Source organism: Xylanimonas oleitrophica (genome assembly GCF_003244315.1).
In the GTDB taxonomy this organism is placed as follows: Bacteria; Actinomycetota; Actinomycetes; order Actinomycetales; family Cellulomonadaceae; genus Xylanimonas_A; species Xylanimonas_A oleitrophica.
The window spans coordinates 111,958-167,508 of sequence record NZ_QKWH01000005.1 but is presented as its reverse complement, the minus strand read 5'-3'; the positions used below and the strand labels follow the sequence as shown (position 1 = coordinate 167,508).

The 55,551-nt window shown below is 73.3% G+C and carries 55 protein-coding genes, 3 tRNA genes and 1 riboswitch (2 of these 59 cut by a window edge); of the genes, 25 read left to right on the top strand and 33 right to left on the bottom strand.

Annotated features, from left to right (window positions below):
• Window positions 1-420, top strand: partial view of an MFS transporter gene (locus tag DNL40_RS09485; RefSeq protein WP_111250996.1) — the final stretch only. 1,215 nt of this gene lie to the left of the window's left edge; only the last 420 of its 1,635 coding nucleotides appear in the window; its start codon lies off the left edge, out of view; its stop codon occupies window positions 418-420.
• A 96-nt stretch (window positions 421-516) separates the two neighbouring features.
• On the opposite strand, the gene DNL40_RS09480 is transcribed toward DNL40_RS09485, so the two are convergent.
• The 8 genes from DNL40_RS09480 to DNL40_RS09445 all read right to left on the bottom strand — a co-directional run bounded on the left by DNL40_RS09480 (window position 517) and on the right by DNL40_RS09445 (window position 9,489).
• Entirely contained in the window at window positions 517-765 is a 249-nt protein-coding gene (locus DNL40_RS09480; protein WP_111250995.1) for a DUF2630 family protein, read from the bottom strand.
• A 44-nt stretch (window positions 766-809) separates the two neighbouring features.
• Complete coding sequence (locus DNL40_RS09475) at window positions 810-1,295, bottom strand: (deoxy)nucleoside triphosphate pyrophosphohydrolase (RefSeq protein ID WP_111250994.1); 486 nt, start codon at window positions 1,293-1,295, stop codon at window positions 810-812.
• A gap of 209 nt (window positions 1,296-1,504) precedes the next feature.
• Window positions 1,505-1,747 carry a helix-turn-helix domain-containing protein gene (locus DNL40_RS09470; protein WP_111251022.1) on the bottom strand — a complete coding sequence of 81 codons (243 nt, stop codon included), beginning with the start codon at window positions 1,745-1,747 and terminating at the stop codon, window positions 1,505-1,507.
• Between the two features lie 316 nt (window positions 1,748-2,063).
• Window positions 2,064-2,432, bottom strand: a complete 369-nt coding sequence (gene gcvH, locus DNL40_RS09465; RefSeq protein ID WP_111250993.1) for a glycine cleavage system protein GcvH — start codon at window positions 2,430-2,432, stop codon at window positions 2,064-2,066.
• Window positions 2,433-2,479: 47 nt separating this feature from the next.
• On the bottom strand, window positions 2,480-3,658 hold the full coding sequence (gene gcvT, locus DNL40_RS09460) for a glycine cleavage system aminomethyltransferase GcvT (RefSeq protein WP_111250992.1): 1,179 nt from the start codon (window positions 3,656-3,658) through the stop codon (window positions 2,480-2,482).
• Window positions 3,659-3,744: 86 nt separating this feature from the next.
• Entirely contained in the window at window positions 3,745-6,750 is a 3,006-nt protein-coding gene (gene gcvP / locus DNL40_RS09455) for an aminomethyl-transferring glycine dehydrogenase (RefSeq protein ID WP_111250991.1), read from the bottom strand.
• A gap of 158 nt (window positions 6,751-6,908) precedes the next feature.
• Window positions 6,909-7,035, bottom strand: a riboswitch (glycine riboswitch).
• Between the two features lie 60 nt (window positions 7,036-7,095).
• Window positions 7,096-8,493, bottom strand: coding sequence for a lactate/malate family dehydrogenase (locus DNL40_RS09450; protein WP_111250990.1), 1,398 nt, complete (start codon window positions 8,491-8,493; stop codon window positions 7,096-7,098).
• 90 nt (window positions 8,494-8,583) lie between these two features.
• Window positions 8,584-9,489, bottom strand: a complete 906-nt coding sequence (locus DNL40_RS09445) for a LysR family transcriptional regulator (RefSeq protein WP_111250989.1) — start codon at window positions 9,487-9,489, stop codon at window positions 8,584-8,586.
• A gap of 169 nt (window positions 9,490-9,658) precedes the next feature.
• On the opposite strand from DNL40_RS09445, the gene DNL40_RS09440 reads away from it, so the two are divergent.
• Window positions 9,659-9,955 carry a CBU_0592 family membrane protein gene (locus DNL40_RS09440; protein ID WP_111250988.1) on the top strand — a complete coding sequence of 99 codons (297 nt, stop codon included), beginning with the start codon at window positions 9,659-9,661 and terminating at the stop codon, window positions 9,953-9,955.
• A gap of 53 nt (window positions 9,956-10,008) precedes the next feature.
• Here DNL40_RS09440 and DNL40_RS09435 read toward each other — a convergent pair whose 3' ends face one another.
• A complete protein-coding gene (locus tag DNL40_RS09435; RefSeq protein WP_111250987.1) occupies window positions 10,009-10,512 on the bottom strand; it encodes a DUF6328 family protein in 504 nt (167 codons plus the stop codon).
• Between the two features lie 368 nt (window positions 10,513-10,880).
• Between DNL40_RS09435 and DNL40_RS09430 the strand changes: the two genes are divergently transcribed.
• From DNL40_RS09430 to DNL40_RS09410, 5 genes are all read left to right on the top strand, one after another.
• The gene (locus DNL40_RS09430; RefSeq protein ID WP_342766642.1) at window positions 10,881-11,120 is read left to right on the top strand and encodes an ABC transporter permease family protein; all 240 of its coding nucleotides are present in this window, start codon (window positions 10,881-10,883) and stop codon (window positions 11,118-11,120) included.
• Between the two features lie 170 nt (window positions 11,121-11,290).
• The gene (locus DNL40_RS09425) at window positions 11,291-11,842 is read left to right on the top strand and encodes a DUF2231 domain-containing protein (RefSeq protein ID WP_245885805.1); all 552 of its coding nucleotides are present in this window, start codon (window positions 11,291-11,293) and stop codon (window positions 11,840-11,842) included.
• Window positions 11,839-12,342, top strand: coding sequence for a nuclear transport factor 2 family protein (locus DNL40_RS09420; RefSeq protein WP_179951016.1), 504 nt, complete (start codon window positions 11,839-11,841; stop codon window positions 12,340-12,342). Before DNL40_RS09425 ends, DNL40_RS09420 begins: the two co-directional genes overlap by 4 nt.
• A gap of 113 nt (window positions 12,343-12,455) precedes the next feature.
• Window positions 12,456-12,638, top strand: a complete 183-nt coding sequence (locus tag DNL40_RS09415) for a hypothetical protein (protein ID WP_111250985.1) — start codon at window positions 12,456-12,458, stop codon at window positions 12,636-12,638.
• A gap of 176 nt (window positions 12,639-12,814) precedes the next feature.
• A complete protein-coding gene (locus DNL40_RS09410; protein WP_111250984.1) occupies window positions 12,815-14,014 on the top strand; it encodes a zinc-dependent alcohol dehydrogenase in 1,200 nt (399 codons plus the stop codon).
• Window positions 14,015-14,039: 25 nt separating this feature from the next.
• Here DNL40_RS09410 and DNL40_RS09405 read toward each other — a convergent pair whose 3' ends face one another.
• From DNL40_RS09405 to DNL40_RS09395, 3 genes are all read right to left on the bottom strand, one after another.
• Window positions 14,040-14,813, bottom strand: coding sequence for an endonuclease/exonuclease/phosphatase family protein (locus tag DNL40_RS09405; protein WP_111250983.1), 774 nt, complete (start codon window positions 14,811-14,813; stop codon window positions 14,040-14,042).
• 28 nt (window positions 14,814-14,841) lie between these two features.
• The gene (locus tag DNL40_RS09400; RefSeq protein WP_218926029.1) at window positions 14,842-15,252 is read right to left on the bottom strand and encodes a DUF6098 family protein; all 411 of its coding nucleotides are present in this window, start codon (window positions 15,250-15,252) and stop codon (window positions 14,842-14,844) included.
• A 199-nt stretch (window positions 15,253-15,451) separates the two neighbouring features.
• The gene (locus tag DNL40_RS09395; protein ID WP_111250981.1) at window positions 15,452-16,321 is read right to left on the bottom strand and encodes a glucose 1-dehydrogenase; all 870 of its coding nucleotides are present in this window, start codon (window positions 16,319-16,321) and stop codon (window positions 15,452-15,454) included.
• Between the two features lie 339 nt (window positions 16,322-16,660).
• Here DNL40_RS09395 and DNL40_RS09390 point away from each other — a divergent pair, with 339 nt between their 5' ends.
• The gene (locus tag DNL40_RS09390) at window positions 16,661-17,335 is read left to right on the top strand and encodes a PAS and ANTAR domain-containing protein (protein ID WP_111250980.1); all 675 of its coding nucleotides are present in this window, start codon (window positions 16,661-16,663) and stop codon (window positions 17,333-17,335) included.
• 42 nt (window positions 17,336-17,377) lie between these two features.
• On the opposite strand, the gene DNL40_RS09385 is transcribed toward DNL40_RS09390, so the two are convergent.
• Complete coding sequence (locus tag DNL40_RS09385) at window positions 17,378-18,547, bottom strand: aminotransferase class I/II-fold pyridoxal phosphate-dependent enzyme (RefSeq protein WP_111250979.1); 1,170 nt, start codon at window positions 18,545-18,547, stop codon at window positions 17,378-17,380.
• A gap of 162 nt (window positions 18,548-18,709) precedes the next feature.
• Between DNL40_RS09385 and DNL40_RS09380 the strand changes: the two genes are divergently transcribed.
• The 5 genes from DNL40_RS09380 to DNL40_RS09360 all read left to right on the top strand — a co-directional run bounded on the left by DNL40_RS09380 (window position 18,710) and on the right by DNL40_RS09360 (window position 24,504).
• Window positions 18,710-19,354, top strand: a complete 645-nt coding sequence (locus DNL40_RS09380; RefSeq protein ID WP_111250978.1) for a DnaJ family domain-containing protein — start codon at window positions 18,710-18,712, stop codon at window positions 19,352-19,354.
• A gap of 95 nt (window positions 19,355-19,449) precedes the next feature.
• On the top strand, window positions 19,450-20,268 hold the full coding sequence (locus tag DNL40_RS09375; protein WP_111250977.1) for a Nif3-like dinuclear metal center hexameric protein: 819 nt from the start codon (window positions 19,450-19,452) through the stop codon (window positions 20,266-20,268).
• 122 nt (window positions 20,269-20,390) lie between these two features.
• Window positions 20,391-22,154: an alpha-amylase family protein gene (locus DNL40_RS09370; protein WP_111250976.1), complete on the top strand. Its 1,764-nt coding sequence runs from the start codon at window positions 20,391-20,393 to the stop codon at window positions 22,152-22,154.
• 71 nt (window positions 22,155-22,225) lie between these two features.
• Window positions 22,226-23,296 (top strand): TIGR03885 family FMN-dependent LLM class oxidoreductase, encoded by a 1,071-nt coding sequence (locus DNL40_RS09365; protein ID WP_111250975.1) that lies wholly within the window; start codon window positions 22,226-22,228, stop codon window positions 23,294-23,296.
• The gene (locus tag DNL40_RS09360) at window positions 23,293-24,504 is read left to right on the top strand and encodes an alpha/beta hydrolase (RefSeq protein ID WP_111250974.1); all 1,212 of its coding nucleotides are present in this window, start codon (window positions 23,293-23,295) and stop codon (window positions 24,502-24,504) included. Before DNL40_RS09365 ends, DNL40_RS09360 begins: the two co-directional genes overlap by 4 nt.
• Window positions 24,505-24,532: 28 nt before the next feature.
• Here the strand turns inward: DNL40_RS09360 and DNL40_RS09355 are convergent, their stop codons facing one another.
• Together DNL40_RS09355 and DNL40_RS09350 are read right to left on the bottom strand one after the other, a co-directional pair.
• A complete protein-coding gene (locus DNL40_RS09355) occupies window positions 24,533-25,066 on the bottom strand; it encodes a GNAT family N-acetyltransferase (protein ID WP_111250973.1) in 534 nt (177 codons plus the stop codon).
• 18 nt (window positions 25,067-25,084) lie between these two features.
• Window positions 25,085-25,618: a low molecular weight protein-tyrosine-phosphatase gene (locus DNL40_RS09350; RefSeq protein WP_281268451.1), complete on the bottom strand. Its 534-nt coding sequence runs from the start codon at window positions 25,616-25,618 to the stop codon at window positions 25,085-25,087.
• Between the two features lie 72 nt (window positions 25,619-25,690).
• Here DNL40_RS09350 and DNL40_RS09345 point away from each other — a divergent pair, with 72 nt between their 5' ends.
• A complete protein-coding gene (locus tag DNL40_RS09345; RefSeq protein ID WP_111251019.1) occupies window positions 25,691-26,593 on the top strand; it encodes an SDR family oxidoreductase in 903 nt (300 codons plus the stop codon).
• A gap of 306 nt (window positions 26,594-26,899) precedes the next feature.
• On the top strand, window positions 26,900-27,400 hold the full coding sequence (locus tag DNL40_RS09340; protein ID WP_111250972.1) for a small multi-drug export protein: 501 nt from the start codon (window positions 26,900-26,902) through the stop codon (window positions 27,398-27,400).
• 114 nt (window positions 27,401-27,514) lie between these two features.
• Here DNL40_RS09340 and DNL40_RS09335 read toward each other — a convergent pair.
• A tRNA-Leu gene (locus DNL40_RS09335) sits at window positions 27,515-27,598 on the bottom strand.
• A gap of 358 nt (window positions 27,599-27,956) precedes the next feature.
• On the opposite strand from DNL40_RS09335, the gene DNL40_RS09330 reads away from it, so the two are divergent.
• From DNL40_RS09330 to pknB, 7 genes are read left to right on the top strand one after another with little or no spacing between them, the layout of a single operon-like run.
• Window positions 27,957-28,670, top strand: coding sequence for an FHA domain-containing protein (locus DNL40_RS09330; RefSeq protein ID WP_111250971.1), 714 nt, complete (start codon window positions 27,957-27,959; stop codon window positions 28,668-28,670).
• A 10-nt stretch (window positions 28,671-28,680) separates the two neighbouring features.
• Window positions 28,681-29,175, top strand: a complete 495-nt coding sequence (locus DNL40_RS09325; protein ID WP_111250970.1) for an FHA domain-containing protein FhaB/FipA — start codon at window positions 28,681-28,683, stop codon at window positions 29,173-29,175.
• Between the two features lie 4 nt (window positions 29,176-29,179).
• A complete protein-coding gene (locus DNL40_RS09320; RefSeq protein ID WP_111250969.1) occupies window positions 29,180-30,655 on the top strand; it encodes a PP2C family protein-serine/threonine phosphatase in 1,476 nt (491 codons plus the stop codon).
• Window positions 30,652-32,220, top strand: a complete 1,569-nt coding sequence (locus DNL40_RS09315) for an FtsW/RodA/SpoVE family cell cycle protein (protein ID WP_111250968.1) — start codon at window positions 30,652-30,654, stop codon at window positions 32,218-32,220. Before DNL40_RS09320 ends, DNL40_RS09315 begins: the two co-directional genes overlap by 4 nt.
• A complete protein-coding gene (locus DNL40_RS09310) occupies window positions 32,217-33,692 on the top strand; it encodes a peptidoglycan D,D-transpeptidase FtsI family protein (RefSeq protein WP_111250967.1) in 1,476 nt (491 codons plus the stop codon). The genes DNL40_RS09315 and DNL40_RS09310 overlap by 4 nt, the downstream gene beginning before the upstream one ends.
• Entirely contained in the window at window positions 33,689-35,572 is a 1,884-nt protein-coding gene (locus DNL40_RS09305) for a serine/threonine protein kinase (protein WP_111250966.1), read from the top strand. The genes DNL40_RS09310 and DNL40_RS09305 overlap by 4 nt, the downstream gene beginning before the upstream one ends.
• A complete protein-coding gene (gene pknB, locus DNL40_RS09300; protein ID WP_111250965.1) occupies window positions 35,573-37,660 on the top strand; it encodes a Stk1 family PASTA domain-containing Ser/Thr kinase in 2,088 nt (695 codons plus the stop codon).
• 114 nt (window positions 37,661-37,774) lie between these two features.
• Here the strand turns inward: pknB and DNL40_RS09295 are convergent, their stop codons facing one another.
• The 4 genes from DNL40_RS09295 to DNL40_RS09285 are packed head-to-tail and all read right to left on the bottom strand — an operon-like array spanning window position 37,775 to window position 40,284.
• On the bottom strand, window positions 37,775-38,476 hold the full coding sequence (locus DNL40_RS09295; protein WP_111250964.1) for an aminodeoxychorismate/anthranilate synthase component II: 702 nt from the start codon (window positions 38,474-38,476) through the stop codon (window positions 37,775-37,777).
• Between the two features lie 4 nt (window positions 38,477-38,480).
• A complete protein-coding gene (locus DNL40_RS16190; RefSeq protein ID WP_146252062.1) occupies window positions 38,481-38,636 on the bottom strand; it encodes a DUF4175 domain-containing protein in 156 nt (51 codons plus the stop codon).
• Window positions 38,636-39,511 (bottom strand): class E sortase, encoded by an 876-nt coding sequence (locus DNL40_RS09290; protein ID WP_245885804.1) that lies wholly within the window; start codon window positions 39,509-39,511, stop codon window positions 38,636-38,638. Before DNL40_RS09290 ends, DNL40_RS16190 begins: the two co-directional genes overlap by 1 nt.
• The gene (locus DNL40_RS09285; protein ID WP_245885802.1) at window positions 39,511-40,284 is read right to left on the bottom strand and encodes a DUF881 domain-containing protein; all 774 of its coding nucleotides are present in this window, start codon (window positions 40,282-40,284) and stop codon (window positions 39,511-39,513) included. The genes DNL40_RS09290 and DNL40_RS09285 overlap by 1 nt, the downstream gene beginning before the upstream one ends.
• A gap of 128 nt (window positions 40,285-40,412) precedes the next feature.
• Between DNL40_RS09285 and DNL40_RS09280 the strand changes: the two genes are divergently transcribed.
• Window positions 40,413-40,697, top strand: a complete 285-nt coding sequence (locus DNL40_RS09280) for a cell division protein CrgA (RefSeq protein WP_111250963.1) — start codon at window positions 40,413-40,415, stop codon at window positions 40,695-40,697.
• Between the two features lie 110 nt (window positions 40,698-40,807).
• Here the strand turns inward: DNL40_RS09280 and DNL40_RS09275 are convergent, their stop codons facing one another.
• Together DNL40_RS09275 and DNL40_RS09270 are read right to left on the bottom strand one after the other, a co-directional pair.
• Window positions 40,808-41,563, bottom strand: coding sequence for a rhomboid family intramembrane serine protease (locus tag DNL40_RS09275; RefSeq protein WP_342766640.1), 756 nt, complete (start codon window positions 41,561-41,563; stop codon window positions 40,808-40,810).
• Window positions 41,564-41,759: 196 nt separating this feature from the next.
• On the bottom strand, window positions 41,760-42,299 hold the full coding sequence (locus DNL40_RS09270) for a peptidylprolyl isomerase (RefSeq protein ID WP_111250961.1): 540 nt from the start codon (window positions 42,297-42,299) through the stop codon (window positions 41,760-41,762).
• A 110-nt stretch (window positions 42,300-42,409) separates the two neighbouring features.
• Here DNL40_RS09270 and DNL40_RS09265 point away from each other — a divergent pair, with 110 nt between their 5' ends.
• Window positions 42,410-43,579: a hypothetical protein gene (locus DNL40_RS09265; RefSeq protein WP_146252061.1), complete on the top strand. Its 1,170-nt coding sequence runs from the start codon at window positions 42,410-42,412 to the stop codon at window positions 43,577-43,579.
• Between the two features lie 97 nt (window positions 43,580-43,676).
• Here the strand turns inward: DNL40_RS09265 and DNL40_RS09260 are convergent, their stop codons facing one another.
• Both DNL40_RS09260 and DNL40_RS09255 read right to left on the bottom strand, forming a co-directional pair.
• Window positions 43,677-44,519, bottom strand: a complete 843-nt coding sequence (locus DNL40_RS09260) for an SDR family NAD(P)-dependent oxidoreductase (protein ID WP_245885801.1) — start codon at window positions 44,517-44,519, stop codon at window positions 43,677-43,679.
• Between the two features lie 71 nt (window positions 44,520-44,590).
• Window positions 44,591-45,496, bottom strand: coding sequence for an NAD-dependent epimerase/dehydratase family protein (locus tag DNL40_RS09255; RefSeq protein WP_111250958.1), 906 nt, complete (start codon window positions 45,494-45,496; stop codon window positions 44,591-44,593).
• A 59-nt stretch (window positions 45,497-45,555) separates the two neighbouring features.
• Between DNL40_RS09255 and DNL40_RS09250 the strand changes: the two genes are divergently transcribed.
• Window positions 45,556-46,002 (top strand): MerR family transcriptional regulator, encoded by a 447-nt coding sequence (locus DNL40_RS09250; RefSeq protein WP_342766639.1) that lies wholly within the window; start codon window positions 45,556-45,558, stop codon window positions 46,000-46,002.
• 56 nt (window positions 46,003-46,058) lie between these two features.
• Here DNL40_RS09250 and DNL40_RS09245 read toward each other — a convergent pair.
• From DNL40_RS09245 to gnd, 9 genes are all read right to left on the bottom strand, one after another.
• Window positions 46,059-46,131: transfer RNA gene (locus DNL40_RS09245), tRNA-Ala, on the bottom strand.
• An 88-nt stretch (window positions 46,132-46,219) separates the two neighbouring features.
• Window positions 46,220-46,339: a DLW-39 family protein gene (locus DNL40_RS16600; protein ID WP_218926027.1), complete on the bottom strand. Its 120-nt coding sequence runs from the start codon at window positions 46,337-46,339 to the stop codon at window positions 46,220-46,222.
• A 78-nt stretch (window positions 46,340-46,417) separates the two neighbouring features.
• Window positions 46,418-46,491: transfer RNA gene (locus DNL40_RS09240), tRNA-Ile, on the bottom strand.
• A gap of 109 nt (window positions 46,492-46,600) precedes the next feature.
• Window positions 46,601-47,521, bottom strand: a complete 921-nt coding sequence (locus DNL40_RS09235) for a DUF3566 domain-containing protein (RefSeq protein WP_245885800.1) — start codon at window positions 47,519-47,521, stop codon at window positions 46,601-46,603.
• Between the two features lie 20 nt (window positions 47,522-47,541).
• The gene (gene gyrA / locus DNL40_RS09230) at window positions 47,542-50,187 is read right to left on the bottom strand and encodes a DNA gyrase subunit A (protein WP_111250956.1); all 2,646 of its coding nucleotides are present in this window, start codon (window positions 50,185-50,187) and stop codon (window positions 47,542-47,544) included.
• A 100-nt stretch (window positions 50,188-50,287) separates the two neighbouring features.
• Window positions 50,288-52,348, bottom strand: coding sequence for a DNA topoisomerase (ATP-hydrolyzing) subunit B (gyrB, locus tag DNL40_RS09225; protein WP_111250955.1), 2,061 nt, complete (start codon window positions 52,346-52,348; stop codon window positions 50,288-50,290).
• Between the two features lie 347 nt (window positions 52,349-52,695).
• The gene (locus DNL40_RS09220; RefSeq protein WP_245885799.1) at window positions 52,696-53,037 is read right to left on the bottom strand and encodes a DciA family protein; all 342 of its coding nucleotides are present in this window, start codon (window positions 53,035-53,037) and stop codon (window positions 52,696-52,698) included.
• Between the two features lie 367 nt (window positions 53,038-53,404).
• Window positions 53,405-54,646, bottom strand: a complete 1,242-nt coding sequence (recF, locus tag DNL40_RS09215; protein ID WP_111250954.1) for a DNA replication/repair protein RecF — start codon at window positions 54,644-54,646, stop codon at window positions 53,405-53,407.
• A gap of 98 nt (window positions 54,647-54,744) precedes the next feature.
• Window positions 54,745-55,551: the 3' portion of a phosphogluconate dehydrogenase (NAD(+)-dependent, decarboxylating) gene (gene gnd / locus DNL40_RS09210; protein ID WP_111250953.1), read on the bottom strand. Its footprint extends 87 nt past the window's final position; 807 of the gene's 894 nt are visible here — the last part of the coding sequence; its start codon lies beyond the right edge, outside the window; the stop codon is at window positions 54,745-54,747.

Genomic DNA, 55,551 nt, shown 5'->3' with positions numbered 1-55,551 from the left:
GCCGCCGCGGCCGACGACCCGACCAAGGCTGCCGCCCGCGTGTCGGTGGTGGGCTCCTTCGGGTCCATCGCGTCGCTGTCGGCCCCGCCGGTGCTCGGCCTCCTCGCCGACGCGTGGGGCATCCGTCACGCCCTGCTCGTCATCACCGCCGCGATGGTGGTCAGCCTGCTCGCCGCCGGCAAGGTCCGGCCCGAGACGGTGCACGCTCCCGAGCAGCCGAGCCCCGAGACGGCTGACCAGGGTGCGCAGGACACCGAGGCGGGCACCCTGGACGGCGAGGCGTCCATGGCGGCGCCGTCGGCCACCGAGGCCGAGTCCGGCGCGGTGGAGGGCACCGTCGAGGCCGTCGAGGCCGTCGAGGCCGTCGCCGAGGAGCCTCTCCCCCGAGCGGCCCGCGAGCCGGTCACCGCCAGCGCCTGACGCTCCGCGTCTCGGGCGTGACAGGAGGGCCTGGGGTCGGCAGCACGTGCCGCCGACCCCAGGCCCTCCTGTCGCGGCGGCCGCTGCCGGGAGCGGTCACTCGAGGTAGTTCTCCACCGTGCTCTGCGAGCGCGGCTCCACCTCGTCGGGATCCTTGCCCGCCGACCGGGCGGCGTCACGGCGTCGCAGCAGGTCCCAGCTCCGGTCGACCTCCACCTCGATCTCGTGCAGCCGCTCCCGCTCCTGGGCAGACGTGATCTCGCCCTTCTCGAGCTGCTCGCGCAGGGTGCGCTGCTGCGCCTCGAGCTCGCCGATGCGTTCCCTGATCTTCGCGTCGTCAGCCATGCCGCCACGCTAAGCCGGGGCGTGCGCGGTCGCAGCGGACGCCGTCAGGGGGCGAGCAGCGCCTCGAGCGCAGCGACGATACGGACGTCTCCGTCCAGCCAGTCGACGGAGAACAGGGAGCCGGCGTCGAGCCAGCGCAGCTCGTCGTGCTCCACCAGCGGGGCGGGCACACCGTCGGCCACGCGCGCGAACCACAGCCGCAGCACGTGCCGGTCGGTGATGATCCACGCGCCGTCGTCGGGTCCCGTCACCTCGGTACCCAGCTCGACGGTCACGCCGAGCTCCTCACGCAGCTCACGGTGCAGGGCTTCGACGGCCGTCTCACCGGGGTCCACCTTGCCGCCGGGGAACTCCCACCGGCCCGCGAGCTCGGCGGGCCGCGAACGGCGGGCGGCGAGCAGGCAGGTGGGCCGTGCGACGTCGTCGACGATCGCGGCCGCGACCACCAGCCGCCGGGCGACCCCGTCGGGCGCGCGCACGGGCGCGGGGCCGAGGTCGGGCCCGAGGTCCGGCAGAGGGCGCTGGGTCATGCACCGAGTCTGCCACCGGCGCGTGACCTGCGCGTGACCGTCACGGGTCACGCCGTCGACGACGCGCCGAGGCCAGCCTGCGGGGCAGGCGCCCGGTGCGCTGGGGTGAGCACCGGGCGCCTCCCGCGGTCGTCGCGTCCGGGGAAGATGGCGACGACGGAAGGCTGCGGTGCGCCAGGCCTTGCTCCAAGGCCGGCGCGGGAGCTGGCTCAGAGGGCGGTGATGCCCGCCTGACGAGCCCACGCCACCGCGTCGGCGCGCGTCGAGACGCCGATCTTGCGGTAGACGCTGCGCACCTGGGACTTCACGGTGTTGCGCGTGACGAACAGCTTCGTCGCGATCTGCTCGAGGGTGACGTCCTCGGCCAGGTTCGACAGGACGACCTGCTCGCGGCGGGTCAGGGGCGCGGCGGGCGGGACGGGGGCGGTGCGCTCCAGCTCGATGATGCTCATGTCGTGCTCCTTCATCAGCAGCCGGCCGGCCTCGGGGATGGCCTGCCTGCGATGTGCTGCTGACCAGTAAGAGCGCCCTCCACCCGATTCATGACGCAGATCTCACCCGATTTTCGTGACTTCTTAAGTGCACCCCTCTGACCTGCGGATTTACCCCGATCTTTCACCCGCTCGCCGCCCGCGGACGGGCGCTGCCTCGTGTAGGAGGGTGCCCCGGCAAACCGTCTGCGGAGACGCCCGGAGACGACGACGGCCCGGTGCCGTGAGGCTCCGGGCCGTCGTCGTGGACGGTGGGTCACCGCAGGTCAGGCACGTGTCACTCCGCGAGCTCCGCGTAGGCCGCGGCGTCCATCAGCTCGCCCTTGGCGGTCACGTCGACCTTGAAGAGCCAGCCCGCGCCGAACGGGTCGGCGTTGACCGTGGCCGGGTCGTCCGCCGCCGCGGTGTTGACCTCCACCACGGTGCCGGTGACGGGCGAGTAGAGCTCCGAGACCGACTTGGTGGACTCGATCTCGCCCACCACCTGGCCGGCGGTGATCTCCGTGCCCACCTCGGGCAGCTCGAGGTAGACGACGTCGCCCAGGGCGTCGGCCGCGACAGACGTGATGCCGACGGTCGCCGGGCTGGCGTCGTCGACCCACTCGTGCTCGCGGGAGTACTGCAGGTTCTCGGGGAAGCTGGCCATCGGTGGCTCCTGTGTGGGGTCGGGTCCGCTGGGGACGAGGGTAGGGGTCAGGACCGCTGGTAGAAGGGCAGCGGCACGACGACGAACGGCTCGGCGCGGCCGCGCACGTCCACCGCCAGCTCGGTGCCCTCGGCGGACACCTCCGGCGTCACGTACGCCATCGCCACGGGGTACCCCAGCGTCGGCGAGGGCGCCCCGGAGGTCACCGTGCCCACCCTGGCGCCGGGCGCGCCGTCGGCGTCCGGGCGGACGACGTCGTACCCCGCGCGGGCGGGGCGCCGGCCCTGGCCTCGCAGGCCCACGAGCACGCGGGCCGGAGGGCTGTCCTTGCGGGCCTGGAGGGCAGCACGCCCGACGAAGTCGACGGGGGCACCCTGGGCGTCCACCTTGTCGAGCCGCACGACGCGCCCGAGCCCGGCTTCGTAGGGCGTGGTGGTGGTGTCGAGCTCGTGGCCGTAGAGCGGCATGCCCGCCTCGAGGCGCAGCGAGTCGCGGGCCGAGAGACCGGCCGGGACCAGGCCGTGCCCCTCTCCCGCGGCCAGCAGCGCCGCCCACAGGGCGCGCGCGTGCTCGGCGGGGACGAACAGCTCGAACCCGTCCTCGCCGGTGTAGCCGGTGCGCGCCGCGAGGACGGCGACCTCTCCCCCGGCGCCCGCGTCGCCGGTGCGCAGCGTCACGGGCGCCGACGCGTAGTAGCGCAGCGCGCGCACGGCCTCGACGTCACCGGGCGTGGTCACCGCCGCGACGATCTCCTCCGCACGCGGGCCCTGGACCGCGACCAGCGCCGTCTCGGCCGACCGGTCGGTGACGACGGCGTCGAACCCGGCCGCCCGTGCGACCAGCTCGCGGGCGACCAGCTCCGCGTTCCCCGCGTTGGCCACGACGAGGAAGTGCTCGTCGCCCAGGCGGTACACGATGAGGTCGTCGAGGACGGAGCCGTCCTCGGCGCAGATCATCGAGTAGCGGGCGCGGCCGACGGCGATGGCGGACGCGGCCCCCACCAGGGCGTGGTCGAGGGCGGCACCGGCGCCCGGACCCTCGAGGTGCACCTCCCCCATGTGCGACAGGTCGAACAGGCCCGCCGCCTCGCGCACCGCGCGGTGCTCGGCCAGGTCGGAGGTGTAGCGCAGCGGCATCAGCCAGCCGCCGAACCCGGTCATGGCGGCCCCCAGGGCCACGTGCTCGTCGTGCAGCGGGGTCTTCTTGTCCTGCAGCTCCTCGGTCACCGAGGCTCCTCTCGATGTTGTGGGCGGGAGACTCGCCGCAATCCCGCCGGGATTGCGGCGAGTCTCCCGCCCACAGCGGAAACGGGTCAGGGGGTCTCGGCGAAGGCCTCGATCGGCGGGCACGCGCACACCAGGTTGCGGTCGCCGCGGGCGCCGTCGATGCGCCGCACCGGCGGCCAGTACTTGCCGCCGCGCAGGCTCGCCACGGGGAACGCCGCGAGCTCCCGCGGGTACGGGTGGTCCCAGTCGTCCGCCGTCACGGAGGCCGCGGTGTGCGGGGCGTTGCGCAGCGGGTTGTCCTCGCGCGGCCACGTGCCGGCGCCGACGGCGTCGATCTCGCCCCGGATGGCCACCATCGCGTCGACGAACCGGTCGAGCTCCGCCAGGTCCTCGGACTCGGTGGGCTCCACCATGAGGGTGCCCGGCACCGGGAACGCCAGCGTCGGGGCGTGGAAGCCGTAGTCCATGAGGCGCTTGGCCACGTCCTCGGCCGTCACGCCCGTCTCGGCCGTGATCTGGCGCAGGTCGAGGATGCACTCGTGCGCCACCAGGCCGTTCGGGCCCGTGTACAGGGTGGGGAAGTGCTCCTGGAGGCGGCTGGCCACGTAGTTGGCCACCAGCACGGCCGTCTTCGTGGCCTCGGTGAGCCCGTCGGGGCCCATGAGCGCCACGTACGCGTAGGAGATCGGCAGGATGCCCGCCGAGCCGTGCGGGGCGGCGCTCACGGGGGCCACGGCCGCGTCCGCACCGCCGGCGGCCGGGGTGGGGTCGCCCGGCAGGAACGGCACCAGGTGCTCAGCGACCGCGACGGGGCCGACGCCGGGCCCGCCGCCGCCGTGGGGGATGCAGAACGTCTTGTGCAGGTTCAGGTGCGAGACGTCGCCGCCGAGCTCTCCCGGCCTGGCCAGGCCGACGAGCGCGTTGAGGTTCGCCCCGTCGATGTACACCTGACCACCCGCCTCATGTACAAGGCCGCAGACCTCGCGCACATGCTCCTCGTACACGCCGTGCGTCGAGGGGTACGTGATCATGATCGCCGCCACCTGCGGGCCGTGCTGCTCCAGCTTGGCACGCAGGTCGTCCAGCTCGATCGAGCCGTCACCCGCCGTCGCCACCACGACGACCCGCAGGCCGGCCAGCGCCGCCGAGGCCGCGTTCGTGCCGTGCGCCGACGCCGGGATCAGCACGATGTCCCGCGCGTCGTCCCCCCGCGAACGGTGGTAGCCCTTGATCGCCAGCAGCCCCGCGAACTCCCCCTGCGAGCCCGCGTTCGGCTGCACCGACACGGCCGCGTACCCCGTGATCTCCGCGAGCTGCGCCTCGAGCGTCGAGACGAGTTCCGCGTAGCCGCGAGCCTGGTCGGCCGGCACGTACGGGTGCAGGTCCGCGAACTCGGGCCAGCTGATGGCCTCCATCTCGGCGGTCGCGTTCAGCTTCATCGTGCACGAGCCCAGGGGGATCATCGTGCGGTCCAGCGCCAGGTCCTTGTCCGAGAGCCGGCGCAGGTACCGCAGCATCGCGGTCTCGGACCGGTGCATCCGGAAGATCGGGTGCGTGAGGAACGGCGTCGCCCTGCGCAGGCCGTCAGGGAGGACGGAGACCACGCGCTCGGCGGCGTCCGCGGGCCCGTGGTGGCTCTGCGCCTCGGCGCCGAACGCCTCCAGCACGGCGACGACGTCGGCCGGGGTGGTGGTCTCGTCGCAGGCGATCTGTACGTGGTCCGCGTCAGCCTTGTACAGGTTGTACCCGGCGGTGACAGCGGCGGCGACCACGTCGTCGGCGCAGCCCGGGACGACGGCCCGCACGGTGTCGAAGAAGACGTCGTGCTCCACCTCGACCCCCGCGGCACGCAGACCCTCAGCGAGGGCGACGGCACGCGCGTGGACCCGCTCGGCGATCGCCTTCAGCCCGTCTGGGCCGTGGTAGACGGCGTACATCGAGGCCACGATCGCCAGCAGCGCCTGCGCGGTGCAGATGTTGCTCGTGGCCTTCTCGCGGCGGATGTGCTGCTCGCGCGTCGAGAGGGCCAGGCGGTAGGCGGCGGCGCCGTCGGCGTCGACCGACACCCCCACGAGACGGCCGGGGAGCTGCCGCTCCAGGCCCTTGCGCACCGCCATGTACGCGGCGTGGGGGCCGCCGTAGAACAGGGGGACGCCGAACCGCTGCGCCGAGCCGACCGCGACGTCGACCCCCAGCTCGCCGGGGGAGACCAGCAGCGTCAGGGCCAGCGGGTCGGTCGCCATGGTGACCAGCGCACCGCGCTCCTTGGCCTCCGCGACAAGCGGGCGCGCGTCGAGCACCCGGCCCGAGGCACCGGCCTGCTGCAGCACCACGCCGACGAGGTCGCCGTCGGGCAGCGTGCCACCCGCCGCCACGAACGCCTCGAGGCCCGCGGCCAGGCCGCCGTCGACCCGGGTGACGACGACGGGCAGCCCGATCGCCTCGGCCCGCCCCCGCGTGACGGCGAGGGTCTGCGGGAACAGGTCGGCGTCGAGCACCACGTACCCGGTCTTCGCCTTGGACGCGCGCCACATCAGGGCGACGGCCTCGGCGACGGCCGTGGCCTCGTCCAGCAGGGACGCTCCGGCGATCTCCAGGCCCGTGAGGTCCTCGACCGCCTGCTGGAAGTTGAGCAGCGCCTCCAGCCGGCCCTGGCTGATCTCCGGCTGGTACGGCGTGTAGGCCGTGTACCAGGCGGGGGACTCCAGCACGTTGCGGCGGATCACCGCAGGCGTGTGCGTGCCGTAGTAGCCCAGGCCGATCATCTGGCGCTTGACCTGGTTCTTCGCCGCGATCTCGCGCAGGTGGGCCAGCACCTGCGGCTCGGTGCGCGCGGCCGGCAGGTCGAGGGGGCGCTGCGTGCGGATCTGCGCGGGCACGGCGGCGTCGACCAGGGCGTCGAGCGAGTCGTAGCCGAGCTGGGCGAGCATCGTGGCCACCTCGCGGCCGGTCGAGCCGCCCGGCCCGATGTGACGGTCGGCGAAGAGGTCGGGGTCGAAGCCCGGCGCGGGGGAGTGGCTGGCGTTCACAGGGACGCTCCGGTCGGTGAGGCGGCGTGGCGGGGACTGCGTTGTCCCTCCCCGCTCTGTCATCGGACCCTGCCCGCCCGGGCCCGGAGGCTCCTGGCAGGCCGCGTCGACCTGAGAGTTTTGCCGGTCCGCCTACGGGGCGCGCCGGCTTGCACCGTCGGTGGGCCGCCTCGTCGCGGCGCCCGGGGCGCTGCGGCGCGACGGCCTCTTTCCAGAGTTGCCTCGCCACGACGGTACGGGGGCCTGAGAGATTCCCGGGGAGGGGTTTGCTCCTTCGGCGCCGTCGGCCCGCTGCCCACCGAGGACGACGGTGGGCGCCGGTCCGCCGGACTCTCCCGTCGTGGTTCGAGCGGCGTCGTGCTGGGTACTGCGTGGTGGGGAGTCTAGCGGTGCCGTGTGTCGGGCAGGTCACACGCCGCGGCGCACCACGACGTGCCGCACGGCAGCCAGACGTTCCAGGGTGCGCTGGATGTCGCGCGCCCGGCGCCCACCCGCGCGGAACGCGACCACCACGGTGCCCGCCCCGCCGGCACCGTCAGCACCACCAGCACCATCGGCGGACGAGGTGGTGGCGAGGGACTCGACGCCCACGCCACGGGAGGCGAACACGCTGGTGAGCATGGCCACCGTGCCGATCTCGTCGGCCGCACGCACCTCCACCTCGACCTCCCAGCGCGGCTCGGCGCCCGGCGCCACGTCCGGGGGAGTCGCCGCCGCGTGGCCCACCACCGGGTCCTCGACCTCGGGCGGGAGCACGCCGAGCCCGTGGAGCATGGCGTCCACGGCCTCGCCGGACGCGGTGAGCAGGCGCTCCTCGTCGTCGGCCAGCGGGTCGAGCACCACGCGCGACCAGCCCTCGGGACCCAGGATGACGGGCACGCCCAGCACCCGGCCGGGCACCGGCACCTCGCCGTCGAGCGCGACCTGCCCGGCCACCACGATGTCGCGGCCGTCGAGCAGCGTGCGCACCAGGTCCACGGTCGCGGCAGCGGTGGAGGACGCCGTCTTGGCGCCCGACTGGTGCGTCATCCAGGGCCGCGTGATGACGCGGAGGTCGGCGGGCATGGCGTCCACCTGCGCGAACGCCTCCCCGACGTCGCGCGCGGCGACGTCGTCGAGCAGGTCCTTGGCGGCGGCGACCTCGGCCGGCAGCGCGTCGAGCGTCCGGCCCCCGCGCAGGTGCGCGACGGCGGCACGGCGCTCGGCCTCGTCGAGACCGGCGATGCGCACGGTGGACCACAGCGGGACGGCGCGCAGGCCGTGCTCCCCGCCGGCGAACCCGCCCACGCGGTGACGGCGCACCCCGAGGGAGACGGCGATCTCGCGGCGGAACCGCAGCGTGTCGAGCCAGGCGCCCATGCCGATCACCCGGTGCCGGCCGAGCGCCTCGGCCATGACGGCCACGCCCAGCTCCACCGGGTTGGTCACCACGATGACGACCTCCTTGCCGGACCCGTGGCGTGCCAGGGACCGGGCGTAGGACCGGAAGACCTCGAGGTTGTCCGCGGCGAGGGCGGCGCGGTCGCCGCTGACGCCCACCTTGGCGGGAGCGGTGCGGCCCGCGGTGGCGACGACGGCGTCGGCCACGACGTCGTCGGGCTGCAGGGCCACGTCGATGAGCGGGGCGCGCTCGTCGAACGCGTCGACCAGGTCTGCCCGCAGGCCGAACGCGGCGCTGCGGCTGCCGCCGTCGGGCCGGCCGACGAGCTGGAGGCGAGAGGTGGGGGTCAGCAGACCGCCGGCGATGAGCTGCGTGCACACCTGCCGGCCGACGTCCCCCGTGGCACCGAGCACCGCGACGTCCATGCGGCAGAGCCTACGGGCAGCGTGACCTGGGCCGGGGGCCGGCTCGGCCGGCCGCGGGCCGGCCGCAGCCGGGCGCAGCCAGGAGCCGGGTCAGGCGAGCTCGAGCTGGCTCGCCACCTCCACCATGACGTCGACGACGGCGCGCACGGCCGGGCTGGGCTCGTGACGGGTAGCGCGGTGGCGCACGTACAGCCGGCGGGCGCCCAGCCCCGCGAGCCGCACCACCTGCAGGTTCTCGGTCACTCCGCCCTCGAACGCGAGGGCCGGCAGCAACGCCACTCCCTGCCCGGCGGCCACGAGGGCGAGGGCGGTGTCGAAGTCGTAGGTGGAGTGGCGGGTGGTGATGGTGGTGCCGAGCGAGCGCGCCACGCGCTGCAGCGCGCGGTCGGCGGCCGTGCCGCGCTCCCCGGCCACGAAGGTGAGCTCGGCGAGGTCGTCGAGCTTCTCCGGGACCGGCATGCCCACCGGGATCACCAGACGCCACGGCTCGTCCACGAGCGGTACGTCGTGCGAGCCGCGCGGGGCAGCGGTGTCCACCTCGGCGTCGCGCTCGAGCAGCACGACGTCGAGGTCGCCGGCCCGCAGCATCCGCAGCGAGTCGGCGGGCTCGTGCTCGCGCACGTCGATCTCGACGGCGGGGAACCGCTCGGAGAGGGGGGCGAGGGCGGGCGCGACCACGGCGCGGATCGCCGTCTGGAAGGCACCGATCTTCACCTGACCGGAGACGCCGTCGCCCAGGGCCGCGATGGCCTGACGGGCCTCGACCAGCTCGGACTCGATGCGCTCGGCGGCCTCGGCGAGCACCCGGCCGGCCGGCGTGAGGGTGACGCCACGGGGCCCGCGATCGAGGACCGGGAAGCCCTCCTCCGCCTCCAGACGGGCGATCTGCTGGGACACCGCCGACGGCGTGACGTGCATGAGCTCGGCGGCCGCGAGCACCCCTCCGGCGCGGTGGACGGCGAGCAGGAAGGAGAGTCGACGGGGGTCGGTGGCCATGAAGCGATCCTACATCCCGTCTCAACAACTATTCGATTGCACTGAACCGAAACGTGTTGCACGATAGTCGCACGCGCAGCAGGACCCTCTGGGGAGAACCTGCGAGGCGACAACCTCCACCTTTTCCCCTCCGCGGGCGTGCGCCCGCTGTCTCTGCCCGGAGTCTCACGTGTCGCTGATCACTCTCATCACCGTCCTCGGCTGGGTCGGCGCGGTCGCCGGGATCGTCGCCTACGGCATGGTCAGCAAGGGCCGCTGGGGTGCTGGCTCCTTCGCCTTCCAGCTCACCAACCTGGGCGGCGCCACGGCCATGTTCCTCGTGGCGGCCGTGAACGGCGTCTGGCCCTCCGCCGCGGCCAACGTGGCCTGGATCGTCATCGGCGCCCACGCCACCCTCACCATCCTGCGCAAGCGCCACCAGGAGCGGGCCGCCGCCCGCCGGGCCGCGTTCGACCTCGCCGCCTGACGGCTGCCCGGGCCACCCGGGGCGCCCGCTCCCTGACGCTGGTCCGACGGCTGTCAGCGCCGCCGTCGGACCAGCGCCGGCAGCACCGTCCACAGGGCGAGCAGCGCCACCAGCGCGACACCGCCCACCACCAGCCCCGCGCCGTGCCCCACCACGACGTCGAACACCAGGCTGACCACCCCCGCCACGACGAGCGTGAGCAGCACCAGCGCCGCCCGCGTCATCCTGTCGGCCGACGTCACCAGCCGGGGCTTCATGTGACGGCGGAACAGGTGACGGTGCATCGCCACGGGCGCGATCGCCAGCCCCGTCGTGGCCGCCGAGAGCAGCACGAGCACCAGGTACACGCCCCGCTGGTAGGCCGTCAGCTCCGCGAAGCGCGGCTGGAACGGCAGCGTCAGCAGGAACCCGGTGAGGATCTGCACCCCGGTCTGCATGACGCGCAGCTCCTGCAGCAGCTCGTTCCAGTTGCGGTCCGAGCGTTCCTCCGGCGTCTCGGCGCGCCCCTGCTGGTGACCTGAGCCCGGTCCCGGACCTACCACCGAGTCGTCCGACATGGTGCCTCCCTGCACAGTGCCCACGGTCCCGCCCGGACCGTGCCCGTGACGTTAGCGCCCCGGCCGCCCCGGGGGCGCCGCCGGCGCCCAGAGTGCGAGCATTGTTGACCGAGCGCATCATGTGGCGTCTTCGGCCGAGAGACATGCAGCGATGACCTCGACCCCGCTGACCTTCGCGGACCCGGCGACCCCGGACCCGGGCCTGCCGCCGGGGCGTGCCCGCACGACGGCGCGGCTCTCGCGCGGCCGGCGCCGGCCCCGCCGGGTGCGGGTGCTAGTGGTGGCGGCGGTGACCGTCACGGTCTCCAGCGCGCTCGTGGGGCTTCGCGCACTTCCGGTTCCGGGGCCGTGGGCCGCTGTTCGGCCCTGTGCTCGCCACCATGATGCTGCCCGGCGCGGTGACGCTGATCCCCACGTTCCTCATCTGGAACCAGCTCGGGCTGGTGGGTACCAACGTGCCCCTGTGGGCGGGGAACCTGTTCGGCAGCGCGTTCTACGTCTTCCTCCTGCGTCAGTTCTTCCTGGGCCTGCCCCGGGAGCCGTTGCTGTTCTTCCTCGGTCAGCGGTACTTCGTCCAGGGCATCTCGACCACCGGCTCCAAGGGCTGACGCCCGCCGTCGCCGGGCCGGGAGAGCGGCCCGGCGACGGTGTGCCGAGCACGTGCGAGCGGCACCGGACCGTCCTTACGCTGCCGGCCTGCGCCGCCGTGGCGCAGCAGCGTGACACCGCGCGGCGGCCTCGAGACCAGGGGCCCAGCGCGACGGACCGGAGGAGCACCGTGACCGTCGAGAACATGCCCACCCCGCCGCCCGCCCGCCTGACGGAGCGGCTGGAGGAGAACACGGGCCTGGACGCCCTGACCGAGCGGCTGCAGGCCGTGGCCGCCACCGTGCTGCCCTCCGGGCGGCTCCTGGAAGAGCTGCGGGGCCGTTCGCTGGGCCACGCCGTCCACCCCATCATGACCGACGCCCCGCTGGGCGCCTGGATCGGTGCCACGCTGCTCGACCTCACGGGCGCGGAGAAGCACGCCGTGGCCTCGCGCCGGCTGATCGGTGCCGGGGTGCTGCTGGTGGCGCCCACCGCGCTGACCGGCCTGGCCGACTGGGCGGGGCTGCGCAGCAGGCGATCCAGCCGTGTGGGCGCGGTCCACGCCGTGCTCAACGCCGTGGCCGGGGGCACCTACGCCGTCTCGTGGCTGCTGCGCCGGCGGGGGCACACCAAGGCGGGGGTGGCCGTGAGCCTGGCGGCCGGCGTCGTCGTCACCGCCAGCGGCTACCTGGGCGGCCACCTGACCCTGGCGCGCAGCGAGCCCGACTCCAGCGCTCCGTGAGCGGCACCCCGGCCGGCGGCACCCACGACGAGCCCGGCCCCGCCGCGCGCAGCACCCGTGAGGTGCTCGAGGCGCACCTGGTGTGCCGCCGGGCCGGGGACCTCGAGCGCGACCTGGCGGAGAACTACGCGCCCGACGTCGCCCTGATCTCGTGGGGCGAGGGCGTCAACCACGGCCTGGACGGCGTGCGCCGGCTCGCAGACGTGCTGCGCACGTACGTGGACCACGCCTCGTACCGGTACCACGACCTCGTCACCACGGGGGAGTACGGGATGCTCCGGTGGAGCGCCACGGCCCCCGAGGCTCGCATCCACGACGGCACGGACTCGTTCGTGGTGCGCGACGGGCGCATCGTCGCGCAGACGATCGCCTATGCCGTCGACGGGGAGGGCGAGCACGAGGCGCACGAGGCGCCGGACGGTGCGGTCGACGCCCCGCGGCCGGCAGGAGACGACGGCGCGCGCCGCAGCACCGGCCACGGGCGCCACCAGGGCGGGTGACCGCAGTCACCGGCGGGCGACCGGTGCGCTGCGAGTGCCCCCGCCCCGTGCGAGGTTCGAGGCAGCGGCGCCCCCGTGCGTGGTGCGCCGACGTTCGACCCGAAGGAGGCACGATGACCGACCAGCCCGGAGCCGAGAGCACCGGCTACGACCCCGACGAGGACCCGGACGCCCAGCCGGAGTCGCTCAACCCGCGCACCGGCGACGCGGCGAGCGGCGAGGTGGGCTCGGACGCCCCGCAGGACCCGGACGCCGACCCGGCGAACCTCAACCCGCGCAGCGGCGACCAGGCCTGAGCCGCGACCCGCTCGCGACCGACGACGGCCGGCTGCCGGCACACCGCCGAGGCCGGCCGTCGTCGTCCCCGCCGGAGCGCCCGGGCGAGGACGACCGGACCGGTCCACCGGACCGGACGACACGACCGAACGACCCCGAGCGGCACCACGGACGGTGCCGCACCCCTGGAGGAACCATGCGCGCACTCACCTGGCGCAAGCGCGAGACCGTCACGGTCGAGGACGTCGAGGACCCGAAGATCGTCGAGCCCACCGACGCGATCGTCCGCGTCACGTCCACGGCGATCTGCGGCTCGGACCTGCACCTGTACGGGGTGCTGGGCATGTTCATGGACACCGGTGACGTGCTGGGTCACGAGGCGATGGGGATCGTGGAGGAGGTGGGCCCGGCGGCCGGCGACCTCCAGGTGGGCGACCGGGTGGTGGTGCCGTTCAACATCTCCTGCGGCCGGTGCTGGATGTGCACGCACGGCCTGCAGTCGCAGTGCGAGACCACGCAGGTGCACGAGCACGACAAGGGGGCGGCGCTCTTCGGGTACACGCGCCTGTACGGGTCGGTGCCGGGCGGCCAGGCGCAGTACCTGCGGGTGCCGCAGGCGCACTACGGACCGATCGTGGTGCCAGACGACGGCGAGCCGGACGAGCGCTACCTGTACCTGTCGGACGTGCTGCCCACGGCGTGGCAGGCGGTGGAGTACGGGGGCGTGGAGCAGGGCAGCACGGTGGCGGTGCTGGGTCTGGGGCCGATCGGGCAGATGTCGGCGCGCATCGCGCTGCACCGGGGTGCCGAGCGGGTGATCGCCGTGGACCCGGTGCCGGAGCGCCTCGCGATGGCGGCCCGGCACGGGATCGAGGTGCTGGACGGGTCGCACGCGGCCGACGGTGACGTGGGGGACGCGATCCGCTCGTGCACCGACGGGCGGGGTGCGGACTGCGTGATCGACGCCGTCGGCATGGAGGCGCACGGCTCGCCGGGTGCGGAGGTGATGCAGAAGGCGGTGGGCCTGCTGCCCGACGCCCTGGGAGCACCGCTGGCGGAGAAGGCGGCGACGGACCGGCTGGCGGCGCTGTACACGTCGATCGACGCGGTGCGCCGGGGAGGCACCGTGTCGCTCAGCGGCGTGTACGGGGGCGCGAAGGACCCGTTGCCGCTGATGCAGCTCTTCGACAAGCAGGTGACGATCCGCATGGGCCAGGCGAACGTGCGCCGGTGGGTGGACGACCTGCTCCCGCTGGTGCAGGACCCGGCCGACCCGCTGGGGGTGCTGGACCTGCGCACGCACCGGCTGCCGCTGGAGCAGGCGCCGGACGCCTACGAGATGTTCCAGAAGAAGCAGGACGGCTGCATCAAGGTGGTCCTCGACCCCTGGGCGTGACCCCTGGGCGTGAGCCGTACCCCCGTCAGGGGTGGAGCCCGCCGCCCACGGCGACGTCGACGACGACCGCACGGTGGTCGCTCACCCCGGTGTCGACCGCCCGGGCGGGCCCCGTGGCCTCGACGTCGCCGTCGGCGAGGACGTGGTCGATGGTGGTGCGCGGCCGGTGGCGCGGGAACGTGGGCACGTGCACCAGCGGGCGCCAGCCGGTGATGCGCGCCGGCTCCGGGGCGGGGACGTTGAGGTCACCCAGCAGCACGAGCGGGCGGGGGGCCGCCCGCAGGTGCCGGGCCAGCCAGCGGAGCTGGACGCGGTTCCAGCGGCGCCAGGACGACAGGTGCGTGGCCACCACGGTGAGCGGCCCGTCCGGCGTCTCGACGACGGCGGCCAGCGCGACGCGCGGCTCGTCCGGCCCGAGGTGCACCGGCCCGAGCCAGGGCGTGGCCACGGGCAGCCGTACCCGCCACCACTCGCGCACCGGGTGGCGGGAGAGCAGGGCGATGCCGTAGGCGGGGACGTGCGGCGGCTCGTCGCCGCGCGCGCGCCGGGGCGCGGCACCCGGCCCGGACACGAGGCCTGCGAGCGCCGGCAGGTAGCGGTGCTCGACGACCCCGGTGGCCTCGACGACGGCGTGGGCCAGGTCGCTCCCCAGGGAGCGGGGCTGCCAGCGGTCCACCTCCTGGAGCGCGACGACGTCGCCGCCGAGCCCGACGACGGCGTCGGCGAGGCGAGCCGGGTCCACGCGGCCGTCGTGCTGGGAGCGCCCGTGCTGGACGTTGAAGGTGACGAGGCGAGTCATCGCGCCAGGGGAGGGCGGCCGGCGGAGCTCACGCGCCGTCCTGCCCGGCGTCGAACACGTGCTCGTACCGGTCGCGCGCGGCGCGGACCACGTCGCTCGGGATGGCGGCCACGGGCTCGATGTCGGCGAGCAGCGGCTCGCAGTCGGGGCCGCGCCCCACCACGGTGCCGGTGAGCACCCAGGCGAACCGGGAGCCTCGTTCCAGGTGGGCGTACTGCACCACCTGACGCGCCACCCAGTCGATCACGGGGCGGTCCCACCACGGTTCCGGGTCGAGCGGGTTGGCCGAGAGACCGGGCATCGCGCAGCCCGACTCGTGGTCACGGCTGACGCACTCGGCGTCGGCCTGCGGGCCCTCGCTGAACCGCACGTACAGCGGCCTGCTCCGCCGGGCCAGGTCGGCCAGCTCCTCGAGCGATCCCACCGCGGGAAGCGTCATCGCCTTCCCCATCTCCCCCACCTCTTTCCTGGTCGGGGCGGTCGCGGCGTCGCGCGGTCCGTCCCTGTGGACGACGACGGCGGTCCCGCTGCTGGGACCGCCGTCGGCCCGGCGGAGGCGGGTGCCGCCGCCGGGGTCCGGTCCCTCCCCCGTGAGGGACCGGAGCTGTGCTGCCTCGGGCGCTGCCGAGGACGCTGCCTCAGAACACCGCGCGCCCGCCCGTGACGCCGAGCACGGTGCCGGACACGTAGGAGGCGGTGACGTTCGAGGCGAGGAACACGAACGCGGGGGCGAGCTCGGCCGGCTGACCGGCCCTGCCGAGCGGGGTGTCCTGCCCGAACTTCTGCACCTTCTCCTCGTACTGGGTGGCTGGCTGCAGCGGCGTCCAGATGGGGCCCGGGGCCACGGCGTTGACGCGGATGCCTCGCGGGCCGAGCTCGGCGGCGAGGTTGACGGTGAAGTTGTTGATCGCGGCCTTGGTGGACGCGTAGTCGAGCAGGGTGCCGGACGGGTCGTACGCCTGGATGGAGGAGCAGTTGACGATGGCGCCGCCCTCGCCCAGGTGCTTGAGGGCCTGCTGGGTGATCCAGAACAGCGCGTAGAGGTTGGTCTTGAAGACGCGGTCGAGGTCCTCGGTGGCGATGTCCTCGACCGACTCGCGGCGAGCCATCTGGAAGCCGGCGTTGTTGACGAGCACGTCGAGGCCGCCCAGCTCCGAGGCCGCACGGTCCACGACCTCGCGGGCGGTGGCCTCGTCGCGGATGTCGCCGGGGAGCAGAACGGCCTTGCGGCCGGCCTTCTCGATCCACTGCGCCGTCTCCTGCGCGTCCGCCTCCTCCTCGGGGAGGTAGCTGATGGCGACGTCGGCGCCCTCGCGCGCGAACGCGATGGCGGTGGCGCGACCGATGCCCGAGTCGCCGCCCGTGACGAGGGCGTGGCGGCCCACGAGCTTGCCCGAGCCCTCGTAGCTGGTCTCACCGTGGTCCGGTCGCGGCGTCATGTCGCCGGTGTGGCCGGGTGGCTCCTGCTGCTGGGCGGGGAAGGCGGGGGAGTCGGGCTGGCTGGACATCGAAGCCTCCGTGTCGGACGTCGTCTGGCCTCTCCTCGACCTCCGTGCACCGTAGGCAGGAGGCATCCCGCTCGCACGTGGGTGAAGGAGTTTCACGAGTCCCCTCCGGGGCCGTGAAGAACTCCGTCGCAGGTGGGGAGCCCTTTCCCTGCGGGCGGCTTTTCGGAACCGGTAAAACCGCAGGTCGTGGCGTCGCCGGGCTGTCAAGAGTGAACTAAGGTTCGATCCGACGAGCCGTGATCCGCATCGGCGCGTCGTGGCGGAGGCGGCGGTGCCGCACCGGAGCGGGAGTCGAGAACAGGCCCCTTTATTCACGACCCATCGAGGGAGACGACCATCGTGAACGAGAGTGCGCCCTTCGACGAGGCCGTGGAGGCCGCGCTGGCCTCGGGGGAGCAGCCACCGGTGGGTCGTTACCGGCTCGACCTGGCCACCGGCCGGTGGGCCTGGTCGGACGAGGTCTTCGCCATGCACGGGTTCCGGCCCGGCGAGGTGGTCCCCACCACCGAGATGATGCTCTCGCACAAGCACCCTGAGGACAGGGCGCGGGTCGACGGCGTGCTCCGCGAGGCCGCGTCGACCGGTGACGCGTTCAGCTCGGTGCACCGCATCTACGACGCCCAGGGCAAGGTCCGCACCCTCGCCGTGACCGGCCAAGGCCGCAAGGACCCGGACACCGGCCAGGTCGTCGAGCTCATCGGCTACTTCATCGACGTCACCGAGGCGCAGCGGGAGGTGGCCCAGCGCGAGGCAACCCGCTCCATCCTGGCCTCGGCGGAGCGCCGCGCCGCGATCGAGCAGGCCAAGGGCGTGCTCATGGTGGCCTACTCGGTGGACGGCGAGGAGGCGTTCCAGCGCCTGCGCCTGGCGTCGAACACGCTCAACATCGCGGTGCGGGACCTCGCCGACTGGCTCGTGCGCTGGTTCAGCCGTCCTGGGCGCGAGAAGTTCCCCACGGCGCAGGAGATCGAGCAGTTCCTGGCCGACCCGGAGCCCCCGCCCGCGGAGGGCTGACCCCGGGCGCCGGCCACGCCGGACGCTCGCGGGCCCGGCCGCCTAGAGCTGCGCCTGCCAGGCCACGATGCGGTCCGCCGCCCGCGCCACGACGTCGGGTGCTGCGGCGAACGACAGGCGCACCCACTCGTGGCCGTGCACGCCGTCGAAGTCGGTGCCGGGGGTGATCGCGACGTCGGCCTCCTCCAGCAGGCGGGCGCAGTACGCGATCGAGTCGAGCCCGCTCGCCGCGATGTTGCCGTAGAGGTAGAAGGCGCCGTCGGCGGGAGCGACGGGACGCCAGCCCAGCTCGTCCGCACGCTCCAGCAGCGCCGCGCGGGAGGTGGCGTACCGCTCCACGTTGGCAGCGGCTGCCGCGTACCCCTCGGTGGTGAAGGCGGCCACGCCCGCGTGCTGCGCGAGCGCCGGGGGAGAGAGGGCCACGTTCCCCGCGAGGGCGCCCACGGGAGCCACGAGCTCCTCGGGCAGCACCAGCCACCCCAGCCGCCAGCCCGTCATGGCCCAGTACTTGGAGAACGAGCTGACGACGACGGCGCCCTGCTCGCTGTACATCGCGGCTGTAGCAGTCTGTACATCGTCGCCGTACGTGATGCCGTGGTAGATCTCGTCGCTGATCAGGCGGACGTCGTGCTCCGCACACCAGCGCGCGATCGCGTCCAGCTCCCCCGGAGCGATCATCGTGCCCGTCGGGTTGGCCGGGCTCGCCACGATCAACCCGTCCAGCCCACCCTCGTAGTACGCCTCCATGAGCTGCGAGACCGTGGGCTGGTACCGCGTCTCGGGCCCGCAGTCGAGCTCCACCACCTCGCAGCCCAGCGCCGCGAGGATGTTCTTGTACGCCGGGTACCCCGGGCGAGCCAGAGCCACACGGTCCCCGACCTCGAACGCCGCGAGGAAGGCGAGCACGAACCCGCCGCTCGACCCGGTGGTCACCGCGATCCGCGCCGGGTCCACCTCGACGTCGTACCAGCGCCGGTAGTGCTCCGCGATCTCGGCGCGCAGCGCCGGCACGCCCATCGCCTCCGTGTACCCCAGGTCCCCGGCGCGCAGCAGCTCGATCGCCCGCTCCCGCACGACGTCGGACGCCCCGGTGGACGGCTCGCCCGCGCACAGGTTCAGCACGTCGCGGCCCAGCGCGCGGCGCTCGTTGGCGGCCGCCAAGATCTCCATCACGGCGAACGGGGGCACGAGGGAGCGGCGCGAGACCTTCATGCGCCCATCATGCCCGTGCCCCGCAGGCGCAGGCGGCGCGCGTCCGCTCTCGGCCGGGGACCGACCGGCCACGAGGCTTCCTCGACCGCCCCCGGTGCCGCGCGCCGCCCACCACCTCGGTGCCCGGCGGCGGTGAGGGGGTGCGGTCGTTAACGTGGACGCATGGGCGAGCCTGAGGACGACCCGGTCCGCCGCGCGGCGCAGTACCGCGTCGACCGCGAGGCCGACCGTGAGCGCAGCGAACAGGGGCTGCCTGCCCCGGCGCCGCGCGAGGACGACGACGAGGAACCGCCCCGCCCGCGGTACACGCCCGTGCCGGGGGACCGGCAGCGCTTCATCGACACGGTGATCGACCAGGCGGTGCGGCGGGGCGAGTTCGACGACCTGCCGCTGGCCGGCAAGCCCATCCCGGGCATCAGTGGGACGCACGACCCGGACTGGTGGCTCAAGAGCCTGGTGGAGCGAGAGCAGATCACAGGCGTGCTCCCCTCGGCCCAGCTCCGGGCGGAGAGCCGGGCCATGCACGCGACCCTGGACCGGGAGCCCACGGAGGCGCGGGTGCGGGAGATCCTCGAGGAGTTCAACGCCCGCATGGTGGACGCACGCCGCCAGCTCCGGGGCGGCCCGCCCGTGGTGACGCCGACGCGGGACGTCGAGGCCGAGGTCGCCGCGTGGCGCGAGCGCCGGGCTGCGGCCGGCCTGCCCGTGCCGGGCGGTGCCCCCGGGGCCGGCGCGGCGTCGCGGTCCGACGGCGGCGCTGCCGCACCCGAGGCCCGGTCGCGCCGTCGGTGGTGGCGGCGGGCGTGAGACGACGAGCATGAGGCGACGGGCGCCGGGGCACGTCGCGGGACACGCCCGGCCCGAGACACGCGCCTACGCTGGGCGGCCCTACGGTGGTCCGTGTGACCGCCACCGCCGCTGACGTCGTCGACGCCGTCCGTGCCGCGATCCCCGCGCCCGTCCGCGAGCGCACCGTGGACACGTTCCTCGACGGTGACCCGGCCACGCCCGTCACCGGGGTCGCCGTCACCATGACGGCCACGAGCGACGTCCTGCGCCGGGCTGCCGGCGCAGGCACGAACCTGGTGATCACCCACGAGCCGCTCTACTACGACCACGCCGACGCCGCGCGGACCGACCTCGAGGCCGAGGCCGACCCCGTGTACCTCGGCAAGCGGGCGCTGGTCGCCGAGCGGGGCCTCGTCGTCTGGCACCTGCACGACCAGTGGCACGACGTGTGCCCCGACGCCGTGGACGCCGCGACGGCGGCGGCGCTGGGCTGGGTGCTCGACCCGGGCCCGGCGGCCGAGGGCCTGTCCCTGGCCACGGTGCCGCCCACCACGCTCGGGGACCTGGCCCGCCACGTGGCGGCCACGCTGGGGGCGACGGCACTGCGGTACGTGGGCGACCCGCAGGCCGTGGTGGAGCGCGTGGGCCTCGACCTGGGGTTCCGCGGTGCGGCCCGCAACCGTGCGCTCCTGCGGCGCGACGACGTCGACGTCGTGGTGGCCGGGGAGGTGCACGAGTGGGAGACGGGCGGGTACGCCGTCGACGCCGTGGCAGCGGGGGTGAGCAAGGGCCTCGTCGTGGTGGGTCACGTGCCCAGCGAGCAGGCCGGCATGGCGGCGGTGGCGGACTGGCTGCCAGGGGTGCTCACCGCCGCCGGCATCCACGTCCCGGTGCGGTTCGTGCCGACGCCGGACACCTTCCGCACCCTCTAGCAGCCTCCTGGCACCACCGGGTCGCGCCCGCCACCTGACCTGCGAGTGACCGCTGCGTTTCCTAGCGTCGTCCGGAGCACGGCGCGAGGCGCCGAGGACGCACGGGCAGACGAGGGGGCCGGGTGAGCGTACGCAGCTCCTGGTACGGGAACGCGGTGATCTACCAGGCGGACCCGCGCCTGTACTTCGACTCGGACGGCGACGGCTGGGGCGACCTGCGCGGCATGACGGAGCGGCTGGACTACCTGCGAGGGCTGGGGGCCACGGCGCTGTGGCTGCTGCCCTTCTACACCTCGCCGTTCCGCGACGGTGGCTACGACGTCGCCGACCACCTCGCGGTGGACCCGCGGCTGGGGGACCTCGCCGACATGGCGCGGCTGCTCGAGGCCGCGGACGAGCTGGGCATCCACGTGCTGGTCGAGCTGGTGTGCCAGCACACCTCGGACCAGCACCGCTGGTTCCAGGAGGCGCGGCACGACCGCAAGAGCCCGTACCGCGACTACTACGTGTGGGCGGACGAGCCCACCGCGACGAGCGTGGAGCCGAGGTTCCCCGACGTCGAGGACGGCGTGTGGACGTGGGACGAGGAGGCGCAGCAGTTCTACCGGCACACGTTCTACTCGTTCGAGCCGGACCTCGCGCTGGACAACCCGCGGGTGCGCGACGAGCTGGAGCGCATCATGACGTTCTGGCTGCGCATGGGCGTCTCCGGGTTCCGGGTGGACGCGGTGCCGTTCATGGTGGAGCGGGCTGCGCAGGCGCCGGACCGCCCGGAGCACGGCGAGGACGGCCAGTGGCTGGTGCGCGAGATGCGCGACGTCGTCAGCTCCCAGAGCAGCGGTGCCGTGCTGCTGGGCGAGGTGGACGTGGAGCCCCAGGCGTACGCCGACTACTTCGGCACCCGGGACACGGGCGAGGGCGACGGCATGACGATGCTGCTCGACTTCTGGCTCAACAACCACCTCTTCCTGGCGCTGGCCCGGGGTGACGCCAGCCCTCTGGTGCGGGCGCTGGAGCAGCAGCCTCGACCGCCCCGGCACGCGCAGTACGCGCAGTGGCTGCGCAACAACGACGAGCTGGACCTGGAGCAGCTGACGGAGGCGGAGCGCCACGAGGTGCTGCGGGCGTTCGCACCCACCCGCCGGATGCGCCTGTACGGGCGCGGCATCCGGCGGCGGCTGGCGCCGATGCTGGACGGGGACGTGCGCCGCGTCGCGCTGGCCCACGCCGTCCTGTTCTCGCTGCCGGGCCCGCCGGTGCTGCGCTACGGCGACGAGATCGGCATGGGCGACGACCTGTCCCTGCCGGAGCGCGAGGCGGTGCGCACGCCGATGCAGTGGACGGACGGCCCGAACGGGGGGTTCTCCCAGGCGGACCCGGGGTCGTTGGCGGCGCCCGTGGTCTCGGAGGGCCCGTACTCGTACGAGAACGTCAACGTGTACGACCAGACGGTGCGGGGCGACTCGCTGCTGAGCCGTGTGGGCGACATGATCCGGGCCCGTCTGGGCCTGCGGGAGACCGGCCTGGCGGAGCCCGAGCCGGTGCGCGTGACGGGGCCCGGTGACGAGGAGGTCACCACGGTGCTCGCGCTGCGCTACGTGCACGAGTCGTCGTCGGTGATCATGCTCGCCAACCTCGCGGACGAGGACGTCGAGGTGACGCTGCACCTGGGCCCGGCGCCGGCCGGCGCCGGGCATGTCGGGGACGACGGGCGTCCCGAGGCCGACGACGGCGCGCTGGTCGACGTCCTGGCCGACCACCCGTACGCGCGGGCCACCGTGGCGAGCGGGCCGGACGGCGAGCGCTGCCCTCGCGTGCAGCTGAGCGGGTACGGCTACCGCTGGCTGCGCCCCCGCGACCACGCCTGGCACGACGTGCCCCGCTGACCGGCGTCGGACACCGGCCCCGGCAGCGACCACCCGATCCCCGCACCACACCCCCGACCCTGGAGGGACGCATGACGATCATCGGCTTCCACGCCTCCCACGAGCAGATGCACCCGAGCGACCTGCTGCGCGCGGTGCAGCGCGCGGAGGAGGCGGGGTTCGACGCCGCGATGTGCTCCGACCACCTGGCTCCGTGGAGCCGGGCGCAGGGGCACTCGGGATTCACGTGGTCGTGGCTGGGGGCGGCGCTGGCGACGACGTCGCGCCTGACCTTCGGCACGGTCACCGCGCCGGGGCAGCGGTACCACCCGGTGGTGCTGGCGCACGCCCTGGGCACCCTGGCGGCGATGTACCCGGGGCGCGTGTGGGCGGCACCGGGCTCGGGGGAGAACCTCAACGAGCACGTGACGGGTGACCCGTGGCCGCCCAAGGCGGACCGGGACGAGCGGCTGCGCGAGAGCGTGCGGGTGATGCGGGCGCTGCTGGCGGGCGAGGAGGTGACGCACGAGGGGCACGTCACCGCGCACGAGGCCCGCCTGTGGACGCTGCCCGAGGTGCCGCCGATGCTGGTGGGCCCGGCGATCACGATCGAGACGGCGGTGTCGCACGCCGCGTGGGCAGACGGTCTGATCACCACCAACCAGCCGCTGGAGACGCTGCGGGAGATGTTCGGCGCGTACCGCGAGGCTGGTGGCCGTGGGGACCTGTCGGTGCAGGTGCACCTGTCGTGGGACCAGGACCTGGGGGTGGCGGAGCGCACGGCGGTGGAGCAGTGGAGCGCGAACGCCGTCTCGCCGCAGCAGCTCGCCGACCTGCCGACGCCGCAGGCGTTCGAGGAGGCGTCGGCCGGGATCGGTGTCGAGGAGGTGCGCGAGGTGGTGCACGTGACCGACTCGCTGGAGGGGCTGACCGACTACCTGCTGTCCCTCCTGGACGTCGGCGCGGACCGCGTGTACCTGCACCACGTCTCGGCCGACCTGGACGTGCAGGAGCGGTTCGTCGCGGCGTGCGCGGAGCACGTGCTGCCAGCGGTGCGCGGCGTCACGAGCACGGCCGGGCCGGCGGGCTCCGCCGGCGCCCTGGGCGGGACGGCGGGTGCTGCGGGCGCCGTGGGCGGCTCGGGCCTAGCGTCGGGGGCGTGACCGACACGACCGGCCTGGAGGAGGAGCACGGCACCGCCCCGGGGTGGGAGCCCGACGTGCTGCCCGGGTTCGAGCGCCTGACCCTGCCGCTGGAGCCGGACGACGAGGGGGAGGTGGTGGCGACGCTGGTGCGCCGCCGCCACGAGGACTCGGCGGCCGAGGGACGCTCCGGCGCACAACCCTCGGGTGCTCGGGGCGCTCCCGGGGTCGCGCCGGCGGAGGCCCGGGCGGGGTCGGCCGCGCCGGACGCCGGCGTGGACCTGCTGTACGTGCACGGCTGGGTGGACTACTTCTTCCAGGCGCACCTGGCGGACTTCTGGGAGGGCCTGGGCGTCCGGTTCCACGCCCTGGACCTGCGCAAGTACGGGCGGAGCCTGCGCCCGCACCAGACGCCGGGGTTCGTGACGGGCCTCGACACGTACGACGAGGAGATCGCGGCGGCGCTGCGCGTCATGGGGCACGGCCCGGTGCGCGCCACCCGGCGGCGGCTCGTGGTCATGGGGCACTCGACGGGCGGCCTGACGCTGTCCCTGTGGGCGCACCGGCACCCGGGGCGGGCGGACGCGCTGGTGCTCAACAGCCCCTGGCTGGAGTTCCAGACCCGCCAGCTGGGGCGCCGCGTGCTGGAGCCGGGCATCCGCGCGCAGGCCACCGTCGCACCGCGCAGCACCCTCATCAACCTGGACCAGGGCTTCTACGTGCGGTCCATCTCCTCGCGGTACGACGGCGAGTGGGAGTTCGACGCCGCGTGGCGGCCCGACGCGGGATGGAGGGCCACACCGGCGTGGCTGGCCGCCGTGTTCAGCGGGCACGACCAGGTGGCCCACGGCCTGTCCATCGACGTCCCGATCCTGGTGCTGCTCTCGGCCCGCTCGACCCCGCCGGTGCGGTGGCAGCCGGAGATGATGCGGACGGACTCGGTGCTCAACGTGCGCGGTGTGGCCCGCCGGGTGCCGAACCTGGGCTCGGTGATCACGCTGGTGCGCCTGGACGGGGCGCTGCACGACGTCACGCTCTCCGCGCCCGAGGTACGCGAGCGGGTGTGGCAGGAGACGGAGCGCTGGTTCCGCGCGTACGTGGCGCCGTCGGCCCCGGAGCCGGACGACGACGCGCCCGCTGCCGCCGGGCTGGGCGGCCGGCTGCGGACCCGGCTGCGGGCGTGGTGGCCGTCGTCGCGGGAGGGCCGGCGGCCGCGGGGCCGGGGCTGAGCCCGGCCCCGCGCCGACCAGCCCGTCGCTACGCCAGCGCCCGCACCATCTCCAGCTCGGCGCCGACCTTGCCGGTGAAGCTCTCGCCCGACGGCGCGAACCCGGCCTTGCGGTAGGCGCCCTGCGCGCGGGCGTTGTCCGCGTGGACGTACAGCCGCACCCGCTCGACGCCCTGCTCGGCGCCCCAGGTGACGACCGCGTCGGCGAGCCGCTGCATCAGGCCGCGGCCCCGGTGGTCGGGGTGCAACCACACGCCCACCATGTGCACCTGGCGCTGCTCGACGGCGTTGCCCTCCCAGTCCTGGGTGCCGGCCTCCTCGAGCAGGCCGGTGGCGCTGCCCACCCAGCGGCCGTCCTCGTCCGCCGCGACGTACTGGGCCGCGGTGCCGCCGTCGGCGCTGCCGCTGGCGCGGCCACGCCAGTAGTCGTCGGGGTGCCCGACGCCGTCCTCGTAGCTCTCCAGGAACGCGAGGTGGGCGTCGGGGTCCGCGAGCGCCTGGAGACGGAGCGCCTTGACGGCCTGCCACTCGTCGGCGCGCACGCGCCGGACCGTGTACGTCATGTGGCAGATCCTCTCCCGTCAGGCGGGTGCTGAGGAACGCTTTTCCAGCTCGTGGCGCACGTGCTCGACGACGCCGGGCACGGCGGCCTCGATCTCGGCCAGGCAGGCCTCGAAGTCCTCCATGCCGCCGTACCAGGGGTCGTCGACGTCGAGCAGGTGCTCGCTGTGACCGTCGCCGACGCGCGGGGCGTCGGGGTCGAAGGAGCGGAACATGCGGATCTCGGGGCCGGCCGTCCCGTCGGGGGCGGCGGCGAGCCGCCGCAGCGCCCGGGCGTGGTGGGCGGTCATGGGCAGCAGCAGGTCGCGCGAGGCCACCTCGTCGGCCGTCACCTGGTGGGCCCGGTGGCCGTCGCCCACGGGATAGCCGTGCGCGGCGAGCACGCGTCGTGCGCGGCGGTCCACGGGGTTGCCGCGCTCCTCGTCGCTCACGCCGGAGGAGTCCACCACGACGTCGTGCAGCCCCGCGGCGTCCAGGGCCTGGCGCAGCACGATCTCGGCCATGGGGGAGCGGCAGATGTTCCCGGTGCAGACGGTCATCACACGGTAGGTCACCCGTGCATTCTCCCCGCCCGCCCGTGGTCGCGCGGCCGGGCGGCGCTCCCGTGGTCGGCCTAGCGTGTGGGCATGGGCCGTGGTGACGAGATCGTGGCAGTGACGGGGGCGACCGGCCGGCTCGGTGCACGGCTGGCGCTGCGGCTCGCCGCCGAGGGCGCGCGACAGCGGCTCGTGGGGCGTGATCCCGCCCGGATGCCGCGGCTGCCCGACGGCGGCCGGCTGCCGGAGGCGCAGGAAGCCGTGATCGGCTCGTACGCCGACGGCGAGGGGCTGCGGCGGGCGTTCGACGGTGCCACGACCGTGTTCCTGGTCAGCGGGCGGGAGGGGCCCGACCGCGTGGCCCAGCACCGTGCCGTGGTGGACGCGGCCGTGGCGGCCGGCGTCGAGCGCGTCGTCTACACCTCGTTCGCGGGGGCCGCGCCGGACGCCGTGTTCACGTTCGCCCGCGACCACTGGGCCACCGAGGAGCACGTGCGCGCCTCGGGGCTGCGGTGGACGTTCCTGCGCGACAACCTCTACCACCACGCGCTGACCCTGTTCGTGGGGCCTGACGGCGTGATCCGTGGGCCGGCCGGCGAGGGGCGGGTGGCGTCGGTGTCGCACGACGACGTCGCCGACGTCGCCACCGCCGTCCTGCTCGACGAGCGCGCCCGCAGGCACGACGGCCGGGTGTACGAGCTCACCGGCCCCGAGGCGCTCACCCTCGCGGAGGTGGCCGAGGTGCTCACCTCGGTGACCGGACGGCCGGTGCGGTACGAGCCCGAGACGCTCGAAGAGGCGTACGCCTCCCGGTCCGGGTACGACGTCGGGCCGCAGGTGGTCGAAGGGTGGGTCACCTCGTACACCGCGATCGCGGCGGGCGAGCTCGCGCACGTCTCCGACGACGTCGAGCACCTGGTGGGCCGGCCGGCCCGTTCCCTGGCCCGCTGGCTGGACGACTACCCCGACCAGTGGGCGCACCTCGCACGCTGACTATTCCCCGTTCAGCCAGGGGGAAAAGGCGTGGACCGTGCGGCCGGGCGGGCGTAGCGTCGTGCCCACATCAGAAGGGAGGTGATCCGAACAGTGAATTCTCTTCGGACCGATGAGGTGGCCGCGCGCTAGCGCGTCCTGAGCTTCGCGTCACCAGCCCCCGTCACGGGGCGGGTGACGCACGGGACCGGTAGCGAGACCATCGCGACCACCGGAGCCCGCGGGTGCCGCGCCCTCGTCCAGCGCGGCGGGAGATCTCCTCCACCCCGCGGGCTCTCCCATGTGCCGGCACGGGGAGCGAGGCAGATGAGCACCGACGTCTGGTGGGGACTGGCAGCCACCTTCCTGGGCGGGGCGATCCCGTGGCTGGAGGCCGTGGTGGTGATCCCCGCCGGCATCGTGGCCGGCCTGCCCACCGTGCCCGTGATCATGGCCGGCACCACCGGCAACCTCCTGACCGTGGGGCTGGCCGCGTTCGCCGGCGAGCGCATCAAGGAGCGCTGGTCCGCGTGGCGCGCACGCCGCGCCTCCCGCAGCGCCGACGCCGAGGCCGAGGAGCGCCGCGCCCACAGGGCCGCCCGGCGCCAGGCCCGCATCGACCGCGTCATGGCTCGCGGCGGGCTGCCGCTCCTGGCTCTCGTGGGGCCGCTCGGGCTCGGCACCCAGCTCTCGGCCCTGGCCGCAGTCGCCGCCGGCGTGGGCGCCGCCCGCACCTTCGTCTGGATCGGCGCGGCCACCGTGCTGTGGTGCGTGGTGGCGGCGGTCGCCGCCGTGAACGGGCTGGAGCTGCTGGGCCTCGGCGGCTGAGCGTGGCGCCCTGAGCGCGTCGTCAGCGCGGCGCACGTCGTCGGGGCGACGCACGACCACCGACGGAGAACGACGAAGGCCCCGGTCCGTCTGGACCGGGGCCTTCGTGCCACGTGCGCGAGGGGGGAGTTGAACCCCCACGCCCTTTCGGGCACACGGACCTGAACCGTGCGCGTCTGCCTATTCCGCCACTCGCGCGTGCTGGAGAACATTAGCACGCTGGCGCCGGAGCCCCGAATCGGTCACCCAGCGCCAGGTGAGGCGGCCAGCGGGCGCCTCGCCTGGGCCCGTGACGGACCGGTGACAGGCCCCGGAACAGGGCCGGAACCGGCTCGTGACGGGCGATTTCCCCTGACCGTCCCCGAAGCGTTCACACGAACACGGGCGGCGGTGCTGTGCGCCTGCCTACGATCTATGTAGTCTGCCCGCGACGTCGTCCGTGCCTCGCCACCTGCGCCATCGAGAGCTTCCATGGCCCTCGACCGGCCGCCGGGGCGATGCGAGGGGGTCGACGACGGCACGAAGTACGTGCGACGGGCCCGCGAGAGGAGGTGGCATGGGCGTCCTGGACCGCTTCGAAAAAGGCGTCGAGCGCGTGATGAACAACGCGTTCTCCAAGATCGGCCATGGTGAGGTGAAGGCCGTGGAGCTGGCGAGCCGCCTGCGCCGCGAGCTCGACGACCGGGCCGCCGTGATGGGGCGCGACCGCACGGTCGCGCCGAACGACTTCACGGTCGAGCTCTCGCCGCAGGACTTCGCGCAGATCGAGCAGTGGGGAGCCGAGACGCTCGCCGACGAGCTGGCCACGAGCCTCACCGAGTACGCCGCGAGCCAGCACTACGCGTTCGTGGGCCCGGTCAGCGTGTCGTTCGAGGAGCGCGAGGAGCTCACGGGCGGCCGCTTCCAGGTGCGCAGCGCGAGCGTGCGCGGTGCGGTGGCACCCGCGACCCAGAGCGCTCCCAGCACCCGGCACCCGCTCATCGACATCGACGGCCAGCGCTACCTGCTGACCGGCCCGGTCACCGTGATCGGGCGCGACGCCGACGCCGACATCGTGGTCGACGACCCGGGCGTCTCGCGCCGCCACCTGGAGATCCGGGTCACGCCCGACGGTGTCGTCGCCACGGACCTCGGGTCCACCAACGGCCTGTACGTCGAGGGGCACCAGGTGCCGGCCGCGACGCTGCTGGACGGCAACACCCTGACCATCGGCCGCACGCGGATCATGTTCTGGTCCGGTTCGGCCGCCGCCGAGCAAGAGGACTGGTGATCGGGCCGACATGAGCGAGCTGACGTTCACCCTGCTGCGGCTGGGCTACCTGGTGCTGCTCTGGGTGTTCGTGCTCACCGCGATCGGCGTGCTGCGCCGCGACCTGTCCACCCGGACGTCTCGCGAGCCCGCCCGCCGCCGCGGTCGTGAGGGCGCGGGCGTCGCCGCCGCGCCGGCCGCTCCGCCCGCACCGCCCGCGGGTGGTGGCCGCCGTGGTCCGTCGCGCCTGGTGGTGGTGGCCGGCCCCCTGCAGGGCACGTCGCTGCCGCTGACCGGCTCGTCCATCCTCATCGGGCGCTCGCCCGGTTCCACGCTGGTGCTCGACGACGACTACTCCTCGAGCCGTCACGCGCGGATCTTCCCCGACGGGGGCCAGTGGTACCTGGAGGACCTGGGCTCCACGAACGGAACGTTCATCGGGGAGCAGCAGGTGACCGGCGTCGTGCCGCTGCCCCCGGGTGTGGGCGTGCAGATCGGCCGGTCAGTCGTCGAGCTGCAGGGATGACGCGGTGGTGATCTCCCTGCGCTACGCCGCGCGGTCCGACGTCGGGCTCGTGCGCTCCAACAACCAGGACTCGGCCTACGCCGGCCCCAACCTGCTCGTGGTGGCCGACGGCATGGGCGGTCACGCGGGCGGAGACATCGCCTCGCGCATCGCGATCGCCGCGCTGGAGCCGCTCGACACCCCGGACCACGGCCCGCAGGACGCCCTGGCGGATCTCGAGGCGGCCGTGGAGGACGCCCGGCAGGGCCTCGTGCGGGCGAGCGCCGCCGAGCCCGACCTCTCGGGCATGGGCACGACGGTGACGGCGCTGCTGCGCACCGGCAGCACCCTGGTGATGGCGCACATGGGCGACTCGCGCGCCTACCTGCTGCGCGACGGCGCGCTGACGCAGGTCACCGTGGACCACACGTTCGTCCAGCACCTGGTCGACACGGGCCGCATCTCCCCGGACGAGGCCGAGCACCACCCGCAGCGCAACGTGGTCATGCGGGTGCTGAGCGACTTCGACATGGACCTCGCACCGGACATGTCGGTGCGGGAGGCGAAGGTCGGGGACCGGTGGATGCTGTGCTCCGACGGCCTGTCGGGCTTCGTCCCGCCGGAGCTGCTCACGGAGATCCTCACCGAGACGCCGGACCCGGGCGAGGCGGCGGACCTGCTCCTGCTGGCCGCGATGCGTGCCGGCAGCACCGACAACATCACGGTGGTGGTGGCCGACGTCGTCGACGAGGAGGTCGAGGCGCCGGTGGACGAGGCCGAGACCTCGCCCGAGGCCGACGACCCGGGCATCCCCGCGGCGGCGGAGCCTGCCGTCGGCGGCGTGCAGGTGGTGGGGGCCGCGTCCGCGGACGGCCCGCTGCCCGGGCTCGACGCGGGCACCGACCCGGCACCGGCGACGGACGGCCCCGAGCACGCCGACGTCGACCGGTCGCAGGACGACGACGTGGACGACCTCGACGAGGAGGACGACGCCGACGACGCCGACGCGCGCCCCGAGCCGCGCCGGCACCCCGTCGTCGCCACGCTCGCCACCGTCATCGTGCTCGGCGCCCTCGGCTACGGCGCCTGGGAGGCCTACGGCTGGACGCAGGAGCAGTACTACGTGGGTGTCGCCGACGAGCAGGTGGCCGTCTACCGCGGCATCCCCGCCAGCGCCGGACCCTTGACGCTCTCGGAGCCCGTCGAGCTGACGGGCACCCGGGTCGACGAGCTGCCCGCCTACTGGGTGGACCGCCTGGACGGCACCATCCGTGCGTCGTCCCTCGAGGACGCCCGCGCGCGCGCCGAACGGCTCATCGCCGAGGCGCTGCCGCCCGAGGAGCAGGAGGAGGAGCCGACTCCGGCACCCGCCGAACCCACCCCGGAGCCGCCGCCCGCCGAGCCGGAGCCGGCCCCCGAGGCCCAGGAACCGTCCCCCAGCCCGGTCGAGGCGGTCGAGGCTCCCGAGGCCGCACCCGCCACCGAGGAGGGCACCGGATGAGCGCGCTCGAGAACGTCCACGGCGCTCCCGTCGAGGACGAGCGCGGGGCCACGGTCGCGCCCCGGCAGCGCCGGCCTCTGCGCATCGCCGAGCTCTTCCTGCTGTGCGTCGCCCTGACCGCGGGGGTGGGGGCGTTCGCGCTCGTGCACCTGTCGCTCGACGGCGCCCTGCCGGGCAGCTTCTGGGCGCAGTCGCTGTCGCTGGCTGCCCTCGCCCTCGGCGCCCACATCGTCGTGCGGCTGCGCGCCCCGTGGGCCGACCAGACGATCCTGCCCGCCGTGGTGCTGCTCAACGGCCTGGGCCTGGCGATGATCCAGCGCATCCAGCTCTCCGGCACCCCCGGGGCCGAGGGTGCCAACGCGGCCCGCAACATGCAGTGGTCGGCGCTCGGCATCATCCTGGCGTGCCTGGTCATCTGGTTCCTCAAGGACCACCGCCTGCTGCGCCGCTACACCTACACGGCGATGATCGTGGGCCTCGTGCTCGTGGCCCTGCCGCTCGTGCCCGGCATCGGCCAGCGCATCAACGGCGCCCAGATCTGGATCCACGTCGGCGGCCTGTCGCTGCAGCCGGCCGAGTTCGCCAAGATCGCGTTCGCGGTCTTCTTCGCCGGGTACCTCGTGGCCAACCGCGACACCCTGGCGCTGGCGGGCAAGAAGGTGCTGGGGCTCCAGCTCCCGCGCCTGCGCGACCTGGGTCCCATCCTGATCGTGTGGGGCGCCTCGCTGGCCGTCCTCGTGTTCCAGCGCGACCTCGGCACCTCGCTGCTCTTCTTCGGCCTCTTCGTCGCCATGCTCTACCTGGCCACGGAGCGGTTCAGCTGGGTGCTGATCGGCCTGCTCATGTTCGGCGGGGGTGCGTTCGCGGCCGCCCAGGCGTTCCCGCACGTCGGCGCCCGCATCGACGTGTGGCTGCACGCGTTCGACCCTGAGATCTACAACCGCCGCGGTGGTTCCGGCCAGGTCGTCTCCGGCCTGTTCGGCATGGCCAACGGCGGGCTGTTCGGCACCGGGTGGGGCGAGGGCTACCCGTACCTCGTGCCGTTCTCGTTCTCCGACTTCATCTACACGTCGCTGGGCGAGGAGATCGGCCTCACCGGGCTCCTCGCCGTGCTGCTGCTCTACCTGATCGTGGTGGAGCGCGGCCTGCGCACCGCCCTCGGGGTCCGCGACGGGTTCGGCAAGCTGCTGGCCGGCGGTCTGGCATTCGTCGTGGCACTGCAGCTGTTCGTCGTCGTCGGCGGGGTGACGCGCCTGATCCCGCTGACGGGCCTCACGCTGCCGTTCATGGCCCAGGGAGGCTCGTCCCTGCTCGCCAACTGGATCATCGTGGCGCTGCTGCTGCGCATCTCCGACAGCGCGCGGCGCCCGTCGGCGCTGCCCGTGCGCGGCCAGGTGGGCCCGGGCCGCAAGGCCACCGGGACCCGCGAGGAGGACGGGGACGACGCGTACGCCCGCGGCGGGCACGAGCCCGACGTCGAGACAGGTGCCCGCGTGGTCTCACGACCAGGCACCACACCCACCGAGATCGTCAGGCCGCACGGAGACCAGGGAGGTGACCGGTGAACACGACGCTGCGACGCCTCGCCTCGGTGGTCATGGTGATGTTCCTGGCCCTCATGGTGTCCACCTCGTGGGTCCAGTACGTCCAGGCGGACAAGCTCAACAACGACAACCGGAACGTCCGCAAGATCTACCGCGAGTACGGCAACGCCCGCGGCCCGATCGTGGTGGGCGACCAGCCCGTGGCCGCTTCCACCCCGGTGGACAGCCCCTTCGGGTACCAGCGGGTCTACGCCGACGGCGACCCGCAGCGCGCCCAGATGTACGCGCCGGTGACCGGCTTCTACTCGCTGGTCAACGGCACCACGATGATCGAGCGGAGCGAGAACTCGTTCCTCAACGGCCAGGCCGACGCCCTGTGGGTCAGCCGCCTGCAGAACCTGTTGACCGGGCGCAAGACGGAGGGCTCGTCCGTCGAGCTCACCATCGACCCGGCCGTGCAGCAGGCGGCGTGGGACGCCCTGGGCGACCAGCGCGGCGCCGTCGTGGCCGTCGAGCCGTCCACCGGCAAGATCCTCGCGATGGTGTCCAAGCCGTCGTACGACCCGAACGTGCTGGCCGTGCACTCCACGCGCGAGGCGGGCGCCGCCTACCAGGAGCTGCTGAACGCGGACGGCAACCCGATGACGAACCGGGCCATCTCGACGCACTACCCGCCCGGCTCCACGTTCAAGCTGGTCGACGCCGCCGCGGCGCTCGAGTCCGGCACCTACCAGGCCGACAGCTCGATCCCCGCACCGCACCGCTACACGCTGCCGGGCACGCGCACCGAGCTGCGCAACTTCGGTGACGAGGTGTGCTCGCCCACCGACGAGATGTCGCTGGCCGACGCCCTGCGCATCTCCTGCAACACGGCCTTCGCGGACCTGGGCGTGCAGCTCGGTGGTGACGCGATCCGCGAGCAGGCCGAGAAGTTCGGGTTCGGGAGCCGGTTCGAGATCCCCATGTCCTCCGCGGCGAGCAACTACCCCGCCGCGGGCGACGCCTTCACCCCCGACCGCGTGGCCCTGTCTGCGATCGGCCAGGGCGACGTCGCCACGACGCCGCTGCAGGTCGCGATGATCTCCGCCGCGATCGCCAACGGCGGCGAGCTCATGCAGCCGTACCTGGTGCAGACGGTGCGCGACCCGTCGCTCGAGGTGGTCCAGGACGCCTCGCCGCGCAAGGTGCGCGACGCCGTCTCCCCGTCCACCGCCTCCGCGCTGACGGACATGATGGTGGGCGTGGTGCGCAACGGCACCGGCACGGCCGCACAGATCCCCGGCGTGGACGTGGCCGGCAAGTCGGGCACGGCGCAGACCGCCCCCAACACCCCGCCGCACACGTGGTTCACGGCGTTCGCGCCGGCGCAGGACCCGCAGGTCGCGGTCGCCGTGGTGGTCGAGAACGGCGGCACCCTCAGCAACGAGGCCACCGGCGGCCGCGTGGCCGCCCCCATCGCCCGTGCCGTCATCCAGGCGGTGCTCGGCCGATGAGACCCTCTGTCGGGCTCGCCCTCGGCGACCGCTACCGGCTCACCCGCCGCCTCGCCGTGGGCGGCATGGGGGAGGTCTGGGTCGCCGACGACACGTTCCTGGGCCGCGAGGTGGCCGTCAAGGTGCTCCGCGAGGAGTACACCGGCCAGGAGGACTTCCTCCAGCGCCTGCGCACCGAGGCGCGCAACAGCGCCGCCCTGTCGCACCCGAACATCGCGCAGATGTACGACTACGGCGAGCAGGACGGCACCGGCTACCTGGTCATGGAGCTGGTGCTGGGCGAGCCGCTGGCCGACCTGCTCGAGCGCGAGCCCGTGCTGCCGCCCAAGAAGCTGCTGCCGATCCTGGCCGCCACCGCGCGGGGCCTGCACCACGCGCACGAGGCCGGCGTCGTGCACCGCGACGTCAAGCCGGGCAACGTGCTGCTCGAGCGCTCGCGCTCCTCGACTGCTCCCGTGGTCGTCAAGATCACCGACTTCGGGGTGTCCCTCGCGGCGAACCAGGCCCCGATGACGGCCACCGGCATGGTCATGGGCACGGCCCAGTACCTGTCGCCCGAGCAGGCCGTGGGTCAGCCCGCCACCCCGCTCAGCGACGTCTACGCCCTCGGCGTCATGGCCTACGAGGCCACCGCGGGCCGCCGCCCCTTCACGGGGCAGACGCCGGTGGACATCGCCGTCGCGCACGTGAACAACCCCGTGCCCGCGCTGCCCACCACGGTGCACCCGGAGCTGTCGGCGCTGATCATGCGGCTGCTGGAGAAGGACCCCGCGCGCCGGCCCGTCTCCGCGGGCGCCCTGGCGGAGGAGCTGACGGCCCTCGCCCGGGACATCGCGGCCGACCCGCTGGGCGCCCGCTCGCGCACGGCACGGCGTCTGGGCGCGAAGGCCGCCGCCGCGCCGTCCGGCACCGCCGGTCGCCGGGCTGCCGGCGTCGTGGGCGGGGCGCTGGGCGCCGTCGGGGCCGCGGGTCTGTCCAAGGCCAAGGACGCCGGCCGTCACGCCGACCCGACGCGGACGCCGGGCGCCTCGCCCACCGTCGGTGCGGGGGCTGCGGAGCCTGCCGCCGTGGGGGGCTCGCGCCCCGGCGCAGGGGGGCGTGGTCCCGCCGGCGGTGCCGGGCGTGCACCCGTCACGCCGCCGGCCGACGGCGCGCTGTCCTTCGGCGAGACGGCGCGGGCGGCCTCACCTGCCGCCGGCGACGACGCACGCCCGGCCGAGCGCTCGTACCGGCCGCGGCGCGAGCTGCACGGCGACGCTGACGCCCGGCACGGCACCCGTACCGAGGCGGTCGGTCCGACGCCGTCGCGCGCGGACTCCCGGATCGAGGGGTCCCGCAGCGAGGGGCGGGGCGACGGGCGCCGCGAGCCCGAGGCCGAGGCCGAGCCGTGGGCGGCGTCGCGGTCGGCCCGCGGAGACCATCGGAGCGACCACCGCAGCGGGCGCGGCGAGGGTGACGAGACGCGCCACGACGTGCGCCGCCCGGCGTCCCCCCGCGCCACCGCGCAGCACCGGTCGGACGCCCACCGGAACCCCGAGCCGCAGCGCCGTGCCGACGTGCGCCGCCAGGCGCGGGAGACCGGCGAGCGCGAGGTCGTGGTGCCGCGCCGCTCCTCCACGACCACCGGGCTGCGGCTCGGACCGCTCGGCAAGCTGTCGTGGCCGCTCGTCGCGCTGCTCGGCCTGCTCGTGGTGCTGCTGGTCGCCACCCTGGTCCGCACCGCCGCCGACGGGTCCTCGCAGCGTTCCGCCGTGGGCTTCGCCACGACACACGTCTCCGCCGCGGTCGCCGCGCCCTACGGCCCGGCCGACTCTGGGATGATGCTCTCCAACGAGTCGCGAGCCACGGTGCGCGCGACCCCGACTCCGAAGGACGTTTGAGTGGTGGACAACACTCCCCGGGTACTCGCCGGCCGTTACGAGGTCGGTGACCTCATCGGCCGCGGCGGCATGGCCGAGGTGCACATCGGGCACGACACCCGGCTCGGCCGGACGGTCGCGATCAAGGTCCTGCGCTCCGACCTGGCCCGTGACCCGTCCTTCCTGGCGCGCTTCCGCCGTGAGGCGCAGGCGGCGGCCTCCCTCAACCACCCGTCCATCGTGGCCGTGTACGACACGGGCGAGGACATCCACACCGACTCGGCCGGCGGCCAGGTCCACGTGCCCTTCATCGTCATGGAGTACGTCGAGGGCCACACGGTGCGCGACATCCTCCAGGACGGTGCGGCGGTGCCGATCGAGGAGGCCGTCGAGATCACCGTGGGCGTGCTGAGCGCGCTCGAGTACAGCCACCACGCGGGCATCGTGCACCGCGACATCAAGCCGGCCAACGTGATGATCACGCCCACCGGCGCGGTCAAGGTGATGGACTTCGGCATCGCCCGCGCCGTCGCCGACTCCGCGGCCACGATGACGCAGACGCACGCCGTCATCGGCACCGCCCAGTACCTGTCCCCCGAGCAGGCCCGCGGCGAGCAGGTCGACGCCCGCAGCGACCTGTACTCCACCGGCTGCCTGCTGTTCGAGCTGCTGACGGGCCGCCCCCCGTTCGTGGGCGACTCGCCGGTGGCGGTCGCGTACCAGCACGTGGGCCAGGCGCCGCAGCGCCCGAGCGAGATCGCCTCCGACGTCCCGGAGGTGCTCGACCGCATCACGCTCAAGTCCCTGGCCAAGGAGCGCGACTCCCGCTACTCGTCGGCTGCGGAGTTCCGCTCCGACCTCGAGGCCGCGATGCGCGGCGGCGCGATCGGTGCGCCGACCGTGGCCGCCGGGCTGGCCGCGGCCGGCGCCGCCGCCGGGGCCCCCACCATGGCCTACGGTGCACCGGGGTACGGCGACGGCAGCACGCAGGTCATGAACCCCGCCGCCTCGCCGTGGGGGACCACCGGTGCTCCGGTGTCACCGCCGGCGGGGACGCCCGTGGGTGCGCCGGACCCCGAAGACGGCGACCAGCGCCGCAAGAAGGCGCTCATGTGGACGCTCATCACGGTAGCGGTGCTGGCGATCGCCGCCATCGTGATCGCGCTGGTGCTCAACGGCGGCGAGGACGCCCCCACCGAGGGGACGGTGCCCGTGCTGCAGCAGGGTGTGACGCGCGAGCAGGCCGAGCAGGTGATCACGGACGCCGGCTTCGAGTTCCAGGCGCAGATCGACAGCGACTCGAGCGCGCCGGAGGGCACCTTCACCCGGCAGGACCCGGAGGGCGGCGCCACGGCCGCCCTCGGCTCGACGGTCCGCGTGTTCTTCTCCGGCGGCCCGGACACCATCGGTGTGCCGGACGTCGTCGGCCAGTCCGAGCAGGAGGCCCGTCGGACGATCGAGGCGGCCGGCCTGGTGTGGGGCGCCGTCGAGCGCGAACCGAGCCCGACGGTGGCGCGCGACGCCGTGACGCGGACCGACCCGCCGACCGGTCAGGCCGTCCAGGAGGGCGACACGATCAACGTCTTCCTCTCCGACGGCACCGTGGAGCTCCCGGACCTGACGGGCCTGAGCCGTGACGACGCGCTGGCGCGCCTCCAGGAGCTCGGGCTGAACTCCTCGCAGCGGGACCAGCCGAGCGCCGAGCACGCCCCCGGCACCGTCATCGGCCAGCGGCCCGCCCCGGGCAACGTCGAGCGGGGCACCACCGTCGAGATCAGCATCGCCGTCGAGCCTCCGACGGAGACGACCAGCGTGCCGGACGTCCGCGGCATGACGTGGGACGAGGCGCAGGACACGTTCGGCCAGTACGCGCTGAACGCGCGCCGCGCGCAGGCACCGTCCAACCAGGTCGAGGCCGGCCGGGTCATCTCGACCGACCCGGCCGCGGGCACCCAGGTGGACGAGGGCACCACGGTCGTCGTCGTGATCTCCAGCGGCGGTGGAGGCGGTGGAGGCGGCAACGGCGGCGGGAACACCGGAAGCCCGTCCCCGACCCCGACCGGCAGCCCCACCGCCCCGGACGACGGTGACGGTGGCGACGAGGGCTGAGCCGGGCACCACGTCCGCATGACGACGAAGGGCCCCTCCCGGGAGACGGGAGGGGCCCTTCGGTCGTTCCGCGGGCGACGTCGTGCTGACGACGACGTGCTGGGGGACGGGTGCTCAGGCGGTGTGCACGAGCGGTGCCATCCCGGCCGAGCGCTCGACGGCCCCGGCGTCACCGCACACCGCGAGCCAGTTGGCCAGGATGCGGTGGCCGCCCTCGGTCAGCACGGACTCGGGATGGAACTGCACCCCGTGCAGGGGCAGCTCGCGGTGCTGGACGCCCATGACGATGCCCGACGCGGTGGTACCGGTGACGACCAGCTCGTCCGGGACGGAGCCCGGCTCGACGGCGAGCGAGTGGTACCGCGTGGCGGTGAACGGGGAGGCGAGGCCGGAGAGCACCCCGGTCCCGTCGTGCTCCACCAGGCTCGTCTTGCCGTGCATGAGCTCGGGCGCGTGGGAGACGGTGGCGCCGTACACCTCGGCGAGGGCCTGGTGGCCCAGGCACACGCCCAGCATGGGGGTGCGGGAGCGGGCGCACGCGCGGATGACCTCCTCCGACGCTCCGGCGTCGTGCGGCGTGCCAGGGCCGGGGGAGACGAGCACGCCGTCGAAGGGCGTGCCGTCCTCGTCGTGGAAGACGCCGTCGGCGTCAGGCTCGGGCACGGCGTCGTTGCGCACGACGACGGTGCGCGCGCCGAGCTGGTCGAGGTAGCCGACGATCGTGTAGACGAACGAGTCGTAGTTGTCGACGACGAGGATCCGGGGCGCCGTGGCCCCGGCCTCGGGGAGGCTCTGGGCCGAGATCTGCGCGGTCATGCTTTCAGCCTACGGTGTTGTCGTTGATCGGGACGTAGGTGCTCAGCCACGGGAAGAACCACTGGAAGCACGCGGCGACCGCGCCCACCAGGAGCGCGACCATGACCAGCGCACGGAACCAGCCAGGCCCGGGCAGCGCACGCCACAGTGCTCCGTACATCACGCACCACCTCCGGCGCCCACCACGTTGACGCCGGCCTCGGTGAGCTGGGTCGGCACGCCCTCGCTCACGGGCGTCCAGTAGTCGAGCTCGGCGTGCACGATGTACCGCTCCCGCGCCGAGTACATGGGGTGGCAGGCCGTCATCGTCATGTATCGCTTGGTCAGCTCCGGCAGCGGGTCACCGGGCTTGAGCCCGGGCACGGGGGAGATCACCTCGACCTGCTGGGGAAGCACGATCTGGTGCTCGGTGACGCGGTAGACGTACCAGGTGCTCTGGGTACGGACGACGATGGGGTCGCCTGGCTGAAGCTCGTGCACCAGGTGGTACGGCTTTCCGTAGGTGGTGCGGTGCCCGGCGGTGGCGAAGTTGCCGAGCTCGCCCGGCATGGCGGTGCCCGGGTAGTGGCCCACGCCGATCCTGTCGAGGATCTTCTCCTTGTCGACGCCCTCGGCGATGGGCGCGACGTAGTCGGACCCCCACTTCGGCACGTACACCTGGGCGAAGACGTCGCCCACGGGCGGCACCGGCTCCTGCGGCGGGGCCTCCCGGTGCTCGGTGGGCGCCTGGGGAGCCTCCACCGGGGGCGGGGTCCATTCCAGGCTCTCGAGGATCTGGGCCTGCTCGCGCACCGCGACGACGTCGGTCCACCACAGCTGCCAGGCCACGAAAAGGCCCAGCAGGACGCCGGCGGTGATGAGCAGCTCGCCGAGCACGCCGATGACGATGCTGCCCGCGCTCTCGCGCGGAGCCCCCCGCCGTGCACGCCGGGGCGGGGTGTTGCGCCGTGCGGGGGCGGCGCTGCGGCGCAGCGCGGCCGGCGGCGTCGCGTGGCGGGGGACGTACCCGCGCGGTGCGGGCACCGCCATCGCCATCAGCGCACCTCCGTGCCGGCCGGCACCTGGGCGAACCGCAGCTCGGTCGATCCCGTGTAGGCGGGCAGCGCCAGCTCGTCCGAGGCGCGCACGTTCCAGCCGAGGGCCACCCAGTCCACGTAGTCGCGGTACGTCCGCACCCCGGGGGAGGCGTCGAGCGCGGCCCGCATGGCGGCGGGGTCCCCGATCGCCTCGACCACGTACGGCGGGCTGAACACCTTGCCGTGCAGCAGGAGGATGTTGCCGGAGCACCGGAACGCCGACGTCGCCGTGACACGCTCGCCCTGGAGCGTCATGGCCTCGGCGCCACCAGCCCACAGGGCGTTGATGACGTGCTGGAGGTCCTGCTGGTGCACCACCAGGTCGTCGGCACGGACGCCGGGGATGGACAGGCTGGAGGCGGGGGCGTCGTCGAGCTGGACGGTCAGGCCCGGTCCGGACACGGGCACGGACCCCGCGGCCACGGACTCGCGCCGGACGAGGTCGGGATCGGCGGCTGGGATGTCCACGGACGCGGCCTGGCTCAGCCGGGTGACCTGGCTCTGCAGCGTGGTCACCTGGGCCGTGAGGTCGTCGACCCGCCGCGACTCCGCCTGGACCAGCTCGGCCAGGTCGGAGGGGTGGCGGGCGTCGCTGCCGCCGGAGAGCTGGGCGCTGGCGGTGAACATGAGCCCGGCCAGCGCGGCGACGACCCCCACGGTGACGGCAGGGCGCGCGCGGTCCGGGGCGCGACGCCCGAGCAGCCTGAACCGGCGCACGACGCGGGGATCCACGCTCACCTCCTGTCCGGGCAGCGGCCTGCCGACCACTACGCTAGTGGACGAATCGTCGTCCGTGGCCGGCCTGGCACCGACCGTCGGCAAGAGCTACGGCAAGAGCAACCAGGACAGGAGCGCGTCTCGTGCCCGAGTCGAAGTCCCGCAAGAAGAAGACCGTGGTGGCCCGGCCCCAGGACGCCGGTGACCAGCCGGCGAAGATCCCTGGCAAGCCGCAGGGCAATCCGCCGTGGCTCGTGCCGGTCATGCTGGGGCTGATGCTCCTCGGGCTCGCGTGGATCGTCGTCTACTACCTGACGTCGGCCCGGGCCGGGGGCGGGTTCCCCGTGCCGCCGCTGGGCGCCTGGAACCTGCTGGTCGGGTTCGTGCTGATCATCGCGGGCTTCGCGCTCACCACCCGCTGGAAGTGATCCTCACGGGGCGCGTCATCCACAGGCGACAGGGAATTCCACAGATGTAGTTTCCCGCCTGTGGATGACGCGCCTGAGGTACATCCCCGCAGGTCAGAGGTACTTTCGGCTCATCCGTAGACGAGCCCGAGCCACCCTGTCGCCGAGTATTTCCACAGGGTGAGCACGACCAGCACGACCGCCAGGGCCACGGGCGCCAGCCAGCCCACGAGCCGCTGCCGATCCCGCGGCGCCCGTGAGAACGCCGCACCCAGCGCGAACCCCGTGACGAGCCCGCCCAGGTGCGCCTCCCAGGCGATGCCCGGCACCACGAACCCGATCGCCGCGTTGATCGCGATCAGCACCAGCACCTGCGCGGCGTTCGACCCCAGGCGCCGCAGCACGGGCACCATCGCGCCGAACAGGCCGAACACCATGCCGGAGGCGCCCACCACGCTGGGACCCCACGCCACGCCCACACCCGTCTGCACCGGGTCGCTCAGCAGCACCACACCCACCGAGCCGCCGACGGCGCTCAGCACGCACAGCGCCACGAACCGTGCCCGGCCCAGCACCGGCTCCAGGAACTGGCCCGTCACGTACAGCGCCCACATGTTGAACAGGATGTGGGTGATGTTCGTGGCGTGGAGGAACGCCGCCGTGAGGAACCGCCACGGCTCGATCGCGCCGATCCCGGGGGCGAACAGGAGCGCGCTCGTCCACTGCCCCCCGCTGGCCTGCTGCATCAGGAAGCTGGCCACGCACAGGCCGATGAGCGTGAAGGTGACCACGGGCCGCCCGCCGCGCGCACGCCCGCCCATCGCCGTCGTGACGCGGGGGGCGGTCTTCGCCGCCTCGCGCACGCAGTCGACGCACTGGACGCCCACGGCGGCCGGTCGCTGGCACTCCGGGCAGGCGGGCCGTCCGCAGCGCTGGCAGCGGACGTAGGAGACGCGGTCGGGGTGCCGCGGGCACACGGGGGGTGCGTCGCCCTGGGGCGGCACCGGCTGTTCGGTGGAGATGGCTCAGTCCTCCGGACGGTGCGGGTGCCGCCGCCCCGGTGGACGGCGGCACCCGTGAGGCTCAGTCCTCGATGGAGATCGAGTTGATGACGATGTCCTCGACCGGGCGGTCGCCCGGGCGGGTCCGGGTGGTCCCGATCGCGTCCACCACGGCCCTGGACGGGTCGTCGGCCACCTTGCCGAAGATCGTGTGCTTGCCCGTCAGCCACGGCGTCTCCGTCGTGGTGATGAAGAACTGCGAGCCGTTGGTGCCCGAGACCTCGCCCGTCACCGGGTTGCGGCGCTTGCCGGCGTTGGCCATGGCCAGCAGGTACTTCTCGTCGAACGACAGCTCCGGGTGGATCTCGTCGTCGAACATGTAGCCGGGGCCGCCGGTGCCGGTGCCCAGGGGGTCGCCGCCCTGGATCATGAAGTTGTCGATGACCCGGTGGAAGATGACGCCCTCGTACAGCGGGGTGGTCTTCTCCTCGCCCGTCGTCGGGTCGGTCCAGGGCTGCGTGCCGGTCGCGAGGCCGACGAAGTTCTTCACCGTCTTGGGCGCGTGGTTCGGGAAGAGCTCGACCCGGATGTCGCCGGCGGTGGTGTGCAGGGTTGCGAACATGCGCCCATCCTCCCACGCAAGCGGCCGCTCGGGCAGGTCGCGGGCGCCGCCCGACGACGTCCCCGCAGGTCCGTCGCGCGAGGTGAGCGCCCCGGTGGCAGAGTGGATCCATGGTGCGAAAGAGCGTTTCGGAGACGGTGTCCGCGGTCGACGCGGAGAAGATCAAGGACTCTGCCGCCCACGTCGCGGCTTCCGTGTCGGACGCCGGGTCCAAGGCGGCCAAGGAGGCGGCGGTGCTCGCCGGCCAGGCCAAGGACGCGGCGTCGCACGCCAAGGAGTGGGCGGAGCCACGGCTCACCGACTTCATGGACTGGCTGCGCCCGCGCGCGGAGAGGGCCTGGAACGACAGCGTGCAGGCGGCCGCCCCACGGGTCGAGAAGCTCGCCGGGCGCACGGCCCCGCTGGTCGACACGGCCCACGAGCGCCTCGTGCCGCTGGTCGACACGGCCCACGTCAAGGTGGGCGAGGCCGTCGACGTCGCGCACGACAAGCTCGTCGACGACTACCTGCCGCGCGTGGTCACCGCGTTCAACGACGCCGCTGCCAAGGCGGCCGGGGCGGGCAGCGGTGCTGCCGCGGCCGTGGCGGGTGCTGCCGAGAAGGCCGGCAAGCGCAAGAAGAGCGGCCGCAAGGGCTTCCTCTGGTTCCTGCTCGCCGGTGCCGGTGCCGTGGCCGGGTACGTCTTCTGGCGGCGTGCGCAGCCGCAGAACGACCCCTGGGCCGAGCCGTGGGAGCAGAGCACGGCTCCCGACTACGACGGCGTCGCCCGCGAGGCGCGGCACCGTGCCGGGGACGCGGCCGAGGCCGTCGGAGAGGCCGCCGGGGTCGCGGTGGCCCGGGGCCGGGAGGCGAGCGAGAAGCTGGCCGAGCGGGCCGCCGAGGTCCGTGAGGACGTCACCGAGCGTGTGAACGAGGCTGTGGACAAGGCCGCCGAGGCGGCCAAGAAGGCCACCAGCCGCGGCCGGACGACGGCGAAGAAGGCGACCGAGTCGGCGGCAGAGAAGGTCTCCGACGCCGCCGACAGCGCGGCGGAGGCGACCAAGGACGCCGCCGACAGCGCCACCGCCGCCGCCGAGACCGGGGTGGAGGCTGCGGCGGAGAAGGCGAACGCCACCGCGGACGCCGCGAGCGACGCCGCCAAGAAGGCAACCGACAAGGCTGCGGGCACGGCCGCCGAGGCCGCCGAGGCCGGCGCGGAGAAGACGGCCGGCGCGAAGGGCTCCTCCAAGCCGTCCTCGGCCAAGCCCGGCCCCAAGGGTGGCCCCGCCAAGCCGGAGTGATCCCACCCGCGTCCGACCCGCCCTGCGGGACGACGAAGGCCGCCACCCGTCCGGGTGGCGGCCTTCGTGCTGGTGGAGCCCAGGTGACGCAGCCGGACTACCGAACGGTCGGCGGGAGGCCGACGAGCTCGGCGCTCTTCTCCCACAGGTCGTGCGCCAGCTGTGCGTCAGCGGCCTGCCGACTGGTTCGGGCGGGTCGCTTCTTCTCGTAGTACTCACCGGGCTCCCAGTCACGACCAGGGGCACCTTCCGCCAACCACGTGAGGGTCTCGGCACCCTTGCCCGGGCTGACGAGGCCGACGAGCGAGCTGACCGGTGTGCGATATACCCACCGCATGAAGCTCGTCGTGTCGGAGGCGAAGTTCGTGCGGACGTTCCCGGGGTGGAACGCCACGGCGGCGATACCGCTGCTCCTGTACCGGCGGTCCAGCTCTCGAGCGAACAGGATGTTGGCCAGCTTGGAGTCTCCGTAGGCCTTGTTGGGCGAGAACTTCCGGTCATTGCCGAGGTCGTCGAGGTCGATCTTCCCGAACAGCCGGGCGCCGATGCTCGAGGTGTTGAGGATCGACGCCTGGCTCGCGACCAACGTCTCCATCAGGAGATTGGTCAGGAGGAACGGGGCCAGGTGGTTCACCTGCAGGGTCTTCTCGAACCCGTCTGCCGTGCGGGCGCGGTCTCCGAAGATGCCACCAGCGTTGTTGGCCAGGACGTCGATGCGGGGATATGCGGCGAGGAGCTGGGTCGCCAGCGCGCGGACGTCGCTCAGCCTCGTGAAGTCGGCGAGGAAGTGGTCAGCTCCCAGCTCCTGGGCGAGGGCTCTCGTCTTCGACGGGGACCGGCCGACGAGCGCTACCACGTGCCCGTCGGCGACGAGCTGGCGTGCGGCGGCAGCACCGATCCCGTCGCTGGCTCCGGTGATGACGATGGTCTTGCCCGGCACGTCTCGTCCCCTTCTGCGCGGACTGGCACCCTCCTGCGCCTGCGCGCGGTCCGTGCCACGGTGGACATCGTTCATGCGACGCTGTCGCGCAGGTCGCGGTACGAACCGACGAGGATCTCCTCGATCAGCGATCGGTCGGAAGGAGCCCAGCCGAAGGCCGAGCGTGCCTTCGAGCTGCTGAGCCTGCTCGTGGTGGTGAGCACTCGGGCGGCGGGGCCGAATGCCTGTTCCGCGGCAGCGAGGGGGACCGACACCGCCGGCGTCGCGGTGAGCTGCCCGACAGCTTCAGCGAGGCCCCGGAAGGAGAACCGGACCTCGCCTGCGGCGTTGAAGACCCCTGCGACCGGGTGGCAGAGCGCTCGGGTGTAGAGCCTGGCGAGGTCGTCGACGTGGAGGGGCAGCCAGGTGTTGTCGCCCTCGTCGACGTAGATCGACCTCCCGTTGGTCGTGGCGTGGTCGATGAGGCCGGTGATCATGCTGCTCCCGCCTCTGCCGAAGAGGAGCCCGGCACGGACGACGATGCTCGTGATGCCTGCGGCACCGAGCACGACCCGCTCGGCGGCGACCTTCACCGGTTGTGCGCTCACCTGGGGGAGCGTGGCGTCCTCGGACGCGTCGTGGTCGGGGTCGAACCCGTACACGAGCCCGGTGCTCGTGTAGATCACGGGCTTGCCCGTCCGGGCCGTCCCGGCACCCGCCACTAGGGCGGTGACGGCGGCGAGCTCGGTCTGCGCCGCCTCGTCCGTCATCGAGTAGTCGACCGCTGCGTGGATCACGGCGTCCGCGTCGGCTGCGGCGTCGGCGAGGAGCCGGGTGTCGGCGAGGGAGCCGCGGATCGGCACGGCCCCGGCGCGGGTGAGGCGCCGCGCGCTCTGGTGCGAGCGGGCCAGCGCGCTGACCTCGTGACCCCCAGCGACCAGGTGCTGGACGACGACGCTTCCCAGGTAGCCGGTTCCTCCGGTGATGAAGACCTTCACTTCTGCTCCCTCCTGCCCGCGCGACTCGCGGACAGGTCGCCAGGGTAGACATTCACATCATGTCAAGGTCAATGCCTGTGCAGGGGCCCGCGTCGAGCGGCGCGGAACCGTCCCGACGGGAAGCGCGTAAACTCTGGCGCCATGTCAAGGTCTGGTGCGCGATGAAGATCGGTGAGGTGAGCCGACGGAGTGGCGTGAGCCCCCGGTCCCTGCGCTACTACGAACAGCACGGGCTGATCTCCGCCCGTCGGGAGCCGAACGGCTACCGGGAGTACGACGCGTCGGCCGTGGACCGCGCGCGAACGATCCACATGCTCTTCGACATGGATTTCTCCCGCGACGTCGTGGAGTCCGTGCTCGCGTGCTCCGGGCACGCCGCCGAGGAAGCGCACGAGGCTCTGGCCACGCAGCTGGAGCAGGTGCGCGACGAGCTGGCGGAGCGCATCGAGCGGCTCACCGACATGCACCAGCAGATCAGCGACTTCCTGAGCCGCCAGCCTCGCTGAGCCGGAACATGGAGAAGCCCCCTGCACCGATGCGGTCGGTGCAGGGGGACGAGGTGTGGAGCCTACGGGACTCGAACCCGTAACCCCCTGCTTGCAAAGCAGGTGCGCTACCAATTGCGCCAAGGCCCCTGGCGGGGAACCGTGCACGGAGATCCTACGGGACCCGCGCGGCGGTCGTGCTCTGCGCGGCCTGCGAGAGGCGCTGGCGAGAGCGGGATCAGGAGAGAGAGTCGGTGACCTCGGACCAGAGGTCGCGCTCGGCGTTGCCCTCGGACACCCGACGCCAGACCACGTAGCCCGCGCCGAGAGCGATCAGGAGCAGGAACAGCTTCTTCACGAAGACCTCCTCGTCTCCTCGCCGCCCTGCCGACACGACCTGCGGCGAGTAGGTGCCCGATCGAGCACCGGTGGTGAGTGGGGCTAGGAGGACTTGAACCTCCGACCTCTTCCTTATCAGGGAAGCGCTCTAACCGTCTGAGCTATAGCCCCGGGCCCGCGCCGTCGAGCGCGTGCAGCACGAGACCTTACCGTAGCCGCAGGCCCGCCACCAAAACGGTGACGGGCCTGCGAGGTGTGACGTGCGTCGTCCCTGAGGACGTCAGTCGTCGGTGAGGGTCACGTGGACCCCGCCCACCAGGGCGGCGGTGATGTTGTACAGGATGGCCATGATCGTGGCGATCGCCGTCAGGAGCACCATGTTGATGACGGCCACCAGCGTGGACAGCGACACCATCCGGTCGAACTCGACGAACTGCGTCACGTTCACCGTCTCGTTGCCCACGGCGTCGTTGACGAAGTCCTGCACCGTGGCGAACACGCCCAGGCCGTCGATGACGTACCAGAACACCGCCGTGGCGACGACGGTCATGATCCCGATCGCCACCGCGAGCAGGAACGCCAGCTTCATCACGGACCACGGGTCGATGCGCGAGACCGTCAGGCGCACGCGCCGCGGCCCGCCCAGCGCCGTCCGCGGGGCCTGCTGCGCGGCGGGAGCGGCCTGGCCCGCACCGGGACCGCCGTACCCGGGTGCAGGGGTTCCCGTCGCCGGGTCACCCGTCAGCCCCACACCGCCGGCGGTGTAGTGCATCTGCGGTCGCGCCTGCGCCGCGGGCTGCCCCGCACCCGCGCCGTCCGCGGGGCGGGCGGAGGCCGCGGGCTTCGTCGACTTGCCCGCGGGCGCGGCCGACGCCTCGGCCGGCTCGGCCTCCGACGTCGCCTGGACGCGCTTGGCGGCGTCGCGCGCCGCGGCGAGAGCGCTGCGGGCGGCCTTCATGGCCCCCGCGGCGACACCGTCGCCGTCCCCCGCCGGGGCCGTCGCCCCCTGGGCACCCTTCGAGCCGTTCGAGCTCTGCGCGCCCTTCGGGCGCTCCCCGGCCCCGCCACCCGACGGCGGCGGGGGCACGGGCGGGACGGACGGGACCTTCGTGCCCGACTTGGTCGCGGGCTTCTCGGACCCGGCCGCGGACTGCGTGGTGGTGCGACCGCCCTTGCTGGGCGCGCTCTTCTCGCTCGTCATCGTTCCCTCGCGTCCGCTGGTCAGTTCTCGGTCTCGCCGGCAGGAGCGTCGGCGCCGTCAACCTCGGGATCGGCAGCGTCCGGCTCGAAGGAGTCGTCGGCGTCGGCCGATCCGTCAACGCTAGCCGACTCCTCCTCGACACGTCGTTCCACGTTCCGGGCCACGGCGATGATCCTGTCGCCCTTGTCCGGCTTCGCGAACGTCACGCCCTGCGTCGTCCGACCGGTGGCACGGACCTCACCCACGGCCGACCGGACGATCTTCCCGCGCTCCATGATCACGAGCACCTCGTCGTCCTCGTCCACCACCAGAGCTCCCACAAGATCCCCACGGTCCTGCGGCAGGTTCGCCACGCGGATGCCGAGACCACCCCGGCCCTGCTGCCGGTAGTTGTCCACCGTGAGCGCCGTGCGCTTGGCGGTTCCGCCCTCGGTGACCGTGAACAGGTAGGCGTCCTCGAGCACGACGGCGGCCGCGAGCACCTCGTCGCCGTCGCGGAACTTCATGCCCGTCACGCCCGACGTGGCCCGGCCCGTGGGACGCAGGCTCTCGTCGTCGGCCTGGAACCGGATCGACTGCCCCTTGCGCGAGACCAGGATGATGTCGTTGTCCGAGTCCACCAGCATGGCGCCGATCAGCTCGTCCGGGTTGCCGTCCTCGTCCTCGCGCAGGTTGATCGCGATGAGACCGGCGGAACGCGGCGAGTTGTACTCCTGCAGACGCGTCTTCTTGACCAGGCCGCGACGGGTGGCCAGCACCAGGTACTCCGCCTGGTCGTAGTCGCGCAGGTCCAGCACCTGGGCGATGCGCTCACCCGGCTGGAACGCCAGCATGTTCGCCACGTGCTGGCCCTTGGAGTCGCGCGACCCCTCCGGCAGCTCGTAGCCCTTGGCCCGGTAGACCCGGCCCAGGTTGGTGAAGAACAGCAACCAGTGGTGGGTCGTCGTCGTGAAGAAGTGCTCGACGATGTCGTCCTCGCGCAGCTGCGTGCCGCGCACCCCCTTGCCACCACGCCGCTGCTGGCGGTAGGCGTCCGTCCGGGTGCGCTTGGCGTAGCCGCCGCGCGTGATCGTGACGACGACCTCCTCCTCGGGGATGAGGTCCTCGATCGACATGTCGCCGTCGTACGGCAGGACGTGCGTGCGGCGCTCGTCCCCATACTTCTCGACGATGCCCTCGAGCTCCTCGCCCACGATGGAGCGCTGGCGCTGCGGCTTGGCCAGGATGTCCTTGAGGTCGGTGATCTCCGCCTCGATCTGGTCGTGCTCGTCGATGATCTTCTGCCGCTCCAGGGCGGCCAGGCGCCGCAGCTGCAGCGCGAGGATCGCGTCGGCCTGCACCTGGTCGACGTCGAGCAGCTCCATCAGGCCCGTGCGCGCCTGCTCGACGTCGGGGGAGCGACGGATCAGGGCGATGACCTCGTCCAGCGCGTCCAGCGCCTTGAGGTAGCCGCGCAGGATGTGGACGCGACGCTCCGCGTCCTGCAGCAGGTACTCGGTGCGGCGACGCACGACCTCGATCTGGTGCGTGGTCCAGTGACGCACGAACGCGTCGAGCGACAGCGTGCGCGGCACGCCGTCCACCAGGGCGAGCATGTTCGCGCCGAACGTGTCCTGGAGCTGCGTGTGCTTGTACAGGTTGTTCAGCACGACCTTCGCGACGGCGTCGCGCTTGAGCACGATCACCAGGCGCTGGCCGGTGCGGCCCGAGGTCTCGTCCCGGATGTCGGCGATGCCCTGGATGCGGCCCTCGTTGACCAGGTCGGCGATCTTCGCCGCCAGGTTGTCCGGGTTGACCTGGTACGGCAGCTCGGTGACCACCAGGCAGATCCGGTTCTGGATCTCCTCGACGTTGACCACCGCGCGCATCGTGATCGAGCCGCGGCCCGTCCGGTACGCCTCCTCGATGCCCTTGGTGCCCAGGATCTGCGCACCCGTCGGGAAGTCCGGACCCTTGATGCGCTGCATCAGGGCCGCGAGCAGCTCCTCGCGGGAGGCGTCCGGGTTCGCCAGGTGCCACTTGACGCCCTCGGCCACCTCGCGCAGGTTGTGCGGCGGGATGTTCGTGGCCATGCCGACGGCGATGCCGGCCGAGCCGTTGACCAGCAGGTTCGGGAACCGGGACGGCAGCACGACGGGCTCCTGCTCACGCCCGTCGTAGTTGTCCTGGAAGTCGACCGTGTCCTTCTCGATGTCCCGCACCATCTCCATCGAGATGGGGGCCATGCGGCACTCGGTGTACCGCGGGGCCGCTGCGGGGTCGTTGCCGGGGGAGCCGAAGTTCCCCTGGCCCGCCACCAGCGGGTAGCGCAGCGACCAGTCCTGCACCAGGCGCACGAGCGTGTCGTAGATCGCGCTGTCACCGTGCGGGTGGTACTTGCCCATCACGTCGCCGACGACGCGCGAGCACTTGGAGTACGAGCGGTCGGGGCGGTACCCGCCGTCGTACATCGCGTACAGCACGCGGCGGTGCACCGGCTTGAGGCCGTCGCGCACGTCCGGGAGCGCGCGGCCCACGATCACGCTCATCGCGTAGTCGAGGTAGCTGCGCTGCATCTCCAGGTTGAGGTCGACCTGCTCGATGCGCCCGTGGTGGACGGCCAGCTCCGTGGCGCCGTCCACCTCGAGGTTGTCGTCGGCGCCGGTCCCCGGCGTCTCTTCCGTCATCGATCTTTTCCTTCCCACGCCGCCACGGGCGCGTCCCTACCGCTGAGCCTGACCGAGCCGCGCGACGGCGGTGCACCCGCGGGTGCACCGCCGTCGGCCGCTAGATGTCGAGGAAGCGGACGTCCTTGGCGTTGCGCTGGATGAAGCTGCGGCGGGACTCGACGTCCTCGCCCATGAGCATCGAGAAGATCTCGTCGGCCGCTGCGGCGTCGTCCATGGTGACCTGACGCAGCGTGCGGTGGTCCGGGTCCATGGTGGTGTCCCACAGCTCGGAGTAGTCCATCTCGCCCAGACCCTTGTAGCGCTGGATCCCGTTGTCCTTGGGGATCCGCTTGCCGGCCGCCAGGCCCTCACGCAGGAACGCGTCGCGCTCCTTGTCCGAGTACACGTACTCGTGCGGCGCGTTCGACCACTTGAGGCGGTACAGCGGCGGCATCGCCAGATACACGTGGCCGTGCTCGATCAGCGGTCGCATGTAGCGGAACAGCAGCGTGAGGAGCAGCGTCGCGATGTGCTGGCCGTCCACGTCGGCGTCTGCCATCAGGATGATCTTGTGGTAGCGGAGCTTCGAGATGTCGAAGTCCTCGCCGATGCCCGTGCCGAACGCCGTGATGAGCGCCTGGACCTCGGCGTTGGAGAGCGCCTTGTCCAGGCGCGCCCGCTCGACGTTCAGGATCTTGCCGCGGATCGGCAGGATCGCCTGGTTGTGCGGGTTGCGCCCGCGCACCGCCGAACCGCCCGCCGAGTCACCCTCGACGATGTAGATCTCGCACTCTTCCGCCCGGTTGGACTGGCAGTCCTTGAGCTTGCCGGGCATGCCGCCGCTCGACAGCAGGCCCTTGCGGCGGGTCGCCTCGCGCGCCTTGCGGGCAGCGATGCGGGCGTGCGAGGCGGAGATCGCCTTGCGGATGATGTCCCGGGCCTCGTTGGGGTGGGAGTCGAACCAGTCGGTGAGCTGCTCGCGCACCACCTTCTGCACGAACGTCTTGGCCTCGGTGTTGCCGAGCTTCGTCTTCGTCTGGCCCTCGAACTGCGGCTCGCCGAGCTTGACGGAGATGACGGCGGTCAGGCCCTCGCGGATGTCGTCACCCGTGAGGTTGTCCTCCTTCTCCTTGAGGATCGCCTTCTCGCGCGCGTAGGAGTTGACCAGGCTGGTCAGCGCCGCACGGAAGCCTTCCTCGTGCGTGCCGCCCTCCGTGGTGGAGATCGTGTTGGCGTAGGTGTGGACGGACTCGCTGTACGCGCTCGTCCACTGCATCGCCACCTCGACGCTGATCTTGCGCTCGGTGTCCTCGGCCTCGAAGTCGACCACCTCGGGGTGGACCAGCTCGACCTTCTTGCCCGCGTTGAGGTGCTTGACGTAGTCCGTCAGGCCGCCGTCGTACCGGTAGGTGACCGTGCGCGCGCCCGGCTTGGCCGCGGCGACGCCGTCCGACGCCGTCCCGTCCGCCGTGGTCACGCCGTCGGCGTCGACGGCACGACCCTCGGCGCCCACCACCTCGTCCTCGGTGTCGGCCTTGCCCGAACGCTCGTCGGTGAGCGTGATGGCCAGGCCCTTGTTGAGGAACGCCATCTGCTGGAACCGGGCGCGCAGCGTCTCGAAGTCGTACTCGGTGGTCTCGAAGATCTCCGGGTCGGCCCAGAACGTCTGGGTGGTGCCGGTCTCCTCTGTGGCCTCGAGCTGCTCCAGCCCGGTGACCGGCTTGCCGCCGTCGGCGAACTCCTGGCGCCAGCGGTGGCCGTCGCGCGCCACCTCGCTGACCACGCGCGTCGACAGCGCGTTGACCACGGAGATGCCCACGCCGTGCAGACCGCCGGAGACGGCGTAGCCGCCACCGCCGAACTTGCCGCCCGCGTGCAGGATCGTCATGACGACCTCGAGGGTCGGCTTGCCCTCCGTCGGGTGCATCGCCACGGGGATGCCACGGCCGTTGTCCGTCACCCGCACGCCGCCGTCCTCCAGCAGCGTCACCTCGATGGTGTCGGCGTACCCGGCGAGAGCCTCGTCCACCGAGTTGTCCACAACCTCGTACACGAGGTGGTGGAGACCGCGCTCACCGGTCGAGCCGATGTACATGCCCGGGCGCTTGCGGACGGCCTCCAGACCTTCCAGGACGGTGATGTTCCCGGCGTCGTATCCGCCGTCGTTCGAATTCGCCACAGGCCGGTTCGCTCCTCGTCGTCCACACGCACCGAACGGGTCCCAGGCCCTGTGCCCAGGCCGCGGCGAGAGTCCGGCGACGTGAGCCGGCGGACCGCGGGTCGGTGCTGCCACCCCGTGCGACGACCTGCTCCCGCCGGGCACGGATCGGGTCTGGGAAGGCCTCGGGATCGCTGCGCCGACAGGGCCTGCCGAGGCCCGTGGATGACCTGCCCAGTCTACCTTCTCGGGCCCCACAACCTGGGATTGAAAGGGGGTCGGATGACGAGGAGACACCGGTTGTCCACAAGGTTCTCCACATGTATGGACAGTCGTCCACAGCAGTGTGGACGGCGCTTGCCCACGAGTCAGCCCCAGGTGTCCCGCGGACCCCGTCCGCCACGCACCGATCGCGGCCCGCGCCCGAACCCCGGACCCTGCGGACCGAGCACCTTGACCTCCTCCACGACGCCCTCGCCGACCTCCTCGGCCAGGCGGCGCAGCAGCGTCGGCACCAGCAGACGCACCTGGGTCGCCCACGCCGTCGAGCTCGCGCGCACCACCAGCACCTTGTCCTCGAACGTCTCCGGGACGCAGTGGTCGGCGACCTGCTCGCCCACCACCTCCCGCCATCGGCCGATCACCCCGCCGACGGACACGTCCTCGTTCCAGCCCTTGTCCCGCAGCAGCCGGCCGATCACGTCCGACACCAGCTGAGGGTCCCGTGCCCCCGGGCCGGAGCCCGAGCCCGTCCGCGGCTCCGCCAACGGCGACCGACGCGCCGGAGAACCTGGCCGCAGCCCCTTCGCACGAGCCGCCGCCCGAGCGCGGTTGAGCGCAGCACGGGCGACGTCGGCCGGCGCCATCGGGGGCACCTCGTCCGCCGCCTGACCTGCCGCCTGACCCGCGGTGGGCGTGCCGGGCGCAGGGGCGACCGCGCCGGTGGACGCGTTCGCGCGGGGCGCGGCGTCCGGGTCCGCGGACTGCGCGGGTGCGGGGTCCCCGGGGGCGAGGTCCGACGTCGGGCGCGCACCACCGACGGGACCTGCCTGCGAGCCCGGCCGCACCGAGGCGTCCTCAGACCGCACGCGCGACCTCACCCGTCGTCACGTCGAACCGCGCCGCCATCAGCCCGGCGGGCACGTCGTCCGGCACCGCCGCCGTCACCAGCACCTGTCGCGCCGGCGCCACGAGCTCCGCCAGCCGCTCGCGCCGCCGCACGTCCAGCTCCGCGAACACGTCGTCCAGCACCAGCACCGGGTCCGCGTCCGTCCCCAGGTCCGGGTCCCAGAACGTCTCCGGCGTCCCCTCCCCGGTGCCCACGCCACCGCCGCCCAGCAGCCGGAACGACGCCAGCCGCAGAGCCAGCGCGAACGACCACGACTCGCCGTGGCTCGCGTACCCCTTCGCCGGCAGGCCACCGAGCGTCAGCACCAGGTCGTCGCGGTGCGGCCCCACCAGGCTCACCCCACGTTCGACCTCCTGGGGCCGGGCGGCCGCCATCGCCACCACCAGGGCCTGCTCCAGCACGGCCGCCGACGGCGGAGCGACGGCGACGTCGTCGGGCAGGAGGCCGCCTGCTGCGTCCGACGCCGCGCCGTCGGCCGAGAACGCCTCGAGGCTCGAGCGGTAGCCCAGCTCCGCGGCACCGTCGGCGTCGCTCACCTGCTCGTACGCCGCCGCGACGTGCGGTCGCAGCGCCTGCACGAGCTGCAGCCGCATCGCCAGCACCTCGGCTCCCAGCTGCGCAGCCTTGGCGTCCCACACCTCGAGCGTGGACAGGTCAGGGGTACGGCCCGAGGCCCGCAGCCCTCGCAACGACTTGAGCAGCGCCGACCGCTGCTTGACCACCCGCTCGTAGTCCCCGAGCAGTCCTGCCGCACGCGGCAGGAGCTGGACCACGAGCTGGTCGAGGAGGCGCCGGCGGCCGTCCGGGTCACCCTTGACCAGGGCCAGGTCCTCCGGGGCGAACAGCACCGTCCGCAGGATGCCCAGCACGTCCCGTGGCCGGCCAGGCTGCCCCCGGTTGACCCGCGCACGGTTCGCGCGCCCCGGGGTGATCTCCAGCTCCACGGTCGAGGCGCGGTCACCCCGGACGATCCGCGTGCGCACGATCGCGCGCTCCGCACCGGCACGGACCAGCGGGCCGTCGGACGCCACCCGGTGCGACCCCAGCGTCGCCACGTAGCCGATCGCCTCCACCAGGTTCGTCTTCCCCTGGCCGTTGCGACCGACGAACGCGTTGGGGCCCGGCTCCAGCTCCACGTCCACGGACGCGTAGGAGCGGAAGTCCAGGAGCGACAGGTGGGAGACGTACATGGGCCCTCTCGCGCTCGCCTCCGCCGGTGTCGGCACCGTGCCCGTCGGTCAGCTCACCCGGTGGTGAGGCGACCGGCGGGCACGGCGGACCGGACGGGTCAGTCGACTTCCTTGACGGCGTGGCCACCGAACTGCTGGCGCAGCGCAGCCACGGCCTTCATCGCGGGGGAGGCGTCCTGGCGCGAGGCGAACCGCGCGAACAGCGAGGCCGAGATGACCGGCAGCGGCACGGCCAGGTCGATCGCCTCGTCCACCGTCCAGCGGCCCTCGCCCGAGTCCTCGACCCAGTCGTCCAGGCGCTTGAGCTGCGGGTCCGACTCGAGGGCGCGCACCATGAGGTCCAGCAGCCAGGAGCGCACCACCGTGCCGCGCTGCCACGCCTTGAAGGTGCCGTGCACGTCGGTGATCAGGTCCTTCGCGGCCAGGAGCTCATAACCCTCGGCGTAGGCCTGCATGAGGCCGTACTCGATGCCGTTGTGGACCATCTTGGCGAAGTGACCGGCGCCGACAGGACCGGCGTGGACGAAGCCCTCCTCGCGAGGACCCTCCGGGCGCAGCGCGTCGAAGACGGGCATGACCTCCGCGACGTCGTCCTCCGAGCCGCCCACCATCAGGCCGTAGCCGTTGTCCAGGCCCCACACGCCGCCGGAGACGCCGGCGTCGATGTAGCCGATGCCCTTCTCGGCGAGGTCCGCGGCGCGCTCCTGGTCCTCCACGTAGTGCGAGTTGCCGCCCTCGATGACGATGTCGCCCTCGCCCAGGATGCCCTTGAGCTCGGCGAGCACGGCGCGCGTCGGGTCACCGGCGGGCACCATGACCCACACGACCCGGCGGCCCGCAGGGAGGGCCGCGACGAGGTCGGTGAGCGTCGCCACGTCGCTGACCTCGGGGCGGGGGTCGTAACC

Excerpts from the sequence above, each read along its gene's own strand:
- DNL40_RS09480 (WP_111250995.1), bottom strand. The coding sequence starts at position 765 with ATGGCTGACGACGCGAAGATCAGGGAACGCATCGGCGAGCTCGAGGCG.
- DNL40_RS09475 (WP_111250994.1), bottom strand. The coding sequence starts at position 1,295 with ATGACCCAGCGCCCTCTGCCGGACCTCGGGCCCGACCTCGGCCCCGCG.
- DNL40_RS09470 (WP_111251022.1), bottom strand. The coding sequence starts at position 1,747 with ATGAGCATCATCGAGCTGGAGCGCACCGCCCCCGTCCCGCCCGCCGCG.
- gcvH (WP_111250993.1), bottom strand. The coding sequence starts at position 2,432 with ATGGCCAGCTTCCCCGAGAACCTGCAGTACTCCCGCGAGCACGAGTGG.
- gcvP (WP_111250991.1), bottom strand. The coding sequence starts at position 6,750 with ATGACAGAGCGGGGAGGGACAACGCAGTCCCCGCCACGCCGCCTCACC.
- DNL40_RS09450 (WP_111250990.1), bottom strand. The coding sequence starts at position 8,493 with ATGGACGTCGCGGTGCTCGGTGCCACGGGGGACGTCGGCCGGCAGGTG.
- DNL40_RS09445 (WP_111250989.1), bottom strand. The coding sequence starts at position 9,489 with ATGGCCACCGACCCCCGTCGACTCTCCTTCCTGCTCGCCGTCCACCGC.
- DNL40_RS09435 (WP_111250987.1), bottom strand. The coding sequence starts at position 10,512 with ATGTCGGACGACTCGGTGGTAGGTCCGGGACCGGGCTCAGGTCACCAG.
- DNL40_RS09415 (WP_111250985.1), top strand. The coding sequence starts at position 12,456 with ATGACCGACCAGCCCGGAGCCGAGAGCACCGGCTACGACCCCGACGAG.
- DNL40_RS09410 (WP_111250984.1), top strand. The coding sequence starts at position 12,815 with ATGCGCGCACTCACCTGGCGCAAGCGCGAGACCGTCACGGTCGAGGAC.
- DNL40_RS09405 (WP_111250983.1), bottom strand. The coding sequence starts at position 14,813 with ATGACTCGCCTCGTCACCTTCAACGTCCAGCACGGGCGCTCCCAGCAC.
- DNL40_RS09400 (WP_218926029.1), bottom strand. The coding sequence starts at position 15,252 with ATGACGCTTCCCGCGGTGGGATCGCTCGAGGAGCTGGCCGACCTGGCC.
- DNL40_RS09395 (WP_111250981.1), bottom strand. The coding sequence starts at position 16,321 with ATGTCCAGCCAGCCCGACTCCCCCGCCTTCCCCGCCCAGCAGCAGGAG.
- DNL40_RS09385 (WP_111250979.1), bottom strand. The coding sequence starts at position 18,547 with ATGAAGGTCTCGCGCCGCTCCCTCGTGCCCCCGTTCGCCGTGATGGAG.
- DNL40_RS09380 (WP_111250978.1), top strand. The coding sequence starts at position 18,710 with ATGGGCGAGCCTGAGGACGACCCGGTCCGCCGCGCGGCGCAGTACCGC.
- DNL40_RS09365 (WP_111250975.1), top strand. The coding sequence starts at position 22,226 with ATGACGATCATCGGCTTCCACGCCTCCCACGAGCAGATGCACCCGAGC.
- DNL40_RS09355 (WP_111250973.1), bottom strand. The coding sequence starts at position 25,066 with ATGACGTACACGGTCCGGCGCGTGCGCGCCGACGAGTGGCAGGCCGTC.
- DNL40_RS09345 (WP_111251019.1), top strand. The coding sequence starts at position 25,691 with ATGGGCCGTGGTGACGAGATCGTGGCAGTGACGGGGGCGACCGGCCGG.
- DNL40_RS09340 (WP_111250972.1), top strand. The coding sequence starts at position 26,900 with ATGAGCACCGACGTCTGGTGGGGACTGGCAGCCACCTTCCTGGGCGGG.
- DNL40_RS09330 (WP_111250971.1), top strand. The coding sequence starts at position 27,957 with ATGGGCGTCCTGGACCGCTTCGAAAAAGGCGTCGAGCGCGTGATGAAC.
- DNL40_RS09325 (WP_111250970.1), top strand. The coding sequence starts at position 28,681 with ATGAGCGAGCTGACGTTCACCCTGCTGCGGCTGGGCTACCTGGTGCTG.
- DNL40_RS09315 (WP_111250968.1), top strand. The coding sequence starts at position 30,652 with ATGAGCGCGCTCGAGAACGTCCACGGCGCTCCCGTCGAGGACGAGCGC.
- DNL40_RS09305 (WP_111250966.1), top strand. The coding sequence starts at position 33,689 with ATGAGACCCTCTGTCGGGCTCGCCCTCGGCGACCGCTACCGGCTCACC.
- DNL40_RS09295 (WP_111250964.1), bottom strand. The coding sequence starts at position 38,476 with ATGACCGCGCAGATCTCGGCCCAGAGCCTCCCCGAGGCCGGGGCCACG.
- DNL40_RS16190 (WP_146252062.1), bottom strand. The coding sequence starts at position 38,636 with ATGTACGGAGCACTGTGGCGTGCGCTGCCCGGGCCTGGCTGGTTCCGT.
- DNL40_RS09290 (WP_245885804.1), bottom strand. The coding sequence starts at position 39,511 with ATGGCGATGGCGGTGCCCGCACCGCGCGGGTACGTCCCCCGCCACGCG.
- DNL40_RS09270 (WP_111250961.1), bottom strand. The coding sequence starts at position 42,299 with ATGTTCGCAACCCTGCACACCACCGCCGGCGACATCCGGGTCGAGCTC.
- DNL40_RS09265 (WP_146252061.1), top strand. The coding sequence starts at position 42,410 with ATGGTGCGAAAGAGCGTTTCGGAGACGGTGTCCGCGGTCGACGCGGAG.
- DNL40_RS09250 (WP_342766639.1), top strand. The coding sequence starts at position 45,556 with ATGTCAAGGTCAATGCCTGTGCAGGGGCCCGCGTCGAGCGGCGCGGAA.
- DNL40_RS09235 (WP_245885800.1), bottom strand. The coding sequence starts at position 47,521 with ATGACGAGCGAGAAGAGCGCGCCCAGCAAGGGCGGTCGCACCACCACG.
- gyrA (WP_111250956.1), bottom strand. The coding sequence starts at position 50,187 with ATGACGGAAGAGACGCCGGGGACCGGCGCCGACGACAACCTCGAGGTG.
- recF (WP_111250954.1), bottom strand. The coding sequence starts at position 54,646 with ATGTACGTCTCCCACCTGTCGCTCCTGGACTTCCGCTCCTACGCGTCC.